Source organism: Pseudonocardia phyllosphaerae, from assembly GCF_046546475.1.
In the GTDB taxonomy this organism is placed as follows: Bacteria; Actinomycetota; Actinomycetes; order Mycobacteriales; family Pseudonocardiaceae; genus Pseudonocardia; species Pseudonocardia phyllosphaerae.
Map to the genome: position 1 here is coordinate 1 of NZ_JBKGXS010000003.1, position 55,691 is coordinate 55,691.

Sequence of the window (55,691 nt, forward strand, 5' to 3'; positions counted from 1 at the left end):
ACTTACCAAAGAAGCCGCCCGACCCGACGGGGTCAGACCAGACGGCAAAAACAATCTGGCACAAAAACGCCAAACCATATAATTTAGCTCGACACACTGTTGAGTTCTCAAAGGACACCCGCACCACATCACCGACCGCGAAGCCGAATCCGAAGGCGGATCATCTTGTATCCTGCGACCCCTGAAGTTAACCACACCGACTCAGTCGGTCCCTAACCGGGGGGTCTCACTGTCCGCGGGGCCTGTTGGCCGGGCCTCGGTGGGCCCGTCCTGTCCGGCTCTCTCGCTGACAAGGAATAAGTTACGGCACGGTGTCCGGCGCGGTCAAACCGGGGGGTCCCCCGGGGTCGCCGACGGCGTCGTCGCAGGTCAACGGGCGCGGGCCAGGCGAACAGCAGGTTGCCGACAGGATCTCGCATGCAGATCCCGGCATCAACGAGTATCGGTGACCCCGGTCACTCCCGCTGTCGTGGACGTTGGTGACGTGGTGTCATCGTCGGTCGGGACACCTACGAATCGGGCTTTCACCTGCGACGATGCCGCTCCCGCGTACCCGCTCCCATGGGTGTGCCCGAGCGTGGACTTCCGGCGCATCCACCTCTCGACGTCCACTCGGACGCCCACATCCGGTGCGTACCTCCCGCTCCGTCCGCTTCGTCCCGCCCGGCCCCACCGTGGGCCGGGGCATCGCCCGCGCGTGCGTGGAAAGAGCCCCGGCCTCGCGCGTGTGCGCGCGTGACGGGTGCGCGTGGAAGGACGCATGGCGCGGCGGGACGCCGGCGGGGCACACGGCGGACGGGGGCTCGGCGCACTCGCACCCCGCGACGCCCGATCGGGCCCGGCGACCACCCCCGGGTGGTCACCTCGTCGCCACCGGTACGGAGAGCACGCCCCACGTCACCGCATCAGGGGGGTATCCCGCGGACCGCTGCGCGCGTTGGGCCCTTCGAGTGCTCCTCGCCCGTCGGCCAGCAGCGCGTCGGGGGCGAATGCGCGTCGCGACGGTGCGAGGAGCACTCCCTGTATCCGGACCCGGGTGTCACGTCCCCCGGTCCTGCGACGACTCCTCCCCGCGGGTTCCCGCCGCGTCGCGTCGCGTCCGGGTGCCCAGGACTACCGTCACCGTGCGCGCCGGACCGGTGTGGCCGGAGCGGCGTCGGGTACCCGGCCGCAGCACGGGCCACGGGAACGATGCGTGACCCGACGAGGTGGAGGTGAGCGGTGGACCCGCGGGACGACGCACCGGAGACCGCAGGACCGGCGCGGATCCCGACGGCACTCACGATCGCGACCGGCATCGCCTGGCGCGGGCTCATCGTGGCGGCGGCGGTCGCCGTCGTCGCGTGGCTGCTCGCGCAGCTGTCCCTGCTCGTGCTCCCCGTGGTGCTCGCCCTGATCCTGGCCGCGTTGCTCGCCCCGATCGCACGGGTACTGACCCGGGTCCCCTACCTCCCGCGCTCGGTGGCGACGGCGATCGTCGTCATCGGCGGGATCGCGACCACCGCCGGCGTGCTCTCCGGGGCCGTGGCCGCGTTCCTCGCAGGTCTCCCCCAGCTCTCCGCACAGCTGACCGAGACCGTGCTCGTCATCCGCGACCGGCTCGCGGGTCCGCCGTTCCGGGTGGACGACGACCAGCTCGCCGCGCTCTCCCAAGGCGTGCTCGCCACCCTGCAGCGCAACCAGACCGAGCTCGCGAACAACGTGCTGGGCGCGGTCGGCACGGCGGGCGAGCTCGCGGCCGAGACGCTGCTGATGCTGTTCACCCTGATCTTCCTGATCCACGACGGCCCGCGGATCTGGCGGTTCCTGCTCGGTGCGGTGCCCCGTACCTCACGGACCCGGGCCGACGTGGCGGGACGGCGCGCGTTCGCCTCGCTGGTCGGCTACACGCGGGCGATCGTCGTCGTCGCGGCGGTCGACGCGGTGACCGCAGGCGTCGGGCTGTGGCTGATCGGTGTGCCCCTGGTCGTCCCGCTCGCCACCCTGATCTTCTTCGGCGCCTTCGTGCCGACGATCGGGGCGTTCGTGACCGGCGTCGTCGCCGTCCTGGTCGCGCTCGCGTCCGGCGGCTGGGTCGATGCGTTGCTCGTGCTCGGCCTGCTGGTGCTGGTGCAGAACGTCGAGGGGTACGTCCTCCAGCCGCTGCTGCTCGGCCGTTCGGTCCAGCTGCACCCGCTCGCGGTCGTCCTGCCCATCACCGCAGGGCTGTTGCTGGCCGGGATCCCGGGTGCGCTGCTCGCGGTCCCGGTGGTGACCGTCGCCGACGCGGGGGTGCGCTCGCTGCGCAGGCCGTCGGACGCGAAGCTGCGCGACCCGGATCGGATCGACCCGCTCGACCCGCGCTCGGCGCGGCCGCCCCGGGCCCCGCACGGGCCGGGGCCTGCCCCGCACACCCGGGAGGCATGACCGGCGCTCCGCGGTTTCGTGTCGTGCACAACCGGATATCCCCGAGGTGCCCCGCACGACAGAACGGAGAACCACGTCGTGTCATCACTCGGATCCGATTCGCGCCGTCTCGACGGTCTGCACCGCCTCAGCAGCGCCGTCGTCGGAGTCGTGCTCCTGGTCTTCGGAGTGCTCGGCTTCCTCGGCGGCCTCGAGTTCTTCTCCACCACCGGGTCGCCGGTGCTCGGGATGAGCACCAACGGCCTGCTGTCCACCGCGTCGGTCGTGTTCGGCGCCGTCCTGCTCGCCGCGGCGGTCCGGGGCGGGCGGCTCGCGTCGACGACCAGCGTCGTCGTCGGCGCGCTGTTCCTGCTGTCCGGCGTCGTCAACACGGTGCTCATGACCACGCCGTACAACCTGCTGGCGTTCCGCATGCCGAACGTCGTGTTCAGCCTGGTCGTCGGCCTGGTCATGCTGGTGCTCGGCGCCTACGGCCGGTTCAGCGGCCGGCTGCCCGACGACAACCCGTACGCCGCCGAGCAGCGGCGCACCGTCGACGCCGAGACCGGGCAGGACCGTGACCAGCAGCTTCCGCGGACCGCAGCCGACGCCGAGGCGGCCCGGTCGCTGGCCGAGGCCGAGCGCACCGTGGCCGCGGGCGGCGGGAGCGACGAGCTGCGCCGCACCCTGGCCCGCATCGACACCATCCGCGACGTCGAGCAGCGCCGCGCAGCCTGGCGTGAGCTGACCGAGCACGGGCCGACGCCCGCGTGACACTGCGCCACCGCCACCGCCACCGCCACCGCCACCGCCCGGACCGCACCGGGTCCGGGCGCACGGCGGAGCACCAGCCGGAACCGGTCACGGCACGTCCGCCGCACCGGATCGACCGGCCGCTGCTCCACCAGTACTGGGCCGACGTCGTGTTCCTGCACTGGCGCGCCGACCCGGACGCCATCGCGCCCGGACCACCGTGCGGACCGGGCAACGGATCGGGCGGCCGTCGTCGCTGGAGCAGTTCCTCACCGCTCGCTGGGCGCTGCACACCGCTCGTCCGCTCGGAACGGTCCGCCGGCGCAACACCCGTCCCGAGTGGCCGCTGCACCGTGCGGAGCTGCTGGAGCTCGACCAGGATGTCGTCGCCGCGGCCGGGGTTCCTCCGGTGGGCGGCGTCCCCGAGAGCGTGCCGGCCTCGCCCGGTCTGCCGGTCCGGCTCTCGGGTCGGCGCCGGATCTCGGCCGAGACCCCGGCGACCCGGTCACGGGGAGGGGTTTGCCTCCAGCACGACCGGGTAGCGTGCAAGGTCACGGGCCGATCAAGGTCGCCCTGCGACCAGCACCGACCCGGGGAAGGCAGGAGCTGACGTGACCGACGTCGAGCCGACGGCCGGCGAGCCGACCGCCACGGTCGACGCGCGCTGGGCGGACGCTCCCTGCGCGGCGCTCACGGTCGGCACCGACGGGACCGTCGACGGCGCCAACGCCGCCGCCGAGGCGCTGCTTCCCCAGCTGCGCACCGGGGAGCCGCTGTCCCGGGTCGCCCCCTGGCTGGCCACCGCGAGTGCCGCCTGCGGCGAGCGGCCGGACGCGTTCTCCGACGTCGTCGAGGGCCGGGCGATCGAGGCCCAGCCCGTCTCCCAGCCCGACGGCTCGGTCACCTGGTGGCTCTTCGACGTCACCGACGTCCGCTCCGTGCGCGACGAGCTGCGGATCGAGCAGGCCCGCGCCGCGTTCCTGTCCGAGGCCTCCGCCGCGCTGCTGGGCTCGCTCAACCTGACCCGCTGCATGGAGGTCACCGCCGGTCTCGCGACCAGCCGGCTGTGTGACGGCGCGCTGGTCATCACACCCGCGGCACGCGGCCAGTTCCAGATCGTCACCTCCGTCGCCGGGGAGGGGGCCGCGCCACGGGGCTCCCACCTGCGGCTGGACCCGGAGGAGGTCCCCGGCCTCGCCGAGGCCCTGCAGGGCTTTCCCCCGGTGCCGTCGCGCTGGATCGACCCGCTGACCGCGCCGGCCTGGGTCACCCCGGCCGGTTTCGGCGAGGTCGGCTCGATCGTCGTCACCCCGCTGCCCGGCCACGGCATCCCGGCCGGTGCGCTGATCCTGCTGCGCCGCGCGGGCTCCGGTCCGTTCAGCGAGGGCGAGGAGGCCACCGCACGCGAGTTCGCCGGCCGCGCCGGGCTGGCCATGTCCGCGGCCCGGATGTTCGCCCAGCAGGCCGCGATCACCGAGACCCTCATGCGGGAGCTGCTCCCGCCGGAGCTGCACCAGATCGGCGGCGTCGAGTTCGCCGGCCGCTACCGGCCGTCGCAGGACAGCGAGCGCGTCGGCGGCGACTTCTACGACGTGCACCCCGCCGGGCGCGGCTCGGAGGCGGCCGAGGAGACCCTCGCCGTCCTCGGCGACGTGTGCGGCAAGGGCCTCGAGGCCGCCGTGCTCACCGGCAAGATCCGCAGCTCGCTGCACACGCTGCTGCCGATGGCCGGTGACCACCTGCGCATGCTGCGGCTGCTCAACGACGCGCTGCTGAGCGAGGACCACGCCCGCTTCGTGACCCTGGTGCTCGCCTCGGTCGCCCGCCAGGGATCCGACGTGCACCTGCGCCTGACCTGCGCCGGTCACCCACCACCGTTGATCATCCGGGCGGACGGCCGGGTCGAGGAGGCCGCCACCAGCGGCACCCTGATCGGTGCGCTGCCCTCGATCGAGGCGACGACGGCCGAGGTCCGGCTCGCGCCCGGCGAGGTCTGCCTGCTCTACACCGACGGCATCACCGAGGCCCAGGGCGGCCCGATGGGCCGCGACCTGTTCGGCGAGGACCGGCTGCAGCGTGTCGCCGCGGAGTGCGCGGGGATGCCGGCCGAGGCCGTCGTCGAGCGGGTGCAGATGAAGGCCACCGAGTGGGTCGGCCGCAACGGGCACGACGACATGGCCGTCCTCGCCATCACCGCGCCCCGCGGGCAGCACCTCACCGCCGTCGGTGGGCACGGCCGTGGCAGGTACACCGCATGACCGGCTCCCCCTCCGGCGACGGGGACACGGCCGGGCAGTACCGCGACCTGCTCTGGGACGCGGTACTGCGCGGCGACGAGTACGCCGCCGTCGACATCGTGGTGGACGCCCTGCGCGACGGCCTGGGGGCCGAGTGCGTGCTGCTCGACGTCATCGGCGCCGTGCAGCAGCGGGTCGGCACCGAGTGGGCCGCGAACAACATCACGGTCGCCCAGGAGCACGCCGCCACCGCGATCAACGACCGGGTCATCGGCACCCTGGCGCTCACCAACGGCCGCGGCTCGGGCGAACGCGGCCGGGTCACCGTGGCCTGTGTGGACGGCGAGTGGCACGCGCTGCCCGCCCGGCTGCTGGCCGAGGTGCTGCGGCTGCGCGGCTTCACCGTGGACTATCTCGGCGCCCAGGTCCCGACCCAGCATCTGATCACCCACCTGCACCGGACCGGCCCGGATGCGGTCGCGCTGTCGTCGATGATCGCGACCCGGCTGCCCACCGCGCACGCGACGATCTCGGCCTGCCAGGCCGCGGGTGTGCCGGTGATCGTCGGGGGCGCCGCGTTCGGTGCCGAGGGCCGCTACGCCCGGTTGCTCGGTGCCGACGCCTGGGCGCCCGACGCCCGCGCGGCGGCGGCGACGCTGACCGCCGGCCTGCTCGCGCCGTCGCACCCGCACACCCAGCCGATGGACGACCTGCCGCACCTGGCCGACCAGGAGTTCACCCTCGTCGACCGGAACGCGCCGAAACTCGTCGCCGCCGTCATGGACCGGCTCGCCGAGCGGATCCCGGCCATGCGCGACTACGACGACGAGCAGACCCAGCGCACCGCCGAGGACGTCCGGCACATCGTGGACTTCCTGGCCGTCGCGCTCTACACCGGCGACGCCGAGCTGTTCACGTCGTTCCTCGCCTGGACCGCCGACGTCCTCGCCGCCCGCGGGGTGCCCGCGACGGTGCTGCCGCCGACGCTGCGGATGCTCGCCGCGGAGCTGCGCGACTTCGCCCGGGCGAGCGACGTGCTCGCAACCGCGCTGCAGGCGCGCGCCGACGCCGACGCCGCGGCGTCAGCCGGCTCCACGGACTCCCCGGACGCCGTGACCTCAGCCGACCCGGCCGACGCTCCCCCGCTCCGAACCGGAAGGCCCGCATGAGCGACCCGCGAGAGCTCTCCCTGACCTGGTCGCGCCCGCAGGCGGGCGTCGTGGCCGTCCGGCTGGCCGGTGCGCTGGACTACGACACCGTCGACGCGCTGACCGAGGACGTGCGGCAGCTGCTCGACGCCGAGGCCGGCCGGATCTCCGAGCTGCGGCTCGACTGCGCGGACCTGGCCTTCTGCGACTCCACGGGACTGTCGTCGCTGCTGATGATCCGGCGGGACACCGCACGGAACGGCGTCGAGCTCGTCCTGGACCGCCGCAGCGGCGCCCTGGACCGGCTGCTGCGCGTCACCAACACCCTCGCCTACCTCGTCGGCGGCAGCGCCCGTACCCGCGAGGAGCAGTTCGACACCTGACCCACCCGGGGACATGGATCACTGCCCGGCGGACATACATGCCGTGGTGGCGGGTACCCGCCTCGTATGACGACACCGGACGCAGCGGGGACCGCCGGCGCCGAGGATCTCGACGACACCCGTGCGGTCCCGACCGAGCAGAGCGACACGCCGGTCGACGAGACCCCGGACGGCGACGGCGTCCACCTGGGCGCCCAGCCGGTCGACACCGGCGCCTGACGACCCCGCCCGGTCGAACTCGATCAGAATCCCTGGAGGGAACCACCATGGCCACCGTCCGTTACACCGTTCCCGGCCTCGAGCGCGGCGACGCCGAGAAGGTCGTCGAGCTGCTGCAGAACCGCCTGCACGCCCTCAACGACCTGCAGCTGACCCTCAAGCACGTGCACTGGAACGTGATCGGGCCGAACTTCATCGCCGTGCACGAGATGCTCGACCCCCAGGTCGACACCGTCCGTGGCTTCGTGGACGACATCGCCGAGCGTATCGCGACCCTCGGCGGGTCCCCGAACGGCACCCCGGGCTCGCTGGTCAAGGAGCGCACCTGGGACGACTACTCGATCGGCCGTGACGACGCGATCGCCCACCTCGGCGCGCTCGACCTCGTCTACGACGGCGTGATCAAGGACCACCGCACCGCGATCGAGAAGACCGGTGCGCTCGACCCGGTCACCGAGGACCTGCTCACCGGCCAGACCGGCGAGCTGGAGCAGTTCCAGTGGTTCGTCCGGGCGCACCTGGAGAACTCCGACGGCTCGCTGAAGTCGGCGGACGCCTCCAGCGAGACCGACGCGGCGGCCGAAGCCCGCTGACCGTCGGCACCCGCTCCACGCCGGTCGGCCCGGTCCCGCACACCGCGGGGCCGGGCCGATTCGCGTATCGGGGTCAGGCCTCGTCGCCGGCGCCGACCCACAGCGCCTCGGCCAGCGTCGGGCCCCACTCCTGCTCGGGCCGGGACGTGCGGCCGGTGCCCTGGCGGCGCACCCGCACGACGTAGGGGCCCTCGAACGGGCGGCGCTCCAGTAGGTCGACGCGGTCGCCGAGGCGGACGTCGTGCTCGTCGAGGTAGCGCAGGATCGCGGGGTCGGTGTCGTCGACCCGGACGAGCGCGCCGCCCTCGCCGTAGCGGAGCTCGGGCAGCCGGCGGGCACGCACCACGGGCAGCGAGCCGTCCCGGCGCGGGATCGGGTCGCCGTGCGGGTCGAAGTCCGGGTGGCCGAGGCGGTCGTCGATCCGGTCGAGCAGCCGGTCGGACACCGCGTGCTCGAGTTCCTCGGCCTCCTCGTGGACCTCGTCCCAGGCCAGGTCCAGCTCGGTGACCAGGAACATCTCCAGGAGCCGGTGCCTGCGGACGACGGCGAGCGCGGACGCGCGCCCCTCCGCGGTGAGCGTGATGCCCGCGTAGCGGGCGTGGTCGACCAGCCCGGCGTCGACGAGCTTGCGGACCATGCCCGACGCCGACGGCGACGACACCTTCAGCCGTTCGGCCAGCGCCGAGACCCCGACCGCACCTTCCCAGCGCTCGGCCAGCAGGAAGATCGTCTTGAGGTAGTTCTCCACGGACTCCGAGTGACGCTCGCCGGCCGGGTCCGTGCTCATGGGTCCACGGTATCCCGCCACCGGCACGCCGAACCCCCCGGATCGGGGGATCGTGAGGCCGTCCGGCCCGTCACCGGTCGGTACGGGCCCCGCCGAACCAGGCCGGGTCGAGCTCGGCGGGAGCGCCGAGCGTCGCACCGAACGCGAGGCCGTTGACCGCCGCCACCAGCAGCGGCCGGTGCGGTGGGGCCACCAGACGGGCCGCGACGGCGGCGAGCGCGTCGTCCCAGCGGCGCACCTCGGCGGCCAGGTCGTCGCGGCGGGCGGCGAGCAGCAGCAGCTCGTACTCGGCGATGGTCTGCTGGCGGTCCTGGGCGCCGCACTCGGCGAGCATCGCGGCGAGGTCGTCCAGGGTCGCGACGGCCTCCAGCCGGGCGACGTAGCGGTCGTTGACCGCTGTCAGCGCCGCGACGAGCAGCTCGTCGACGCCGTCGAAGTAGTAGAGGACCGCGCTCGGCGGCACCCCGGCCTCGGCCGCCACACCACGCTGGGTGACCGCGGCCACACCGTCCCGGCCGAGCAGGCGCAGCGCGGCGTCGAGCAGTGCGCGGCGGCGCCGTTCGCCCTTGGCCCGGCGCCCGTCGGCGACCTCAGGCATTCGCGCCGCCGGTCTCCAGCGCGAGGACACCCCCGATGACCAGCACGATCCCGCCGATCTGCACCCAGGTCAGCGACTCGCCCAGGAACATCGCCCCGATCACGGCGACGAGCGCGACACCGGTCGCGGCCCAGACCCCGTAGGCGACGCCCAGCGGCATCCCCCGGGCGAGGGCCTGGGACAACGACCAGAAGGCCAGGCCGTAGCCGGCCAGCGTCACCAGCGAGGGCAGCAGCCTGCTGAACCCCGCGGAGAAGCGCAGCGCGACGGTCCCCGTCACCTCGGCGACGATCGCCGTCACCAGCCAGCCCCACATTTCCGGATCCTCCTCATCTGACGTCCGTGTCCGACGGTACGCCGGAAGTGGAGCGTTCGCTCAAGTTTGTGTGACCACCCACTCGACGGCATCCATTGTCGATTTCGCCGGTTACGGTCTGATCGTGAGTACGGAGAGCACACGGAACGGCACACTCCGCACGAACGGGTTCCCGGTCCCGCGCCCACCCGGTGACGACACACACGACAGGCACGGCACGCACGACGGCTCCGACACGGACGACGCCCCGGCTCCCGGCACCCGGGAGACCGTGGACCGGCTGATCGCACTGCGGCGCCGGCTGGAGCGCAGCGACCTGCGCCCCGGCCCGGTCGTCGACGCCGCGTTCGGCGAGCTCGTGGGGCTGTGCACCCATCCCCCGCGCGGCTGCGGCGCGGACGTTCTGGACCGGCTCGGTGCGCACGCCGACGCGCTGCGCGCCATCGCCGCGGCAGGTGAGGGCCACATGGAGCGGTACTGGTCGGCGCGGATCGCCGCGGCCCCGGACCCGTACGCCGAACTGCAGCGGTTCCCCTACCTGGCCAACTACGAGGATCTCGTGCAGCTCGAGCTGGCGGCGCTGGACGCCGCGTGCGTCCCGCGGCCCGGCCGGGTCGTCCTGCTCGGTTCCGGTCCGCTGCCGCTGACCGGCCTGGTGCTCGCCACCCGGTACGGCGCGGAGGTGCTGCACGTCGACCGGGACGCCGACGCCGTCGCCGCGGGGTCGGCGATGGCCGCCGCGACCTGCATGGACGCCGGCGTACGCAGCCTCGTCGCCGACCTGGAGGCCCCCACCCTCGACGACGAGCTGGTCACCGAGCTGGGCCACGCCGACGTCGTCCTGGTGGGTGCGCTGGTGGGCGCCGACGCCGCCGCGAAGGCCGAGGTGGTCGCCCGGCTGGCCGCGGTCGTCGGCTCCGGCGCCCATCTGCTCGTGCGCTCGGCACACGGCCTGCGCACGCTGCTCTACCCGGAGATCGGCCCGCTCGACCTGCCGTCCTGCGAGGTGCTGGTCGAGGTCCACCCGCACACCGAGGTCGTGAACTCGGTGCTCGTCGGCCGATGTCGGTGACCCGGCGGGCCGGCCCTGCAGGAACTGCAGGGCGACCGGTCGTCGGCGTCGGCGTGGTCGCCGAACGCCCGGACGGCCTGATCGCCGTCGGCCACCGCGTCACCGCGGGCGAGACGCCCACCTGGTCACTGCCCGGCGGACACCTGGAGAGCGGCGAGACCCCGGTCGCGGCGGCGCTGCGCGAGCTGGCCGAGGAGACCGGGGTCGTCGCCGCACGGGGTGAGCTGGTCGGGCTCTGCGTCCGGCTCGACGGCAGCGGGGTCACCCTCGCCGTGCACGTCCCCGTCCCCGCCGACGCCGAGCTGCACGTCACCGAGCCGCACGCGGCCGACGAGTGGCGCTGGACCGGCCCCGGCACGGTGCCGGAGCCGGTCTTCGTGCACACCCGGGCGGTGCTCGCCGTGTGGCGTGACCCGGCGGCTCCGCTCGCGGGCTGGGACCTGCACGGCGTCGGGCCCCGCTGAGCGGCGAGCTACTCCGCCTGGGCGGCCTTCAGGGCCGCATGCTCCAGCTCGGCGTCGTTCGCCGCGCTCAGGTCGACGTCCGCGGTGCCGGCGAGCTGCTGGTAGAGCTCGTGGTGCTTGGTGTCCAGCCGCTCGACGAAGCCGGCGGCGGCGTCGGACTTGCCGCGCCCGTGGCCGAGGACGACGAACTTCCGGCCCTGCAGGTCGTTCTGCAGCGCCTTGGCCAGGTCGTCGAAGTAGGTGACCAGGTCCTGCTCGTCGTCGTGGCCGGTGTGGCGCTCGACGGTGCGCAGGTGGTGTCCCTGCGCGGTGTGGTCGCGGACGTCGTGCTCGGTGTCGGTCACCTTCACCGCGTCCAGGTCGAAGTCCAGGACGCGGGCGTTCTTCTCGTCGATCGCCACGGCGATCACGTGCCCGAGGGACTGCCCCTCGCCCTGGGTCTCCGGCTTCGCCTTCAGCAGGTGCCGGGCGCGTTCGACGTCCTCGATGGACACGCGGCCGTCGTGCGGGCGCCGGAAGACCTCGCGGTGCCCGTTCATCGTCACCGACAGCCGGTCCCCCGACTCGTTCTTCACCTCGTCGGCGATGTCGGACCACAGGTGCTCGAACTTGTCCCACTCGAGGTCGCGCGGGGCCGGGGTCCCGACCAGTGCCTCATAGGTCTTGCGCGTGTGTGCGTTCACGGGGTCCACTCTCCACTCGTCCTGCGTCCTCCGCAGTGCTACCCGCGCCCGGGTGGGGGGTCAACGTCGCCGCAGACGCGGCACGAGGAGGACCTGCAGCCCTGTTCTGCGGAACAGCGAATCCTGTCCGTTCCCACATGCGGAATCAGGGATCGCAAATACCCTCTCGAGTCCTATCTGTACTGCCTATCAAACCATCGTTTATGCAGATCAGAGGGTGTGGGGACTCACCGCACAACGCGTTTGCAAGATGTAAGATGAAGGCCATGGCGCGGTTCCGCGAGACGTGGGAAGCCGACGGTTTCACCGTCGGCGGTGGGCCGTGCCCGTCCGTCCCGTCCGACGGCGACGGACCGCCTTGGCCGCACTCCTGCGTAGCGATCCGGTGAGCGTGACCCGGCTACCGGCCCTCCGGGGCCCCGACGCCGGCGCCCACCGGACCCACCACTCGGCCTCCGCAGCTACAAGCGCCACATCACCTACAGGAAGGGAGCGGTCGTGAGCATCGACCACACCCCCCGGAAGACCACGACCGAGGCTCCGGAGGAGGCGACCACCCGCGGCAAGCGTGGGCCCGTCAAGGTTCCGGGGCGCGTTCCCGGCCTGATGACCAACGTCCCCCGTCAGGGTGGCTTCGGCCCGCCGACCGACGGCGCGTGGTCGAGCAAGCCGTACCACCACGCCGCCGCCTCCTGGGGCGCCGCGCAGTCGGTGGGCAAGATCCTGGTCAAGGAGCGCGAGCTCGGCCGGGGCACGCACTCCATGTTCGTCATGAACCACGCCAACGGCTTCGACTGCCCGGGCTGTGCGTGGCCGGACGACAACAGCCTGACGCTCGACTTCTGCGAGAACGGCGTCAAGCACGTCACCTGGGAGATGACGCCGAAGCGCGTCAAGCGTGAGTTCTTCGCGAAGCACTCGGTCGCCGACCTCGCCGACTGGACCGACTTCGACCTCGAGAACGAGGGCCGGCTCACCGAGCCGATGGTCTACGACCCCGAGACCGACCGCTACAAGCCGATCTCCTGGCAGGGCGCCTTCGACCTGATCGGCACCGAGCTGCAGAAGCTCGACAACCCGAACCAGGCGTCGTTCTACACCTCCGGCCGGCTGAGCAACGAGGCCACGTTCCTCTACCAGCTCATGGCCCGCGAGTACGGCACGAACAACCTGCCGGACTGCTCCAACATGTGCCACGAGGCCTCGGGCCGCGCGCTCTCGGCGTCGATCGGCACCGGCAAGGGCACCGCGGACATCCACGACTGGGAGGAGGCCGAGTTCCTCCTCATCATGGGTGTGAACGCCGCCTCCAACGCGCCCCGCATGCTGACGGCGCTGGCCGAGGCCACCCGTCGCGGCGCGACCATCGTGCACGTGAACCCGCTGGTCGAGGTCGGTTCGACCAAGACCATCGTCCCGCACGAGATGGTCGACATGGCCCTGTTCAAGGCCACCAAGACCTCGAACATGAACGTCCAGGTCCGCCCCGGTGGCGACCTCGCGCTGCTGCGCGGCATGGCGAAGGTGGTGTTCGAGGCGGCCGAGACCGACCCGAACGCGCTGGACCACGAGTTCCTCGCCACCTACACCAACGGCATGGCCGACTACCGCGCCATGGTCGACGCCACCAGCTGGGAGGAGATCTCCGAGCAGACCGGGCTCGACGAGGCCGTCGTCCGCAAGGTCGGCGAGATGTACCTCAAGTCGAACAAGTCGATCATCAGCTGGTGCCTGGGCGTCACCCAGCACGAGCACGGTGTCGACTCGGCCCGCGAGATCGTCAACCTGCTGCTGCTGCGCGGCAACATCGGCCGTCCGGGCGCCGGCCCGTCGCCGGTCCGTGGCCACTCCAACGTGCAGGGCAACCGCACCTGCGGCATCGACCACCGTCCGGACGAGGGCTTCCTCGAGCGCCTGGACGAGGTCTGCCGCATCACCTCGCCGCGTGACCACGGCCTCGACACCGTGACCAGCATCGAGGGCATGCACGCCGGCACCGTCAAGGTCTTCGTCGGCATGGGCGGCAACTTCGTCATGGCCGCGCCGGACACCTCGTACACCGCCGCGGGCATGCGCAAGTGCGAGCTGACCGTCCAGGTCAGCACCAAGCTGAACCGGAGCCACCTGGTCCACGGCCGCAAGGCCGTCATCCTGCCCTGCCTGGGCCGGACCGAGAAGGACCAGCAGCCCGCGGGCCCGCAGGGCATCACGGTCGAGGACGCGATGAGCGAGGTGCACATCTCGGCGGGCAAGCGTCGCCCGGCGTCGAAGCACCTGATGTCCGAGCCGGCCATCATCTCGGGCATCGCGGCCGCCGCGCTGCCGAACAGCGCCACCCCGTGGCAGTGGTACGTCGAGGACTACGACCGGATCCGCGACGTCATGGCGCGCGTGCTCCCCGGCTTCGAGGACTTCAACGCCAAGGTCCACAAGAAGGGCGGCTTCCGCATCCCGCAGCCGGCCCGTGAGCGCGTCTTCCTGACCCCGTCGGGCAAGGCCGAGTTCTCGCTGGCCCCGCTGCCGAACGTGGTCCCGGCCGACTCCGAGACGCTGGTGCTCCAGACCATGCGGTCGCACGACCAGTGGAACACCACGATCTACTCGAACAACGACCGCTACCGCGGCATCAAGAACCTGCGTGAGCTGGTGTTCCTCAACGACGACGACATGCGTCAGCGGGACATCCACGAGGGCGACTTCGTGGACATCACCTCCACCTCGCGCGACGGTTCGCAGCGCGTCGTCAAGCGCTACCGTGCCCTGCGCTACGACCTGCCCAAGGGCAGCGCCGCCGGGTACATGCCGGAGATGAACGCGCTGATCGGCATCGCCGACTACAGCACGCAGAGCGACCAGCCGCTCATGAAGAACGTCCAGGTCACCATCACCAAGAGCGAGGCCTGAGCACGACGTACTTCCGCGGTGCCGGCCCGTAGGCCGGCACCGCGCCGTACCGGTCCCAGCTCCGGTACGGAGCTCCACACCACTGCCGTCCGCCGAGCCCTCGGCGGGCGGCAGTTCGGTTTTCGGCAGCTTCCCGGCGGGAGCCGACGTAACAGACGCATGACGGAGGTCCGGGCCACACCGCTGCCGCGGCATGGTCGGAACTCCGTTCTGCGGCATGGCATCCACTATAGATCCGCATCCGCGGATTCTCCAGCCTTCGTAACCCGCATCGTCGGTTCAGTTACGTGGGCGACATCACCGGCGAACCACAGGACAGAGCGTCTCGGTGCGAGCAGAGCATCGAACACTGTGCCCGTGTTGACGCCCCGCACGGCAGGCAGAGCATCTCCCTACCAACCGACCAGGGAGACACCCCCGCCATGTCTGCACCCGTCCTTCGCCGCGGCCTGCGCGGCTTCGGCACGCTGCTCATCATCCTGTCGGCGATCAGCCCCGCGTCGTCGGTCTTCATCATCGCGCCCGGGGTACTCACCACCGCCGGTTCCGGGGCCTTCATCAGCTTCGCCGCGGCCGCCGTCGTCGGCGTGTTCATGGCCTTCGTCTACGCCGAGCTGTCCTCGGCGTTCCCGCTCGCCGGCGGGGAGTACGCGATGGTCACCCGCACGCTCGGGCGGCTCCCCGGCTTCGTCGTGCTCGGGCTGATGATCGTCACCCAGATCATGATCGTCGCGGTGATCGCGCTCGGGATCGGCCAGTACGTCGGGGCGGTGATCCCCGGCGTGTCCGGGACGGTCGTCGCCGCGGTGGTCTGCCTGGTCGCGGGCGGTGTCGCCGTCTTCGACGTCAAGGTCAACGCCTGGGTGACCGGTGTCTTCCTCGCCGTCGAGCTGCTCGCGCTGGCCGTGGTCTGCGTGCTCGGTTTCATGAACTCGGCACGGCCGTTCAGCGAGCTCGTCCTGCACCCGGTCGGCGCCGACGGCAGCTCGGTCGGGATGGGCGCGATCGTCGTCGCCACCTCGGTCGCGATCTTCGCCTACAACGGCTACGGCTCCGCCGCCTACTTCGGCGAGGAGACCCAGGACGCGGCCAAGAGCATCGCCCGCATCGTCATCCTGGCCCTGCTGGTGACCGTGCTCGCCGAGATCCTGCCGGTCACCGCGGTGCTGATGGGTGCGCCGGACCTGCCGGCCCTGTTCTCCGCGGAGAGCATGATGACCTACTTCGTCAACGTGCGCGGCGGCTCCACGCTCGAGCTGGTGCTGAGCATCGCGGTCGCCCTGGCCATCGCCAACGCCGTCCTGGCGATCATGCTGCTGACCTCGCGGCTGATCTTCAGCACCGCCCGGGACCGGGCCTGGATCCGGCCGATCAACCAGTCGCTGTCCACCGTGCACCCGAAGTTCGGGACGCCGTGGATCGCCTCGCTGGTGGTCGGTGTCCTGTCCGCGGCGCTGTGCTTCGTCGACGAGCAGGTCCTGCTGGTCGCGACGAGCAGCGGGATCGTCGTGGTCTGCGCGATGCTGTGCATCGGCGCGATCGTCGGCCGCCACAACGGCTCCACCGCGCACGGGATCTACAAGATGCCGCTGTTCCCGCTGGCCCCGGTGCTGGCGTTCCTCGCCCTCGCGTTCGTGGTCTACCAGAGCGCGCTGGACCCCGACGTCGGCCGGCCCAGCCTCTACGTGACCGGTGGCATCGCCCTGCTCTCGGTCGTCTACTACCTGGTGCGGTTCCGCAACCGCGGCGGCTGGCAGGTCGCCGAGGACGCCGTCGAGCCGGTCCCCGCCGTCGCGGCCGACTGAGTCCGCACCCGGCATCATCTCCGCACGACCGCACGACCTGCGGCGAACCACAGAACGACGTGAACGACACAGAACGACGCAGAACGACACGGAGGACCCATGACCATCCGCGCGCGTGACCTGGGCATCGCCCCGGCCGGCCGCCCGGGCCCGAACGACGCGATCACCGACGTCCCCGGGGTCGAGGTCGGTTTCACGACCCTCGTCGAGGGCACGTCGGTCCGTACCGGGGTCACCGCCGTCCTCCCCCGCGGGAAGGCCGACTTCGGCACCCCGTGCGCGGCCGGGCGCTACTCGCTCAACGGCAACGGCGAGATGACCGGTACCGCGATGATCGACGAGAGCGGCGCGCTGCCGCTGCCGGTGCTGATCACGAACACGCACGCCGTCGGGCCGTGCCACCGCGGCGCGATCGACTGGGTGGTGCGCGAGCGCCCGGACTCCCCGCCGCGCTGGCTGCTGCCGGTCGTCGCGGAGACCTGGGACGGCTACCTCAACGACACCGACGCCTCCGTCGTGCGGCCCGAGGACGCGGTCGCCGCGCTCGACGCCGCCGCGTCCGGGCCCGTCGCCGAGGGTTCGGTCGGCGGCGGCACCGGCATGACCTGCTACGGCTACAAGGGCGGCACCGGCACGGCGTCGCGGGTGGTGAGCTACGCCGGGCAGGAGTTCACCGTCGGAGTGCTGCTGCAGGCCAACTTCGGCGACCGCGGCGAGCTCACCGTCGCCGGTGAGCGCGTCGGCGTGGCGGACCTGGCCGAGGACGACCCGATGTCCGACACCTCCTGGCTCGCCCCGGCCGGCGCCGGCTCGGTGATCGTGATCGTCGCGACCGACGCCCCGCTGCTGCCCAACCAGTGCCAGGCGCTCGCCCGCCGGGTGCCGTTCGGCCTGGCCCGCACCGGCACCACCGGATCGCACTTCTCCGGGGACCTGTTCCTGGCGTTCAGCACGGCCAACCCGGGTGCGCTGACCAGCCACTTCCCGCGGGCCGACGACGCCGAGTTCGAGACCCTGAGCTTCGTCCCGTGGGGCCGGATCGACCCGTTCTACGAGGCGACCGTCCAGGCCGTCGAGGAGGCGGTGCTCAACGCGCTCGTCGCCGCCGAGGACATGACCGGCAACGACGGGCACCGCGTCCCGGCGATGCCGCACGAGCGGTGGAAGACGCGCGTCGACGCCTGACACCCCCGAGCCGCGGCGTGCGGCGGTCACCCCCTCGGCCGCCGCACGCCGCCCCGGCTCTGCTCACCTCCTGCGCCGTTCGGCGGATTCCGCACGTCGCAACGGATCTCTACGGTCGTCGCATGTCGCATCTGCGCCGTCTCGCTCCCGTCGTCGCCGCAACAGCGGTCCTCCTGACCGGCTGCGCCTCGGCGGAGGCCACGGCACCGGCCCCGCCTCCCCGGCTCCCGCGCCCGCGGCGGCACCGGCGCACGCGCCCGCCGGGGCGGTCTCGGTGTCCGGCGACGTCCGCGCCCCGCGCAGCTACGACCGCGCCGCGCTCGCGAAGCTCCCCCAGAAGACCGTGCACGTCCGCTACGGCAGCGCGAAGGGCCCGCAGCAGCACACCGAGACCGGGGTGCCGCTGGCGTCGCTGCTCCCGGCGGACGCACTGGCGACGACGAAGGACAAGAACGACCAGCTCTCCTTCGGCGTGCTCGGCATCGGCGCCGACGGGTACCGTGCGCTGGTGTCCTACGGCGAGGTCTCCCCCGACTTCGGCAACCGCGGGATCCTGGTCGCGATCACCGAGGACGGCAGGCCGCTGGCGCAGCCGCGGCTGGTGGTGCCGGGGGACGTCAAGGGCGGCCGGTACGTCAGCAACCTGGTGGAGCTGAAGGTGGTGCGGGTCGCGGGGAAGTGACCCGCTACCGCCACTCCCGCGCGATCGCCTCCAGCCGCTCCCGGTGCAGCGCCCGGTAGCCCGGTTCGTCCCGGCTGATCAGCGGCGCCCCGTCGGCGTAGCCGGCCGTGCCGTCGATCAGCTCCCGCACGACGTCGGCGTGCCCGGCATGGCGCTGCGCCTCGGCGACGGTGTGCAGCAGGACGTGCTGCAGCGTCGTCCGCCGGGTCGCAGCCGGCCACCACGGGACCTCGCCGACGGCGTCGAGGTCGCGGCTCTCGATCACCGCGTCCGACGCGGCGCACACCCGCTGGAACAGCTCCACCACCTGCGCGCGGGGCTCCTCGACCGAGGCCCACATGTCGGCGTCGGGTTCGGCGTCGTCGTCGGTCCAGGGCAGGACGACCGGGTCGGGCCGGCCGAACGCGGCGCCGAAGTGTCCCCACTCGACGGTCGCGAGGTGCTTCACGATGCCGAGCAGGTTGGTGCCGGTGTCGACGAGCGGGCGCCGGACGTCGTAGTCGGAGAGACCGTCGAGCTTCCAGACGACGACCTCGCGCGCCAGCTGCAGGTGGGCGTGCAGATCGGCCTTGAGGTCGGGTGAGGACATGGTCAGCAGACCTCGCAGAACCGCAGTGTGTTGCCCGACGGGTCGATGACCTCGAGCGTCGGGCCGCCGGGATCCACGAGCGCCGCTCCCTCCGGTAACGCGGACGTGTGTGGTGCCGATCATACGGATGCGTTCGCGATACCTGATCGCGCGGACGCGCTCCCCCGCTCCTCCCCGTAGAACGTGAGCCCCGACCGTGACCTCCCCCGACTCCCCCACCCGCATGCGGCGCCCCGCCCTCCTGCTCGCCGGCATCCTGATCGCCGGCGGTCTCGCCGTCGCGTGCGGCGGCGACCCGGACACCCCGGCAGCGGCACCGCCGCCCGTCGAGACACCGACGACCATTGCTCCGACGACGACGTCGGAGACACCGACCACGACCGCCTCACCCACCCCGACCAGCACGTCCGCGGTCCCGACGACGGTCGAGGACGTCGATCTGCGGGGCTGCGACGGGTTCAGCTCGCAGTCCGCGGCGCAGGCGGCACTGCGCCCCGGCAACACCGCGCGCCTCGATCCCGACGCCGACGGCCAGGCCTGCGAGGTCTACTTCTCCAGCCGCGGCGGCGCGAACCGGAACGGCAACGCGAACTCGGGATCGGGCTCCGATTCGAACTCGAACGACGACGACTCGGCGTCGAAGCCGGATCGCGACAGCGGCAGCAGCAGCGGCGGTGGCACCCGTCCGCGCACCGGCCACTCCGGACACCCGTGCCTCGCCGGCGAGCGGGACGGCGACAACGACGGCTACTGCGGCGAGGGCCGATGAAGCCGGTCAGACGACCGGCTCGATCTCCACGTCCAGCCGGTCGTACCCCCGCAACCCGTTGTTGATCATCGGTTGGCGGTCGGTGATCGCGAAGTGCGCGACGCGGTCCGCGAGCCGCTCCAGCAGCGCACCCATCTCGAGCCGGGCCAGGTGGATGCCGACGCACACGTGCTCGCCGCGGCCGAACGCCAGCTGGTCCGACGGCCGCCGGGTGATGTCGAAGCGGTCCGGGTCCGGATAGTGCCGCTCGTCCCTGTTCGCCGAGCCGAACAGCAGCGCGACCCGTGCGCCCGCCGCGAGCGGGACCCCGCCGATCTCGTGGTCCTCGGTGAGCACCCGGCTGAACTGCGGCACCGGGGACTCGATCCGCAGCGACTCGTTGATCGCGTGCGGGATCCAGCTGCGGTCCGAGCGCAGCAGGTCCCACTGGTCGGGGTTCTCGGCGAACAGCGCGATGGTGTTCGCGATCGCGAGGATCGTGGTGTCCAGGCTGGGCGTGACGTAGTCGAGCATCATCACCGGGCACTTGTCGCGCGGGATCTCGCCGCGGTCGGCGGCGTCGTAGAGCTGCGCGGCCCAGCCGTCCGGGTCGATCTTGCCGGGCACCGCGTCGTTGAACGCGAACCCCATGAACTCCTCGACGACCGGCCCCGCCGCAGCCGCCCGCTCGTCGGCCGGGCCCTGGGTGTTCCAGATCGCCGCGGCCCACTCCAGCATCTTCTCTCGGCCCTGGTCGGGCAGGCCCACGAGATCGGAGACGACGGTCATCGGCAGGTACTCGGCCAGCTCGGTGACGGCGTCGAACCGGCCCCGGGCGACCAGCCGCTCGACGACCTCGTCGGCCTCGGCCTCGATCCGCGGCGCGACCTCGCGCATCCGGTCCTGGCGCAGCGGCCGCCCAGCACCGAGCGCATCGCCGTGTGCTCGGGCGGGTCGCTGCACAGGGTGATGCCCTCGAGCTGGGCGTTGACCCCGGGATCGACGAACACCCCGCGCGCCGAGGAGAAGGTCCGCCAGTCCATGAGCGCGGCGCGCACCTCGTCGTAGCGCGGGAGGGCGTAGAGGTCGTAGCGGGACAGGTACACGACCGGCCCGAGGTCGCGGAGCTCGGCGTAGATCCCGTACGGATCGATCCGGGCCTTCGCGGTGTAGAGGTCGACGTCGCTGCTCGGGATGTCCCCCACTGCCATGGACCTCATCTCCGTCGGGCGCAGTCACCGCGCGTGTCCACTTGTCACCCTATGGGGGAAGTGGGCGGATGATCCATCCCGCGGGAGTCGGCTCCCCGTTACAGCTGCGCGTCGAGCCGCAACAGCGCTGCCGCGAGCAGCTCCGCCCCACGCCGCAGGTCGTCGCTGTCGCTGTGCTCCTCCGGCGCGTGGCTGACCCCGCCGTTGCGGCTGGGCACGAACAGCATCCCGACCGGGCAGACCGTCCCGATCATCTGCGTGTCGTGGCTGGCGCCGCTGGGCAGCACCCGCGGTTCGACGCCGGCGTCGCGGCACACGTCGATCAGCGCCGACCGGATCTGCGGGGACAGCTCCTCCGGCAGGGTCTCGGCCATCGCGCGGCTCTGCAGCCCGACGCCGCGGCGCTCGGCGATCCGGGCCGCGCGGCTCAGGACGGCGTCGGCGGTGCGGCGCTGCCGCAGCGTCTCGACGTCGCGGATGTCGACGGTCAGCGTCGCCCGCCCCGGGATGGTGGTGATCGAGCCGGGTGACACGTCGAGCCTGCCGACGGTGATGCGGGTGCCGTCGTGCTCGTCGTCGCAGGCCAGTGCCTCGAGGTCGAGCACGATCTCGGCGGCCGCGCACAGGGCGTCGCGGCGCAGGTGCATCGGCATGCCGCCGGAGTGCGCGGCGGTGCCGGTCAGCGTGAGCTCGAGCCGGGTGCTGCCGGAGATGACGTCGACGACGCCGACCGGCACGTCCTCGGCGTGGAGGACAGAGCCCTGCTCGATGTGCAGCTCGACGAACGCGGCCCAGTCGTCGGCGTCCCAGCGTGCGTCACCGGCCGCGGCCGCGTCGAGCCCGAGACCGGTCATGGCCGCGGCGACGCTGATCCCGTCGGCGTCCCGGAGCCGGTGCAGGTCGTCGGGGCCGGTCAGGCCGGCGGCGATGCGGCTTCCGAGGCAGGCCTGCCCGAAGCGGGCGCCCTCCTCGCTCGCGAACGCCACGAACCGGATCGGGCGGCGGTGCGTCGTCCCGGTGCGCACGATCGCCTCGGCGACGACCATCGACGCGACGACCCCGGCGATGCCGTCGAACGCGCCGGCCGCGGGGACGCTGTCCAGGTGCGACCCGGTGCCGACCGCGGCCAGGCCGGGCTCGGTGCCGGGGTGCTCGGCGATCGTGTTGCCTGCGGCGTCGGTCCACACGATCAGGCCGAGGTCGCTCATGAACGCGGCGAACGCGGCGTGCGCCGAGCGCTCCAGCGGGGTGTACGCCAGCCGGGTCACGCCGGGCCCGGAGCCGGGCTCGGTGAGCGCGGCGAACTCGGCGATCCAGGCGTCGAAACGGGCGGCGTCGATCCGCACGTCGAGGTCAGCGGGCTGCATCGGAGGAGCTCCGTCCTGGTCGGGCGTCGTCAGAGGTGGATGCCGGCGCCGGGGCCGACCGGGATGTCCAGGCCGTAGAAGATCGACAGGATCACGATCCACGCCACCAGGAACGGCGCCGCGAACAGCGCGCTGCGGGCGATCAGCGTGCCGAGCTTCGCGTCGGGCTCGTAGCGCTGCAGCATCGTCAGGACCAGGACGAGCATCGGGTTCAGCGGCGACAACGGCTGGGTGATCGAGTCGCCGATCCGGTACGCGGCCTGGGTCACCGCGGGCGAGAGCCCGATCAGCATGAAGCTGGGGACCATCACCGGGGCGAGCAGCGCCCAGAGCGCCGACCCGCTGGTGATCAGGATGTTGAGCAGGCAGGTCAGCAGCACCAGCATGATCAGCGCGGACAGCCCGGTCAGGTGCACCGCGTTGAGCGCGGACGCGAGGTTGACCGCGAGGAACGTGCCGACGTTCGACCAGGTGAACAGGGCCAGCGCCTGGGCCAGCACCAGCGCGAAGACGATGTACGGGGCGATCTCGCGCAGCGACTGGGCCATCATCGACGGCAGCTGGTCACGGGAGGTCAGCGAGCGCGCGGCGACACCGTAGGCGATGCCGGAGATCAGGAACGCGCCGAACAGGATCAGCACCATCGCCGAGAGCAGCGGCGACGGGACGAGCGTGCCGCCCTTGCCCTGCAGCGGGCTGCCCGGCCAGACCCAGGCGACCCCGAGCACCGCCACGTAGATCAGCAGCGCGATGGCGGCCGCGACCAGGGCCCGGCGCTGGATCGCGTGCAGCTCGAGCGAGGTGTCGTCCTCGTCGGAGGGCACCGGCTCGGGGCAGCGGGGCTCGAGGACCTTGTCCAGGATGTAGCCGCCGAGCAGGCCGAGGACGACACCCGAGGTCAGCGCGAAGAAGTAGTTCATGAGCAGCGACGCCTCGACCGGGATACCGGGCAGGATCTGCATGGACTTCTCGGTGATGCCGAACAGCAGCGCGTCGGATGCGCCGACCAGCGCGCCGCCGCCGTAGCCGGCCGCGACGCAGGCGAGCGAGCCGACCAGTCCGGCGATCGGGTTGCGGCCGACCTTCTGGTAGACGACCGCGGCCAGCGCCGGGATGACGACCATGGCGACGTCGCTCATGACGTGGCCCTGGCACGAGATCACCGCGACGGCGTAGGGCACCAGTCCGCGTGGGACGTGGGCGAAGAGCGCGGCGATCGCGGCGTTGATCAGCCCGGTGCGCTCGGCGATCCCGACGCCCACGACGATCAGCATCACCGTCGCGAGCGGCGGGAACTCGATGAAGTTGTCGATGAAGCTGTCGAGCAGCCACAGCACGCCGTCGGCGGAGAGGAAGCCGCGCACGACGGTCGGCTCCGCGCTGCCGGGGACGACGACCGACGCGCCCAGCCAGGCGCCGACGGTCGAGCCGACGGCGATCAGCGCGAACAGGTAGAGGAACAGGTACATCGGGTGGGGCAGGCGGTTGCCCAGCCGCTCCACGCCGGCGATCGCCCGGTCCACGGGACTCGTCGTCGTCAGCACTGGTCCTCCTCCGTCGTGCTCTCGGGAATCCCATGACTGTGGACATATAGGTCGGATCGCGGATGAATCGGCGGGAAAACCGCAGTCCGGCTACGCTCACGCCGTGTCTCCCGCAGGGTTCGACGAGACCGACCTGCTTCTCATCAGCGCGTTGCAGGAGGCGCCGCGTGCCCGGTGGGTCGACCTCGCCGGAGTGCTGGACATCGGCGCGGACGCGCTGGCCCAGCGCTGGGAGCGGCTCAGCTCCGACGGGCTCGCCTGGATCGCCGTCGACGAGGTCCACCCGGGGAGCCGGTCGCTGACCTTCGCCCTCGTCGACGCCGTCGGCGAGGCCCGCACCGAGGTGCTCGGGCGGGCGGCCGCGGAGCCGCGGGTGCGGACGGTGCACCTCACCTCCGGCGCGCGGGCGGTCTGCCTCTACCTGGAGACGCGCGACGCCGCGGAGACCGCCCGCTGCGTGGAGGACACGATCGAGTCCGTCCCAGGCGTCACCGGGCTGACCGTGATCCCGGTGACGACCGCGATCACCTCGGGCGCGGACTGGCGCACCCGGGCGCTGAGCGATCAGCAGACCCGGGAACTACGCGGCCTCGGTGGCACCCCGGGACGTCCGGTCCGCGCACCCGCCGACCCGGTGAGCCTGGCGCTGCAGTCCGAGCTCTCGGTCGACGGCCGGGCCAGCGTCGTCGCGCTGACCCGGCGGCTGAACGACCGGCACGGCCTGGGCACCAGCGAGAGCACCGTGGCGCGGCGGCTGCAGCGCCTCGTCGACGACCCGTCGACCCGGATCCGGTGCGACGTCAGCCCCGCCGACCTCGGCTGGCGCGCGGTGACCATGTTCTGGCTGCGCGTCCCCACCCCGCTCGCCGCGGCGCTGGCCGGCAACGCCACCGCCACCCGGCGCCGGCTGCGTACCGAGCTGCCGGACGTCCGGTCCCTGATGACGACGATGGGCTCGGCGAACCTGCACGTCACGGCCTGGCTGCGCCGGGTGGAGGACGTACCGGGCTTCGAGGCGCAGCTCGTTGAGTGGCTCGGGGCCGGGGAGGTCGTGGACCGGATGCTGTGCCACGACAACCACAAGCGCATGGGGTTCGCGCTGCAGGACGGGCGCCGCGCGGGACCTCAGGACACCGGTTCCAGGAACTCCAGCCGGTTGCCGAACGGGTCGACGGCGTAGACCCGCCGGAACCCCGGGAAGTCGCCGTCCCACACCGCGTCCTGCCCGGACGCCCGCAGCCGGCGGACGATCTCGTCGAGGTCGGTGACCTCGATGCCGGGGTGGCCCTTGCGGGCCGGGGCGAAGTCGTCGTCGACGCCGAGGTGCAGCTCGACGCCGCCGGCTGGAACCAGGCCCCGCCACGGGCCGCGAGCACCGGCGGCTTGGGGATCTCGGCCATCCCGAGCACGTCGACGAAGAAGTGCCGCGCGTCGCCCTCGCGGCCGCGGGGCATGGCGAGCTGCATGTGGTGCAGGCGGGCGAACATGTGCGGAGTATGCGGCGTCAGCCGGTGAGGATCTGCTCGCGCAGGATGTCGGCGTGAGCACGACGACGGGCCGGCTCACGGATGCTGTTTCAGAGCCGGATCGTCATGAGCACGTTCGTCCCGTGAACCGGGTGCGGCTCTGATCGGCCGGTCTCGGTGAACCCGATCTTCGCCAGTACACGACGCGAAGCGACGTTCCAGTCCCAGACCGTGGCCCACAGGCGCTCATAGCCAACCGATCCGGCCCAGCCCAGGACCGCTGTCGAAGCCTCGGTTGCGTACCCCTAACCCCAGACGCGGCGCAGAAACTCGAACGCCAGTTCGGGTCTGCTGCAGCGGGCCTCCCATCACGACCATCTCGGAGCCTGCCCGCCCGGCGGGGGCCTGTCCGGCCCTCTAGATCAAGCGCCGCGCTCCTGAGATAGTACGAGCATGTTCAGCGCGTTTGGGCGGGATTTCTACCACATTGATGATCATCACAAGTCAGAGTTAGAGAGTTTGGAGTTCGATGGAACGATCACCAGTCAGCAGTTTGTTGAGGATCTCGACGATTTTGCATTAGTCCGATTTCGCCTGACCCCCTCCGAAATAATCCGCTATGTGGACGCAATGCAGGCTTACGATGAATGGATTCAGGGCGTCAAAGACGGACTTGACGACGACTCGGCACTTAGCCGAATCGCCAATCGTCAAGTTCGGATTGAGGCTGCCACATACCGACTTCGCAAGGATTTAGGACTTCCACCAGCTGCCTTCCTTGGCGAGGGATTGGAGGATCTCCTATGCTTTGAGGACGGCAACCGGCGCGAAGTGCTGGGCTCCGGTTATGAACGAGACAGGCGGCGGCTCGTCGACGAGGTGATCCAAGGTATACCCGCTGTCGTAGACCACCTAAGCCGACCCGGCGTGCAAGGCCTATCAGGCCAGCAGCTCACAAAAGAAGAGCAGATACGTGATTTACTGTATATCATGCTGCGGGGAGTTTTCCCCGACGTAACTATCGAGGATTCGGTGAGCAAATTCGCAGGGAGCGGAAAGCGAGTCGATCTCTCGATTGCCGGAGTTTCGACGGTAATTGAAGTAAAATTCGCAAGGCGCGAGAATGCGTCACGAATTATTCCTGAGCTGCATGTTGACATTGGAACGTACCATCGGCACAGCAGCTGCGATACTCTTCAATGCGTGATCTGGGATCCGAATCGGGTCGTCCAAGATCGATCTGCAGTGGAACGAGACCTCAGTGGCGCCCGAACCATTGACGGCCGCAAGTTCGTGGTGCGAGTTCACTTTGTCCCATAGCTGCTTGGAGTGGCCGCGCGTACGGCGGGGACCGGCCAGCGGCCGCACGCCCCGCCGTACGCGCGGCGCCACAGGCGCCGCCTTGATATCGAATGGAAGGTCTAGACACAGCGAACGCCGCCGCCGCTGTCGTGTCCCGGCTGATGCTTGACGTTCCGGTCTCACCTGATGCTTGAAGTTCGGGCCTGATCGGCTTTCCTGTCCGCTGTCCGTGCTGGTCAGCGGGAGGTCGGAGGCCGGGATTGGCCCCGGTGGACATGACCGTGGTCGAGCAGCGCTACCGCGCCGTGCTGGCCGTCGAGCAAGGCGAGCCGCGCTGTCATGTGGCGGCCCAGTTCGACGTCTCCCGGCAGACCCTGAGCCGACTACTTCGGCCGGAACGTCGCCCGGGCCGACGCTGCGGACGTACTGGAGCTTTCCGCAATACCCAGGGGTAGACCAGGGGTGGATCTTGACAAGGAGGCGACATCAGGTGCTTGACCTGGGACAATGTGGGCCCCCCGGGGATCGAACCCGGAACCCGCGGATTAAAAGTCCGCTGCTCTGCCAGTTGAGCTAAGGGCCCCTCGACCTGCCCGACGTCGTCGGGACGGTCCGCCACCGGATGCCGACATCCCCCCGGACGGTCTCGGCGGACCGATGGCCAGCCTACCGTCCGCGACCGGCGGGCCCCGTGGAGCGACGCGAGTGACACCGGTTCGGATCAGTCACCGCGGGCCCCGGCCACCGAAGATGATCACGGTGTCGACACGGACGAGTGCCAGCGCGTGCCCGAAATGCGGCGAAGTCCCACAATGCGAACATGATGCTCCGTCACGCAGCCCTGCCCGCAGCCGCACTCGCCCTCGTCGCCTGTGCCGGCTGTTCGAGCTCCGGGGTGCAGACGGCGTCGTCGTCGGGCGAGAACGCCACGCAGGTGTCGGCCACGTTCGCCCAGGGCGGCAACGGCCCGGCGTTCACCTACAACCCCGAGCTGGTCCCCGCCGGGTCGAAGGTGGAGGTCAGCTCCTCGTCGAAGGACGACGCGGTCACCACGACGCTCAAGGTCGAGGGCCTGAAGCCGAACCGCACCTACGGCGCGCACGCCCACGTCAACGCCTGCTCCCCCACCGACGGCGAGGCCGCGGGCCCGCACTTCCAGTTCGAGCAGGACCCGGTGAAGCCGAGCGTCGACCCGGCCTTCGCCAACCCGCAGAACGAGATCTGGCTCGACGTCACCACCGACGCCCAGGGCGCAGGTGAGGCGACCAGCACCGTCAAGGGCAGCTTCCCCGACGACCGCAAGCCCAAGTCCGTCGTCATCCACGAGAAGGCCACCGAGACCCACGCCGGGCACGCCGGCAAGGCCGGCAGCCGGCCGGGCTGTGTGAACGTCGAGTTCTGACCCACGCCCGGGCAGCGGCGGGCGGGGCGCCGGTCGGCGCGGGTACCTGGGACAATGGGGCCCATGACCGTGCAGACCGCCGTCCGTGCCGAGCGGACGGACACCCCCGCTCGCCGCGAGCGCGTGCTGCCACCGCTGCGGATCGGCCCCTACGAGGTCGACACGCCGGTGGTGCTCGCGCCGATGGCGGGCATCACCAACCCGGGCTTCCGCCGACTGTGCCGTGAGCAGGGCGCCGGGTACTACGTCTGCGAGATGATCACCTCGCGCGGGCTGGTCGAGAAGAACCCGCTCACCCTGCGCATGATCGCCTTCGACGGCGACGAGCACCCCCGCTCCATGCAGCTCTACGGCGTCGACCCGGAGTCGATGCGCCTTGCCGCGCAGTCGATCCGCGAGCGCGACCTGGCCGACCACATCGACATGAACTTCGGCTGCCCGGTCCCGAAGGTGACCCGCAAGGGCGGCGGCGCCGCGCTGCCGTTCAAGCGGAAGCTGTTCGAGCGGATAGTGTCCTCGGCCGTCGAGGGCGCCGGGGACCGGCCGGTCACCGTCAAGATGCGCATCGGCATCGACGACGAGCACCACACCTACCTCGACGCCGCGCGGATCGCCGTCGACTCCGGTGCCGTGGCCGTCGCGCTGCACGCCCGCACCGCGGCGCAGCGCTACTCCGGCCAGGCCGACTGGGAGAAGATCGCCCGGCTCCGCGACGCGGTGCCGGCGCACATCCCGGTGCTGGGCAACGGCGACATCTTCTCCGCGCAGGACGCGCTGGACATGGTGTCGCGCACCGCCTGCGACGGCGTCGTCGTCGGCCGGGGCTGCCTGGGCCGCCCGTGGCTGTTCGGCGACCTGGAGGCGGCATTCGCCGGCCGCGAGCTGCCCGCCCCGCCGAACCTGGCGCAGGTGGCCGCGACGCTGCGCCGGCACGCCGTGCTGCTCGGCGAGCACATGGGCCCGGACAAGGGCATCCGCGACGTCCGCAAGCACATCGCCTGGTACCTCAAGGGGTTCCCGGTCGGCTCGGAGCTGCGCCGCAGCCTCGGGCTCGTCGACTCGATCGACGAGCTCGACGAGCTGCTGGCCCAGCTCCCGCTCGACGAGCCGTTCCCGGCCGAGGCCGACGGCCCGCGCGGCCGGCAGGGCTCGCCTGGCAGGGTCACGCTGCCCGAGCACTGGCTCGACGACCCGGACGACCCGTCGGTGCCCTTCGGCGCCGATGTGGATCACTCGGGCGGCTGAGAACCCGTTACCCTGGACGGACCACCTCGTTGAGGCGTTCAGGGCACGTTTCGAGGCCGAACGGGTGCCTGCCGACACACTCATCTCAAGTGTCGCCACGGATCCGCCGATGACCTCTGCGACGATTCGTGGGACGGAGGTGAACGGTGACCGACACGGCGTGGACGGTGCGCAAGCTCGTGCGGTCGGCACGACGCGTCGTCGAGCCGTCCCCCGAGGCCCGCTCCGCCCCGTCCGCGGAACGTCCCTCCGAACCGCTCCCGGAGGTCACCGCCTCCGACGACGTGGTGGCGTCGACGCCGTCGGCGCAGGCGGCACTGCACACCGCCGCGGCCGAGCGCCTCGCCGGGAACGGCCGTTACGAGCAGGCCTACCTGCACCTGCGTGAGGCCGTACGGCTGCTGAACGGACTGCCGGACGGCCCGGCCGCGCCGAGCGAGGCCGAGCTGGACCGGCTGCGCCGCGAGCACGCGGAGGCCCACGAGCAGAGCCGGCGGGACAGCCTGACGTCGTCGTACAACCGGCGCTATCTCGACGAGCGCCTCGCCGACCTGCTGTCGGGTACCGACGGCCGCCCGGTCTGCCTCGCGCTGGCCGACATCGACCACTTCAAGCAGGTCAACGACACCCACGGGCACCCGTTCGGCGACCGGGTCCTGCAGCGCATGGTCGACGAGCTCGACGACGCGCTGCCCCGTGGCGCGTTCTGCGCCCGCTACGGCGGCGAGGAGTTCGCGCTCGTCCTGCCCGGTCTCGACTCCGACGCCGGGGTCGCGGCGTGCGAGGCGGCCCGGGAGCGCGTCGCATCACACGACTGGTCGGCGCTGCACCCCGAGCTGCGGGTGACGATCAGCATCGGGATCGCGCACACCGGTTCCGCCGACGGCGTCGACCCGCTGGTGGCCGAGGCCGACGTGCTGCTCTACACCGCGAAGCAGGCCGGGCGGAACGCGGTCGCCTACCGGTCCGGCGAGGGCCGGGTCGTCCTCGCCGGGGCGGCGGCCGGTCGTCGATCGGTCCCCCAGCCGGACCCGGCCCCGTACCGCCCCGGCCCCCGGCCGCACCTGCCCGCTTCGTAGACTCCCGGCCGGACCACGGTCGCCGGCGACCACGCGTGTGCCGGGCCGACACCGCGCACGACCAGCGCATGTGTGGTGCACGACGAGGAGGACGCGGTGCAGGACGGCGAGGACGGGGACGACGCGCGCTCGCACGGCGCCCGCCGGGCCGCGTCCGGTCCGGAGCAGCCGCCGCTCCCGCCCGGTGTACGACGCGTGCGGGGCGGCCGGGTGCCGCGCCGTCCCGGCGACCCCGTCCCCCAGGATCCCGCTCCCGGCCCGTCGAGCGGGCGGTACCCGATGGGGCCGCCGCAGCGGCCCGGTCCCGGTGCGGCTCCGTCCGGGCCGCATCGCGTCCCCGGGCCGCCGACCAGCACGAACTCCGGTGGCGTGGCACGACCCGCACCCCCGCAGGGCACCCACTCCGGTGGCGTGGCACGGCCCGCGCCTCCCCATGGCACCCACTCCGGTGGCGTGGCACGACCCGCACCCCCGCAGGGCACCCACTCCGGTGGCGTGGCACGGCCCGCGCCTCCCCATGGCACCCACTCCGGTGGCGTGGCACGACCGGCGCCGCCGCAGGGCACCAACTCCGGTGGCGTGGCACGGCCCGCACCCCCGCAGGGCACCGACTCCGGCGGCGTCGCACGGCCGGCGTCCGCGGCGCACCGCAGTGCCGCGGACTCCCGCGTCACCGAGGTCTTCGACGCGATCGTCCCCCGCCGCCTGCGCCGCCGGTACGCCGACGAGCTCAACGGCGCGACCCCGGACACGCAGGACGAGCCCGAGCCCGAGGCGGGCTCCGCCGCGGACACCGAGGCCCCCGTGCCGGAGCCCGGGAAGCCCGAGACCGGGGAGCCCGAGACCGAGCCCGACAACCCCATCCGTCGTCGCCTGCGCGTCGGCGCCGGGATCCTGGCGCTGGTCGTTCTCGCCGTCACCGCGTGGGGCTTTGTCGGCCGCAGCCGGATCGACGACGCCGTGCGCACCGTCCCCGCACTCGCCCCCACCTCGGACGCGATCCTCGACGCCGCGGCGCAGGCCGGCGACCGGAACGTGCTGGTCCTGGGCCTGGCGGCCGACCGCGCGAACAACGTCCCGGACGCCGCCCGCACCGACACCGCCGTCCTCGTGCACCAGCCCGCCGACGGCCAGGCCGTCGCCCTGACCATCCCCGGCACGCTCGAGGTCGCCCGGCCGCCGTGCCGGAGGTTCGACCCGGCTCCCGCCGCCTACGGCGACACCGTGCCCGCCGAGTCCCGCGTCGCCCTGGCGACCACCTACGACGTCGGCGGCCCGGAGTGCGCGGTCGGCGCCGTCCAGCAGCTCACCGGCATCCCGGTCACCGGGTTCGTCGCCTTCGACGTCGCCGGGGCCGACGGTCTGGTCCACTCGGTCGACGGCGTCGACGTCTGTGCCGCCGCGCCGGTCGACGACCCGGCCCACGGTGCGAGCGTCCCGGCCGGACGCACCGAGCTCGACGGTGCGGGCGCCCGCGGGTTCGCCTCGGCCGTCACCCCCGCGGACGCGGCCTCGCCCGCGGACCGCATCGCACGCCAGCAGCAGGTCCTCGCCGGCGCGCTGGGCTCGGCGCTGTCGACGTCGTCGCTGCTCACCCCGGGCGCCCCCGGGCAGGCCGCGCAGGGTGTGGCGGGCTCGCTCGTCGCCGACGGCGTGTCCGCCGGTGAGATCCTGAGCCTCGCCCGGCAGCTCGCCGGCACCGACGGCCCCGGCGACCTGATCTTCAGCCAGGCCCCGGTCTCCCCCGCCCCGAACACCCGCGGTCATCTCGACCTGCAACGATCCGACGCGCGGAAGCTGTTCGCCGCGCTGCGCGAGCACACTCCGCTGCCCGAGGGATCCGTCGCACCCGCGCCCCCGGCGGCCTGCGGCTGAACGGCACTCGACCGTTCGGCAGCCGGGTCGTCCACCGTTCACCCTCGGTTCACCGACCGCGGCTGCTGCTGCGACCCCGTCCCACTAGGCTCGGGGCATGCGGGACGCCTACCAGGAACAACTCGAGGAGCTCGCCGGCGATCTGGCGAAGATGTGCGACGACGCGGCACGCGCCCTCGAACTCGGTACCCGCGCACTGCTCGAGGCCGACCTCCACCTCGCCGAGCAGGTGATCTCCGAGGACATGCGGATCGACGGCATCCGCGCCACGGCCGAGCACCGCGCGTTCGGTCTCCTCGCCCTGCAGGCCCCGGTCGCGACCGACCTGCGCATCGTCGTCGCCGCGATCCACGGTGCCGCCGACATCGAGCGCATGGGCGACCTCGCGCTGCACGTCGCGCAGGCCGCCCGCCGCAGGCACCCGCAGGACGTGGTGCCCGACGAGATCAAGCCGTACTTCGCCGAGATGGGCCGGGTCGGCGTCGAGCTCGCCCAGAAGGCAGGCCGGGTGATCCGCAGCCGCGACCTGGAGGCCGCCGCCCAGCTCGAGTCCGACGACGACGCCATGGACGACCTGCACAAACACATGTTCACGGTGCTGATGGACCGGAACTGGACGCACGGGGTCTCCGCCGCCGTCGACGTCGCCCTGCTGGCCCGCTTCTACGAGCGCTACGCCGACCATGCCGTCGCCGTCGCCCGCCGGATCGTCTACGTCGTGACCGGTCAGATGCCGGGTCCGCTCGCCGTCTGAACCACACCGGTGTCACGTGCGTCGCACTCGTGCGTTTGGCCGGGAAACCGTCGGGGCACCCTCGGTCCATGGAACCGGCTGGCTGTGTCGTGACCGAGGTCGTCGGCACGTCCGACGAGAGCGTCGAGCAGGCGATCCGCGACGGCATGCACCGTGCCGGGCGGTCCCTCGACTGGTTCGAGGTGACCGGCGTCCGCTCCACGGTCTCGGGTACGGGCGGCCGTTACCAGGTCGACCTGCGGGTCGGCGTCCGCGAAGCCGCCTGAACGGGGCGCGCACCGAGGCGTGCCACCGGACGGGTGACAGGTCCGTTCATCGTTCGTTCACCGCTCCCGGGCCGCTGCTCGGGGCGCTCGGCTCCTAAGGTCGTCCCATGCGCAGGGAGACGCTCGACGACAACCTGACGCAGCTGCAGGCCATGCTCGACGAGATGGCCCCGCTGGTCGTCACCGCGTTCCGCAACGCCTCCACCGCTCTGCTGGAGGACCGCAGGCGGCTCGCACAGCAGGTCGTCGCCCGTGACCCGATCATCGACGGTCACCGCGCCGCGATCGAGCTGCTCGCCGTGGAGACGATGGCAGTCCACCAGCCGGTGGTCGGACCGCTCCGGTCGGTGGTGACCGCGCTGCGCTGCTCGCAGGTACTCGAACGGATGGGGGACCTCGCCCGGCACGTCGCCGAGGTCGTCGCCCGTGCCCCCGAGGACGCGCACCCGCTTCCCGACCAGGCGCACCCGCTGTTCGTCACCTACGGCGCCCGCGTCGCGGACGTGGCCGAGAAGGCGGCCTCGGTGCTGCGCACCCGCAACGTCGTGCTCGCCGTCGAGCTGGACGCCGACGACGACCTGGTCGACGCGGCTCACCGCGAGGTGTTCGAGCTGATGTTCGGCCCGGACTGGACGGCCGGGGTACCCGCCGCCGTCGACACCGCCCTGCTCGCCCGGTTCTACGAGCGCTACGCCGACCAGGCCGTCCGGCTGGCCGAGCACGTCGTCTACGCCGTCACCGGCGGGACCCCGGACCAGGTGCCGATCTGACCGACCGGCGGGGCCGGCCCGGGGTGCGACGGGAGATCAGCCGAAGCGACCGGAGACGTAGTCCTCGGTCTCCTTCTCCTTCGGCTGGGAGAAGATCGTCTTGGTGTCGTCGAACTCGATGAGCTTGCCCGGCTTGCCGGTGCCCTCGATGTTGAAGAACCCGGTCATGTCGCTGACCCGCGCGGCCTGCTGCATGTTGTGGGTGACGATGACGATCGTGTACTCGTGCTTGAGCTCGTTCATCAGGTCCTCGATCGCCAGGGTGGAGATCGGGTCCAGCGCCGAGCACGGCTCGTCCATCAGCAGCACGTCCGGCTGGACGGCGATGGCGCGGGCGATGCAGAGCCGCTGCTGCTGACCACCGGAGAGGCCCGAACCGGGCTTGTCGAGCCGGTCCTTGACCTCGTTCCACAGGTTCGAGCCGCGCAGCGAGCGCTCGACGGTCTCGTCGAGCTCGGACTTCGGCGCCTTCTTGTTGTTGAGCTTCAGGCCCGCGATGACGTTGTCGTAGATCGACATCGTCGGGAACGGATTCGGCCGCTGGAAGACCATGCCGATCTGCCGGCGCACCCCGACCGGGTCGACGCCCGGCGCGTAGAGGTCCTCGCCGTCGAGCTCGACCTTGCCCTCGACGCTCGCGCCCGGGACGACCTCGTGCATCCGGTTGATCGACCGCAGGAAGGTCGACTTGCCACAGCCGGACGGCCCGATCAGAGCCGTCACCGTCTTCGGCTTGATCGTCATGTTGACGTCCTCGACCGCGAGGAACGACCCGTAGAAGATGTTCAGGTCCTTGGTTTCGACGCTCTTGCCCATGTCTCGGAAATCCTTATCGGGTCTTCGGGGCGAAAATGTGGGAGATGATCCGAGCGACGATGTTCAGGATCATGACGATCACCATCAGGACCAGTGCGGCGGTCCAGCAGCGCTCGATGAACGCGCTCAGCGGGATGCCCGGCGTCGCGTAGGAGAAGTAGGAGAACACCGGCAGTGCGGCCATCGGCCCGGAGAACGGGTTGCCGTTGACGCCCTGGGTGAAGCCGATGGTGACCAGCAGCGGTGCCGTCTCGCCGATGACGCGGGCGATCGCGAGCGTGATGCCGGTGGCGATACCACCCGCGGTCGTCGGGATGACGACCTTGAGGATCGTGCGCCACTTCGGCACGCCCAGCGCGGCCGAGGCCTCGCGCAGGTCGTTCGGGACGATCTTGAGCATCTCCTCGGTGGAGCGCACGACGATCGGGATCATCAGCACGGTCAGCGCGACCGCACCGGCGAAGCCGAGCCGCACACCCGGGCCGACGAACAGCGCGAACAGCGCGTAGGCGAACAGGCCGGCGACGATCGACGGGATACCCGTCATGACGTCGACGAAGAAGGTGATCGCCCGGGCGAGCTTGTTCTGGTTGCCGTACTCGACCAGGTAGACCGCGGTGAGCACACCGACCGGGATCGACATGAGCGCGGCCAGCGCGGTGATGATCAGGGTGCCCTGGATGGCGTGCGACGCACCGCCGCCCACACCGACGACGCCGCGCATCGAGTTGGTGAAGAACGTGACGTCGAAGCGCGCCCAGCCCTCGGAGATCACCGTCCAGAGCACCGACACCAGCGGGATCATCGCGACCAGGAAGGCGCCGGTGACCACGGCGGTGACCAGCCGGTCCAGTGCCTTGCGCGGTCCCTCGATGGCCCGCGACCCCAGGTAGGTCACCACCAGGAACGCGAGCGCGGTCAGGACGACCCACAGGCCGATGCTGAACCCGCCGAGCAGGGCGACGAAGACGGCCATGACCACGGCGGAGCCGCCGAGGACGGCCCACGGCGCCCAGTTCGGGAGCGAGCCCTCCTTCTTCGGCAGCGGCGCGGAGGTGGCCGGGGCGTCGAGGCCCGGGCTCGCGGTGCGTGCGGCGACGGCGCCGGTGCTCTCGCGCCCGGACTCGTCGTGTTCGGTTCCGGTCGACATGTCAGTTCGCTCCCGAGAAGTCGCGGCGGCGCTCGACGATGAACCGGGCGAGCATGTTGACCAGCAGGGTGATCACGAACAGCACGAGGCCGGAGGCGATCAGCACGCTGACGTCGATCCCGGAGGCCTCCGGGAACTGCAGCGCGATGTTGGCGGCGATCGTCGAGGGGTTCGCCGAGCCGATCAGGTCGAAGGTGACGCCGCCGGAGACCGACAGCACGATCGCGACGGCCATGGTCTCGCCGAGCGCGCGGCCGAGGCCGAGCATCGCGCCGGAGACGACTCCGGACCGGCCGAACGGCAGGACCGCGAGCCGGATCGTCTCCCAGCGGGTCGCGCCGAGGGCCAGCGCCGCCTCGATGTGCAGGCGCGGGACGTGCAGGAAGACCTCGCGGGAGACCGCGGTGATGATCGGCATGATCATCACCGCCAGCACCACGCCGACGATGAGCATCGTGCGGCCGGTGGCCGAGGGCGGGCCGGCGAAGAACGGCAGCCAGCCGAAGTAGGTGTTGAGCCAGACCAGCAGCCCGGCCGACGCCGGCGCGAGGGTCAGCGCGCCCCACAGGCCGTAGACGATCGAGGGGACCGCGGCCAGCAGGTCGACCAGGTAGCTGAGGATCTGCGCGACGCGGCGCGGGGCGTAGTGGCTGATGAACAGGGCCACCGCGACCGCGAGCGGCGTCGCGATGATCAGCGCGAGGACCGCGCTGAGCAGCGTGCCGAACACCAGGGGGGCGATGTAGACGACCAACCCGTCGGGGGCCGAGGGGGCCGACGCCGTCAGCGCCGGGAACGTCTTGCTCACCAGGAAGGCGGCGACGCCGGCCAGGACGACGAGGATGAGGATGCCCGCGCCCTTCGCGGCGCCCGCGAAGATGCGGTCACCCGGCTGGGTGACGGGTTTGCGCGCCGTGGTCTCAGGCGCGGATTGCGTGGTGGTCACAGTTGTCCCTGGTGATGCGGTGGTTGCTGGACAGGGGGGAGAGCGGCCGTGAGCCCCGGCCGGGCGTCTCGATGATGACGACCGACCGGGGCCCGTGGCTAGTGCTCGTTCCGTCGCGGACGGCTCAGCCCGCTGCCTTGATCTTCTCGATCACCGGGGTGATCTGGCTGCGCAGCGAGTCCGGCAGCGGGGCGGAGCCCGCCGCCTCGGCCGCCTTCTGCTGCCCCTCCGGGCTGACGACGTACTGCAGGAACGCCTTGGTCGCGTCGGCCTGCGACTGGTCCTGGTACTGCGGGCAGGCCAGCAGGTAGGACACCAGCACCGCCGGGTAGGCACCGCCGGTGGCGGTCCGGTTCAGGTCGTAGGCGAACGCGCTGTCGCCCTGCCCCTCCTTGCGCTTCGACTCCTCGAAGATCTTGACCGCGGCCTCGGCGCTCGGCTCGACGGCCTTGTCGCCCAGCTTCAGCTTGGCCTTGCCGAGGTCCTTGGCCTGGCTGGCGTCGGCGTAGCCGATCGTGCCGTCGCCGCCACTGACCGAGTTCACGACACCCGAGGTGCCCTGCGCGGCCTCACCACCCTGGACCGGCCACTCCTCGGCGGCCTTGGAGGTCCACACCTTCGGCGCGGCCTTGTTCAGGAAGTCGGTGAAGTTCTGCGTGGTGCCCGACTTGTCGGAGCGGTGCACCGGGGAGACCTTGGTCGCCGGGAGCTGCTTGCCGGGGTTGTCGGCAGCGACCTTCGGGTCGTTCCAGGTCTTGATGTCGCCCTTGAAGAGCCCCGCAACGGTGGCCGGCGACAGGGTGAGGTCGTCGACGCCGTTGAGCTTGTAGACCACGGCGATCGGGGAGATGTAGTCCGGGATCTCGATGACGTCGCCGCCGCACTTTGCCTTGGCGTCGGTCAGCTCCTTGTCCTTCAGCGAGGAGTCGGTGCCGGCGAACTGCACGCCGCCCTGGATGAACTGGGTGCGGCCACCGCCCGAACCGACCGGCTGGTAGTTCACCTGAGCGCCGGGGTTGGCCTCGGAGAAGCCGGCGTTCCAGGCCTGCATCGCGGCCTGCTGCGAGCTCGCGCCCGCGCCGTTGATCGTGCCGTTGACGCCGCCACCCTGGGCGCCGCCTCCGCCGCCCTCGTTCGCCGCGCCACAACCGGCGACGACGAACAGCGCACAGGACGCCGCGACCCCGGCGGCCGCCAGGCGCGCTCGGGGCGCGCGCCGATTGGTCTTCACTACAGGTTCCTCCGTGATCGGCTCGTGCCGTTGGACGACCCCTCGGCCGCCGGCCGATGACGCTAAAGAGGGGGGTTGGCCGCCTGACCCACGGAAGATGAACACGAGCTGAACACGACGCCCGAACGGGTGGATCCATATCACACCGCGAACACCCCGTGAGGACGCTGTCGCGCGCGGTGACTATGTCCGGTTCATGTCAGCATGACGCAATGGTCAACGCGCGTAGTTCACGTCCGCGGCATGCACGGTGAACCCGAGGCGCTCGTAGACCTTCACGGCGGGCGCGTTGTCCGCCTCGACGTAGAGCAGGACCGTCTCCAGGCCGCGGTCGTCGTGCAGGTGGTGCAGACCCGCGAGAGTCAGGACGCCGCCGAGTCCGCGGCCGTGCGCGGCCGGGTCGACGCCGAGGACGTAGACCTCGCCCATCGCTCCCTCGCCGGTCTCCTCGGCGGGATGGACCTTGGTCCAGTGGTAGCCGAGCAGCGCCCCGGAGGCGTCGTCGAGGGCGAGCAGGAACCCGGCCGGGTCGAACCAGTCCTCGCCCTCGCGGGCAGCCAGCTCGTCCCCGGTCCAGCCGCCCTGCTCGGGGTGCCAGTCGAAGGCGGCGTTGTTGACGCGGAGGAACTCGGCGTCGTCGGTCCCGGGGACGAATGCGCGGAGGGTGACGCCGTCCGGGACGGTGAGCGCGGGCAGGTCGCCGGCGTCGGCGGTGCGCCGCATCTGCCAGAGCACCCGGTCGCGCCGGTAGCCGCGCTTCTCCGCCAGCGCGCGGGCGGCATCGAGATCGCCGTGCGCCCAGACGTGCGGGGCGGCGGTGAGCTTCTCCAGCGCGTCGACCAGCGCGGATCCGTGACCGGCGCGGCGCTCGTCCGGGTGCACGACGAGCTCGGCGTACTCGCCGTCGAGCTGGGCGTAGGCCGGGACCGGGCCGTCGTGCCTGCCGGATTCGCCGGAGCCGCCGAGCAGGACGTGCCGGACGCCGTCGCGCGGCGCGTCCGGGCGCAGGTTTAGCAGGAACTGCTCGGACAGCGGCTCCGCACCGTCGGCCGCGGAGGCGGCGGCGAGCGTCGCACGGACGCCCGCGACGGTGTCGGCGTCGATCTCGGTCAGCACGCGCGGGTCCACGGTGCGGACCCTAACCGGGCCCGCCGCACCCCGCCGCCGGGCTCACCCCGGACGGCCCGGCGCGAGACCCTGCGCGATGGACCCTGCGCGATGGACCCTGCGGGAGGACTCAGCGGGAGGAGAGAGATCCCGGCTGCTGCCGGGTCGACGGGCGCAGGCCCGCCGGACGCTCCCCGTTCGCACGCTCCTCGGCACGGGCGGGCGCGGACTCGTCGTCCTCGTCCTCCGGCTCCGGCGGCGCGGCGATCCCGCCCCGGGACGGGCGGACGAACTTGTAGCCCACGTTGCGCACGGTGCCGATCATCTGCTCGTGCTCGCCGCCGAGTTTGGCGCGCAGCCGCCGCACGTGGACGTCGACGGTGCGGGTGCCACCGAAGAAGTCGTAGCCCCAGACCTCCTGCAGCAGCTGGGCGCGGGTGAAGACCCGGCCCGCGTGCTGCGCGAGGTACTTGAGCAGCTCGAACTCCTTGTAGGTGAGTTCGAGCAGGCGGCCCTTGAGCCGAGCCGAGTAGGTGGCCTCGTCGATGACCAGCTCACCGAGGACGAGCGCACCGCCGCCGGAGGAGGACTCGGCCCCGGGGCGTGCGCGCAGCAGGCGCAGCCGGGCGTCGACCTCGGCGGGGCCGGTGGCGGGAAGCAGGATCTCGTCGACCACCCACTCCCCGGACACGGCGACCAGCCCGCCCTCGTTGAGGACGGCGATCACCGGCACGTCGGTCCCGGTGCTGCCGAGCAACCGGCACAGGGAGCGGGCCGCCACCAGGTCGCTGCGGGCGTCGACGAGGACCGCGTCGTGCGGGCCGGCGTCGAGCAACGCCGCGACCTCGGGGGCCGCGGTCCGCACGTTGTGCGGCAGCAGGGACAGGGCAGGCAGCACGGCGGCCGCTTCCGGAGCCGTGGTCAGCAGGAGCAGTTCCATGGACTCCTCCTCTCGCGATACGTGGACGATACCCGGGCGTCACGCATGAGTCAGCACGATCGCGACCCGCCTCACGCAGGAACCGTTCCGGTCCCGTCGGCGCCGATGATCTCATCCGGCCCCGGCGGGGGTCGCGGACGCTCCCGGACGGGAGCGCCTACCGTGCAGGTCAGCGGCGGTACGGCCGGGCACCGCCGGGAACTCGGAGGTGCAGGGACATGGACGTGACCGGGCTGGTCGTCCTGCTCGTGGCGCTCGCAGCGCTGAGTCTCTACGGCCTGTGGCTGCGCCGCCGGGACGGGCGCGTCCGGGCCGCGGAGCCCGGGTCCGGGCCCTCGGGCTGGGATCTCGCGGACACCGAGCCGCAGGGACGGCGAGCCCTGCTGCTGCAGCTGTCGTCGCCGGCCTGCGCCCCGTGCAGGCAGACCGCCGAGGTGCTCGGCTCGCTCGTCGCGGCCGACGCGGGGCTCGCGCACGTCGAGGTGGACGTCGCCGAGCATCAGGACGTCGCCCGCACGCTGGGCGTCCTGCGGACCCCGACCACCGTGGTCTTCGACGCCGAGGGGGCCGAGGTCCTGCGGGTCTCCGGGGTGCCCCGGGTGGACGAGCTGACCCCGGCACTCCCACATCCTGGAACCTGACCGGACAGGTGTGAGCGGTTCGGGGTGTGCGGACCGCGCACCGTCGGCTACGCTCGCCCCCGTGAACTGGCCGCTGACCCGACGCCGCGCAGTCGATCTGTGCCGCCTCGCCGGCTGCCTCTGTCTGGCCTCCTGACCCGAGTGCCCGGGCCGGCTCGTCACCTCTGACGCGTCCGGCCGTCATCCGGAAAGCTCCGCAGGAGTTCCATCATGTCCGTGACGGACATCCCTGTCGCGCGCGCCGAGCCGAGGCTCGACCCGCGTGGCGTCCGGTTCGCCGCCGCACTCACCACCGTCGTCCTGGCGCTGGTGCTGGTCAGCGGCAGCGGATGGCTGGCCGCCGCCCAGGCGGCGGTGTTCGCCGTCGGCAGGTTCGCCGGCATGCAGTTCGCTCCCTACGGCGAGCTGTACCGCCGGCTCGTCGCACGCAGGCTCGGCCCGGCCACCGCATGGGAGGACGCCGCCCCGGTCCGTTTCTCGCAGACCGTCGGCCTCGTCTTCACCGCGGTCGCCGCGGCCGGCTACCTGGGCGGCCTGCCGCTGCTCGGCGTCGTCGCCACGGCGGCGGCGCTCGCGGCGGCCTTCCTCAACGCGGCCTTCGGCTTCTGCCTGGGCTGCGAGATGTACGGGCTCCTCGCCCGCCTGCGCGGCAGCGGCTCGCTGCCCGCGCGTTCCTGAGTCCCACCGAACACGTAACGGGAGAGATCGAACATGAGCCGCGAGGACGTCCTCGTCACCGCCGACTGGGCGGAAGAGAACCTGGACAGCGACGGGGTGGTGTTCCTCGAGGTCGACGAGGACACCACCGCCTACGACGGGGGCCACATCCCCGGTGCGGTCAAGGTCAACTGGACCGACGAGCTGCAGGACGAGGTCCGCCGCGACATCGTCACCAAGGAGCAGTTCGAGCAGCTCCTCTCGGCCAAGGGCGTCGGCAACGACGACCTGGTCGTGCTCTACGGCGGCAACAACAACTGGTTCGCCGCGTACGCGTACTGGGAGTTCAAGCTCTACGGCCACGACAAGGTCGTGCTGCTCGACGGCGGCCGCAAGAAGTGGGAGCTCGACGGCCGGACCCTGACCAGCGAGGTCAAGGACCGCCCCGCCACCTCCTACACCGCCAAGGACGCCGACAACTCGATCCGCGCGTTCCGCGACGAGGTCGTCGACGCGATCGACACGAAGAACCTGGTCGACGTGCGCTCGCCCGACGAGTTCTCCGGCAAGATCCTGGCCCCGGCCCACCTGCCGCAGGAGCAGAGCCAGCGCCCGGGCCACGTGCCGTCGGCGGTGAACATCCCGTGGTCGAAGGCGGCCAACGAGGACGGCACCTTCAAGTCCAACGACGACCTGGCCGCCCTCTACTCCGAGGCCGGCTACGACGGTAGCAAGGCGACCATCGCCTACTGCCGCATCGGCGAGCGCTCGAGCCACACCTGGGTGGTGCTGCACGAGCTGCTGGGCCACTCCGACGTCAAGAACTACGACGGCAGCTGGACCGAGTACGGCTCGCTGATCGGCGTCCCGATCGAGCTGGGAGCGAAGTAAGCATGTGCGGAGCACCTGACCAGTCCCTGACCCTGCCCCCGAACACGGACCTGTCCAAGGAGACCGTGGTCGCCGGCCGCGTCGTGGCCGGTGGCGAGCCGGTCGCCGGGGCCTTCGTGCGGCTGCTGGACGGCACCGGCGAGTTCACCGCGGAGGTCGTGTCCTCGGCCTCGGGTGACTTCCGGTTCTTCGCCGCGCCGGGCACCTGGACCGTCCGGGCGCTGTCGCGCTCGGGCAACGGCGACGCCGAGCTCGTCGCCGACGGGCCGGGCCTGCACCAGGCGGAGATTGCCGTCGCCTGAGCTCGCGAAGGCGCGAGACAACACCGTCGCCTGAGCTCGCGAAGGCGCGAGACAACACCGTCGCCTGAGCTCGCGAAGGCGCGCATCAGTACCGTCGCCTGAGCTCGCGAAGGCGCGCATCGGTACCGCGCCTGAGTGTTCTTCGGAACCGCCGAACGCCGCTCCGGGAATCTCCGGGGCGGCGTTCGGCGTTACCGGTACGTCCCCGAGTACGCTGGCGCGCCGTGCACTGGTTCTCCACCGGGCTGCTGATCGCCCTCACCGCGGGGACCGCCGCCTGGTCCGGCTGGTTGCTCCGGCGTCTGTTCGTCGTCGAGCCCGCGGTTCCCGGAGGCGACCTGCCCACCCCCGACCTCTCCGACCACGAGGAGCCCCAGACGTGACCGAGCCCGACTCCGGCTCCGAAGAGCTGCAGACCACCATCACCGGCCCGGAGAACGCCGCGCCGGACTCCCCGCAGCGCAACCTGCCGCTGTGGGAGGACCTGCCCGTCACCGACGACACCGCGAACCTGCGGCACGGACCCGACCTGCACCAGAACAACCTCGGTGTGCTGCCGCTGGTCGGCGTGTGGCGCGGCGAGGGCGAGCTGGTCGACCCGACGTCGGAGGAGCCGAAGCGCTTCGGCCAGCAGCTGGTGTTCGCCCACGACGGCAGGCCGTTCCTGTCCTACGAGGCACGCGCCTGGCTGCTCGACGACAACGGCGAGCCCGGCGAGTCGATCGAGCGCGAGACCGGTTTCTGGCGTCCGCAGGAGGACGGCTCGCTCGAGGTCCTGCTGGCCGACAGCAACGGCCTCGTCGAGGTGTTCTACGGCCCCAAGGGCGACATGCGCTCCTGGGAGATCCAGTCCGACGCCGTCGCCCGCACCGCGACCGCCCGCGAGACCGTCGCCTCCAAGCGGCTCTACGGCCTGGTCAACCAGGGTGATCTGGCCTATGTGGACGAGCGCGCGCTGGACGGCGGCGAGATGAAGCCGTACATGTCCGCGGTGCTGCACCGCGTCGTCGGCTGAGCTTGCCGACACCCTCCGCCCGGGACCGTTCGGGCGCGCCGACCGCGCGTCCGAACGGGGCCCGGGCGTTGTTGTTCGAGGCCGCGTCGGCCGCGGAGGTCGCGGCGATCGCCGCCGCCGTCCGCGACGCCGCGCTGCCCGAGGTGACCGAGCTGGTCCCGGCCGCCCGCACGGTGCTGGTCGAGGTCGCTCCCGGCGCCACGCTCGACCGCGTACGCGCCGCCGCGGCCGGCGCGGGGGACGCCGGTGCCGCACCCGAACCGGGGGCCCGGCACACGATCCCGGTGATCTACGACGGCGCGGACCTGGACCTGGTCGCGCACACCGCCGGGGTGTCCGCCGACGAGGTCGTCGCGCTGCACTCCGGCGCCGAGTACACGGTGGACTTCTGCGGGTTCGCGCCCGGTTTCGGCTACCTGTCCGGACTGCCGGGGCCGCTGCGCCAGCCGCGGCTGGAGAGCTCCCGTTCCGCGGTGCCGCCGTGCTCGGTGGGCGTCGCGGACGTCTACTCCTGTGTGTACCCGCGCCGCTCCCCCGGCGGCTGGCGGCTCGTCGGGCGCGCCGATGTGGACCCGCGGGAGCTGTTCGACCCGTCCGCGGAGCGGCCCGCCCTGCTCGCCCCGGGAGACCGGGTGCGGTTCGAGCCGCGATGACCGGGCAGGACGGCGGGTTCGAGGTCCTCGCGACGGGGCCGCAGGCGCTGGTCACCGACCGCGGGCGGCCCGGGTTCGCCCACCTCGGTGTGCCTCCGTCGGGATCGCTGGACCGGCCGTCGTACGAGCTGGGGAACCGGCTGGTGGGCAACGGTTCCGGTGCCGCCGGGCTGGAGCTGCTCGGCGGTGGGTTGCGGCTGCGGGCCCGCGGCGCCCGGATCGTCGCGGTGACCGGCGCACCGGCCCCGGTACGGGCCGGCGGGCGCCCGGCCGCGAGTCACACTGCGCTGCGGGTGCCCGACGGCGCCGTCCTGGAGATCGGGACGCCGGTGGCCGGGCTGCGGATGTACCTCGCGGTCGCGGGCGGCCTGGCCGCCGAACCGGAGCTGGGCAGCCGCAGCACCGACGTGCTGTCCGGGCTGGGCCCGGACCCGGTCGCGGCCGGCGATGTCCTGCAGGTCGGCCCGTGGGCCGGGCCGGTGCCGCCCGCGGGCCCGGTGCCGTTCCCGGCGGTGCCCACGCAGCTCCGGCTGCGGGTGCGGCCCGGCCCGCGCGACGACTGGTTCACCGACCCGCGCGCTGCCCTGACCGGTCCGGTATGGACGGTGTCGCCGACGGGCAACCGGATCGGCGTCCGGCTCGACGGGCCACCCCCGCCGCGACGTACGTCCACGCTCGGCCGGGAGCTGCCGAGCGAGGGGATGGTGACCGGCGCGGTGCAGGCCCCGCCGGACGGACCGCCGGTGGTGTTCCTCGCCGACCACCCGACGACCGGCGGCTATCCGGTGATCGGTGTCGTCGACGACGCCGACCTGCCGCTGCTGGCGCAGGCGGCTCCGGCCAGCACGGTGCGGTTCACCGTCCTCGGCTGAGCGTCCCGCTGCTCAGCGGGCGCCCTCGCCGTCGAGCATGGTGCGGACGTCGTCGACGGGCATGCCGGCCAGCCGGCCGATCTGCTCGGGCGCGAGACCGCAGTCACGCAGCCGCCGGACGGCGCGCTCCAGCTCGGCCCGGCTGCGGCGCATCTGGTCGCCGAGCTCGTCGAGATGGTCGCGGGAGTCGTCGATCCGGCGCGTCGCGTCGAGGGCACGGTCCGGGTCGCTGATCAGCACCGACAGCAGCCGGTCGCGGACATCGGCACCCGCGGGCTCGTCGGCCTCGGCGTCCTGGGTCGCGGAGACCGGCTGGAGGGTGCCGTCGGCGTCGCGGCGCAGGCGGGCCTGCTGCACCGCGCGGGCGGCGAGGGCCTGCTGGACCGCGCGGGACACCGACACCGAGGTACCGCGCTCGGCCGGGTCGTCGTCGTGGTCGCGCGGTTCCGGCGACCGGGACGGCTCCGGCTGCGGCTCGTGGTGGGCGGCGGCCGGGGCGTCGGGCGTCGGGGGGTCGGTGCGCTCGGTCGACCACGGCGGCACCGGGGTGCCCGTGGGCTCCGGCGCCGGGCCGGGGTCGGGGACCTGCGGCGCCGTACGGCCGGGGTCCCCGACGACGCGCAGCCGCGACAGCGGGCGCGGGGCCGGGGTGCCGGCGTCCTCGTCCGCGGGGCCGAACATCGGGTCGTCCGGGTCGTCGGTGGCGGTGTCGGACGAGGCGGTGCCGGACTCGGCGGTGTCGGACACGGCGGGGGTCTCGGCGACACCGGCCGCGTCACCGGTGGCGGGGACGTCCGTGTCCTCGCCGGTGCCGTCCCCGGACGGGGCGGCAGCTGGTGTGTCGCCGGGAGAATCGACAGCGCCGGGGGAACTGTCCTGACCGGACTCCGGGGTCCGGGCGGCCGGGGGCTCCGGGGTGGCGGCCCGCTCGTCGCGGGCCGACGCGTCGGTGCGAACCGGCATCGCCCGTCCGGCCCGCTCGACAGTGCCGAGGTCCGGGCGCTCGTCGGCCGGGGCGATGACGTCGTCGCGGTCGTTCTCCGGGTTCCGGGTCCGGGGCACCGGACGGCGCCGGCGCCAGGCCGCGGTCGCCGCCGCGGCGAGGCCGGCGGCCGGTACGGCCGCGACCGCAGCGGTGCGGGTGGCGGAGTCGTGCCCCGATTCCTGCGCTGCCGATTCCTGCGCCGCGGAGTCCTGCGCTGTGGAGGCGGTCGCGCCGGGGGTGGCCGGGGCGGCTGCATACTGCGGGCCCGGCGCGTGCCCGGTGTCCGGTGAGTGCGCCACGTCCGGGGTGTGCTCCGCGGCCACCGCGTCCTGCCCCACCGGGGCGGCCTGCGCGGCCGGGACCTGCTGCGCCGCCGGGGCGTGCTGCGGGGCCGGGGCGTGCTGCGGCGCCGGGTAGTGGCGCTGCGGCTGCGCGTACTGCCGCGGCTGTCCGTCACGGGCCGCGCTGCGGGACGCGGAGCCGTCGGCGTTCAGCGGCAGGCCCGGGAGCGGGCCGGTGTCGGCGTCGCGCGCGGCGACCATGTCGGCCACCGTCCGCGTCGGAGCCGGCCTCGGCGGGTCGGCCGGGCCACCGGCGTTCTCACCGGTCCAGTCCTCCGCGCACGGCACCGGAGCCGGCCGCGCCTCGGGACGCTCGACCGGCAGCGGCGCGGTGGCCGGGCTGCGGCGCGCGCGCCACACCCCCCACAGCACGAGAAGGACGAGCACGCCCACACCCAGCACCGCGACGAGCGGCAGGAACGGGACCGTCCACGAGCCCAACTGCATGATCGGGACCATATTCCGGTCCGGCCCCGATCACCGGGAACCTCAGCCGCTGCGCGTCCCCGTCGACGGCCGCCCGGCGGCGGAGCGCTCCGCCTTCCCGGAGCCGGCGTCGCCGCCCTCTCCCCCGGTGTCCGACGAGCTGTCGTCGCCGTTGCCGGACCTGCCACCGGAGCGCTTCGACGAGCCGCCGTTGCGGCCGGCCTGCCCGTTTCCGCCCTGGCCGGGCCCCGGACGGCGCCCGTTCGGGGCGTCGCCGTCGTCGTCGCGGGCGGGGGTGGGGTTCGCGGTAGTCGGCTGCTCCGCCGCGTCGCCGGTGGACGCAGCTGCCCCCTTCTTCGGGGCGCCGGAACCCTTCTTCGAACCATCCGATGGTGTGTCACCGGAACGGCGGACGGCGCCGACCGCGACGGTCCGCTCCGGGTCCTCGCCGTCCTCGGCCGGAGGGTGCGCGGTGTCCTGGCGGGGCACCGCCGTCGTCGCGGGCTCGGCGTCCGACGCCGGCCGGAACAGGTCGGCGGCACCGGAGTCGGCCGGGCCGCCACCCCGGTTCGCGTCCTGCTTCCCGGACGGCTGCGGGCCCGGCCGCGGCGACGGCGACGGCCGCCCGCCCGGCCCGGGGCGCGGGCCGTCCGGCTTCGACGTGCCCTGCTCGGCGGCGCCGTCCTTCGTCGCCGTGTCCGCGCTGTCCGCGGCGGCCTTCCCGGCGGCGGGCTCCGCCGCTGCGTCCACGCAGGAGCCTGCCGGCTTCGGCGTGGGGCCGGGCTTCGGCGACGGTCCCGGCTTCGGACCGGGTTTCGGCGCGGGCCCGGGCTTCGGCGCCGCGGAGGCCGGCGACGCCTCGTCGGCCCCGGCCTTCACCTCGCTGCCGTTCCGGCCGTCCTGTGCGGCGGAGGCACCGTTCTGCGCACCCGCGGGCGCCGGACCGGGCTGCGACGCGAGCGGCCGGCTGCCGGACCTGGCGGACTGCGGCCCACCGGCCGGGCGACCGGGCTGCGGACCCCGCGGGCCCGGCTGCGGGCCGTGCTGCGAGGCACCCTGCTTGGGCCGGTTCGGCCCGGATCCCTGCGCGCCGCCCTGGCCCTGCTGGTTCTGCTGCCGGCCCTGCTGGTTCGAGTTCTGCTGGTTCGCGTTCTGACCCGGCTGGTTCGGGCGCCCCTGCGGCGACGGCGCACCGGCGCGGCCCCCGGCCTCGGTACGCAGCTCGTCCCGCCGCCGGGTCAGCTCACCGACCTCGGCGCGGAGCTTGTCGCCCTGCTCACGGGCACGGTCGGCATCGGCGCGGGCCCGGTCGACCTGCTTGCGGGCCTCCCCGGCGACACGCTCAGCGTCGGCGCGGGCCTTGGCGCGGATCTCCTCCGCCTCCTCCTCGGCCTTCGCCAGTATCGACTGCATCCGGTCCGAGAAGTCGTCCGCGGACGACCCGGCCGCCACGGCTCCGGCGGACCCGGGCGGCCCGGGGTGCGGCGCCGGCCGCGGCGGACCGGGCGGCGGGCCCATCGGCCCCCCGGGCACCGGAGCGCCGGGCGGCGGCATCGGACGGCTGCGGAGCGCGTCGATGTCCGCGCGCATCCGGCCCATGACCCGCTGCATCTGGACGATGTGCTCGTCGACCTGCTTGCGGTCGTAACCGCGGAGCACGACGTCGAACCGCGGGGAACCGCCCGGGCGGTCCGCCCCGTCTGCCGTCATCGTCTCTCCTCGCGTCGTCCGGCACGGTGCGCCGAGGCCGGACCGGAAGTGTCCGGTCCGACTTCGACGATCAGGGTAGCGATCCGCGCGGCCCCTCGGCGACCTCCGCAGGCCACGCGGGCGATCACCCCGGCGTGGCGCTTCCCGCCGCACCGCTCGCCGTGGCACCATGCCCGGCTGCCGCGTCGCCGGTCGAGGTCCGGCGGCACACGGAATACCATCGTGGGTGTGGACACCTCGCTGAAGGGCACGCTGCACAAGCGCGGCCTGCGGATGACGCCGCAGCGCCAGCTCGTCCTCGACGCCGTCCGGACCCTCGGGCACGCGACGCCCGAGCAGGTGTGCACCCGCGTGCAGGAGACCGCTCCGGCGGTCAACATCACCACCGTCTACCGGACGCTGGACCTGCTCGAGGAGCTCGGCGTCGTCCGGCACGCGCACCTCGGGCACGGCGCGCCGACCTACTCCGAGCACCAGCACCGGCACGTCCACCTGGTCTGCCACCGGTGCGGACGGGTGGACGAGGCCCCGACCGAGCTGATGGCCGAGGTCGAGCGCCGTACCCGGTCCGAGTACGGCTTCCGGCTCGACGCCACCCACGTCGCGCTGTCGGGGACGTGCACCGACTGCGTCGCCGAGCACGGCGCCCCCGGCGACACGAACGACACGGACGACACAGGCGACACGGGCGAGAGCACCGGCGAGGTCCACGCACACCAGCACGTCGCCGCGGAGGGAGACCGTTGACCACACCCGCAGCCCAGAACCCCGCCACCCCCGAGACCGACGACGCCGGACCGGCCGACCCGGACGCCGCCGTCGCCGCACACCACGGTGACCCGCCTGCCGAGCAGCGCGCGATGGCCCGCGCCGCCGCCGTCGTCGACCGGGGGCACCGCGACGTCCTGGCCGTCACCGGCGAGGAGCGCCTCGCCTGGCTGCACCTGCTGCTCACCCAGCACATGAGCGAGCTGGGCGACGACACCGGCACCGAGGCCCTGATCCTCGACGCCCAGGGCCGGGTCCTGCACCACGCCGCGGTCGCGCACACCGCGGGGGCCGTCTACCTCGACACCGAGGCCGGTGACGGCGCCGCGCTGCTCGACTACCTCACCAAGATGGTCTTCTGGTCCAAGGTCGAGCCGCGGGACGCGACGGCGGAGCTGACCGTGCTGACCGTCGTCGGCCCGGACACGCCGTCGGTGCTGGAGTCCGCGGGCCTGCCCGTGCCTGCCGCCCCGCACGGCGTCGCCCCGCTGTCCGGGGGCGGGTTCGTCCGGCGCACCCCGTGGCCGGGCAAGGACGCCGCGGACGTCGTCGTGCCCCGCGAGGAGGCCGACCGCTGGTGGTCCACGCTGACCGGCGCGGGCGCCCGCGCGGCCGGCTCGATCGCGTTCGAGGCACTGCGCGTGGAGTCGCGGGCGCCGCGGCTGCACCTCGACACCGACGAGCGCACGATCCCGCACGAGGTCGGCTGGATCGGCCCCGCCGTGCACCTGACCAAGGGCTGCTACCGCGGCCAGGAGACGGTCGCGCGGGTCGCGAACCTGGGCCGTCCGCCGCGCCGCCTGGTCCAGCTGCTGCTCGACGCCGGCGACGAGGACCTCCCCCGCACCGGCGACCCCGTCGTGCGCGACGGCCGCACGGTCGGCCGGGTGGGCACCGTCGTCCAGCACCACGAGCTGGGCCCGATCGCGCTGGCGCTGGTCAAGCGGTCCGTCCCGGCCGACGCCGAGCTGACCGCCGGGGACGAGGACCGCGTGTCCCCCGCCACGATCGACCCGAATTCCTACGAGGCCGACTCCGCCACCCCGCCGCCAGGGCGAGCGGCCCGGGCACGGGCCAAGGGCGGCCCCGGCGCCGGATCCTGAGGGTCGTCGCACCCGGGGTGACCTGCGGCGGAACGCTCCGTCGCGGTCACCTCGCCCGCGGATGACGCGGGAGTGTCCGACAGGTGTCGGGCGAGGGGCCTGCGGCGGGTCGGGCTGTGACGGAGGCGGAACGACCGCGGAGCCGCGTCGCACGTTCCGGCCGGAGCAAGGTACGGTAGCTGTCACGACATTGATGAGAAGAGAGGGGCCGCCGGGTCGTGTCAGCTGACCGGGCCGCCCCTTCCCTGTTGTAAGGGGGACCAGCCATGGGGCGCGGACGAGCCAAGGCCAAGCAGACGAAGGTGGCCCGCGAGCTCAAGTACAGCTCCCCTTCTATGGATCTCGACGCGCTCCAGCGCGAGATCGGTAGTGGGACGGCGGTTACTACCGACTCCGGCGACGACGAGTACGGCGAGTACGCCGACCTCGCGGCCAAGTACAACGACGAGGACGACGAGCCCCGTCGCTGACGGTGCCGCGGACGCCGTACGCCGGGCCTCGACGGCCGGGTACGGCGAACCGCGGCCACTCTCACATCGCGCCCGCAGGCGCTCTCCCGTGACACCGTTCGACGACCTGCCGTGACCGGCTGGTGGCGGGTGGTGTCGTTCGCTCGGGACGGATGAGGCAAGATCGGGTGCGCGCCCCCGCGGCGCCGGCCCGGTCCCCGTCGTCCCCCGAGGTGTTCACGTCATGCGCGGCAACCTGTTCGCCGTCGCGGTGAACCTCGTCGTGCTCACGGTCCGCTCGGACCGGCTCCACGTGCTGCTCATCGAGCGCGGTGAGCCGCCGTTCGTCGGCGAGTGGGCGCTCCCCGGCGGTTTCGTGCGCCCGGACGAGGACCTGGTCCACACGGCCGGACGACGGCTCGGTGAGGAGACCGGGGCGGACACCGGCGACGCCGTCGTCGGGCACCTGGAGCAGCTCGCCAGCTACGCGGCCCCGGACCGGGACCCGCGCGGGCGCGTGTTGTCGGTGGGCTACCTGGCGTTCGTGCCGGACATGCCCGAGCCGACCCCGGGTGGCGGTGCGGTCAAGTCGGCCTGGTTCCCGGTCGACACCGTGCTCGCCGGTGGCACCGAACTCTCCGGCAGCACCGAATTTTCCGACAGCACCGAACTCGCCAGCAGCACCGAGCTTTCCGGCGGCACCGAACTCTCCGGCCGCACCGTCCCCGCGCTGGCCTTCGACCACGACATGATCCTCGCCGACGGCGTGGAGCGGGCCCGGTCGAAGCTGGAGTACACGACGCTGGCCGCGTCGTTCTGCCCGGACGAGTTCACCGTGTCCGATCTGCGCCGGATCTACGAGGCCGTCTGGGAGACGGCCCTGGACCCGCGCAACTTCCAGCGCAAGGTCACCTCGACCGAGGGCTTCCTCGTGCCGACACCGACGCTGGTCACCGGCGGCCGCGGCCGCCCGCCCCGGCTGTTCCGGCGCGGCGCGGCGCAGGCGCTGCACCCGCCGATGCTGCGGGAGTCCCACCGGGCCGCCGAGCAGCAGACCGCCGCGTCGTAGCGGGTTCCCGGCCGGCGCTCAGAAGCGCGGGTGCTCCCCGCGCAGCAGGACGCGACCCCCGAGCTCGCCGGAGTCGGCGCCCTCGACGTCGTCGGCCTTCTCGACCTCGCCCAGGATCCAGGCCGGCACGTGCCGGGCGGTCAGGATCGCCAGCGCACGGTCGACGTCCTCCGGCGGCAGCACGGCGACCATGCCGACGCCCATGTTGAACGTCTTCTCCATCTCGGTCCGGTCGACCCGGCCCCGGGACTGGATGAGCTTGAAGATCGGGGCGGGGGTCCAGGAGCCGCGCTCGACGGTGGCGGCGAGCCCCTCGGGCAGCACCCGCTCCAGGTTGCGGGCCAGCCCACCGCCGGTGACGTGCGAGAACGTCCGCACCCCGGTCTCGGCGGCCAGGGCAAGGCAGTCCTTGGCGTAGATCCGGGTCGGGACGAGCAGCTCCTCGCCGAGGGACTGGTCGAACTCCTCCAGCTCCCCGGCCAGTGGGAGCCGGGCGATGTCGAGCAGCACGTGCCGGGCCAGCGAGTAGCCGTTGGAGTGCAGGCCCGACGAGCCCATCGCGACGAGCACGTCGCCGCGGCGGACCCGGTCCGGGCGCAGCATCTTGTCCGCGTCCACGACGCCGACGCCGGTCGCGGACAGGTCGTAGCCGCCGGCGTCCATCAGGCCCGGGTGCTCGGCGGTCTCGCCGCCCAGCAGCGCGCAGCCGGCCTGCTCGCAGCCCTCGGCGATGCCGCGCACGATCGTCGCGACCTGCTCGGGCACCAGCTTCCCGACGGCGATGTAGTCCTGCAGGAACAGCGGCTCGGCCCCGCACACCACGAGGTCGTCGACGACCATCGCGACCAGGTCCTGGCCGATGGTGTCGTGCTTGTCGATGGCCTGGGCGATCGCGACCTTGGTGCCGACGCCGTCGGTGGAGGCCGCCAGCACCGGCTCGGTGTACTTGCCGAACTTCGCGGCGAACAGCCCGGCGAACCCGCCGATACCGCCCATCACCTCGGGCCGGGTGGCCTTCTCGGCGAACGGCTTGAACTGCTCGACCGCCCGCTCGCCCGCGTCGATGTCCACCCCCGCGGAGGCGTAGCTGGCGGAGCCGGACTCGGTCGAGGGCATGGGTCGGTTCTCCAGGTCACTGTCAGTGCCGATCATGGCTGTACTGATCATCGCGGTGCTGCTTCGTGGCGTGCCGCAGCCCGGGCCCCGGCCGTGTGGCCGGTCCCGGAGCGGCGATCCGGCTCAGGGCCGGGTCAGTGCTTCCCCGGCACCGTATCCGACGGACAGCGGGCCCGGGTCCCCCGATGCGGCACCGGACGTCGTCGGGGTGGGGAGGTCCTCCAGGAGGTGCTTGCCCAGCTGGGCCTCCTCCGGGAGCGGGATCGGGTACTCGCCGTCGAAACAGGCGCAGCACAGCCGGGAACGGGGCTGCTCGGAGGCCGCCACCATCTCCTCGACCGAGACGTAGCCCAGCGAGTCGGCGCCGATCGAGCGGCGGACGCCCTCGGTGTCGGCGCCGTTGGCGATCAGCTCGGCGCGGCTGGCGAAGTCGATGCCGTAGAAGCAGGGCCAGCGCACCGGCGGCGACGCGATCCGGACGTGCACCTCGACCGCACCGGCCTCGCGCAGCATCCGGACGAGCGCGCGCTGGGTGTTGCCGCGGACGATCGAGTCGTCGACCACGACCAGGCGCTTGCCCCGGATGACCGAGCGCAGCGGGTTCAGCTTCAGCCGGATGCCGAGCTGGCGGATCGTCTGGCTGGGCTGGATGAAGGTGCGGCCGACGTAGGCGTTCTTCACCAGGCCCTGGCCGTAGGGGACGCCGGAGCCCTGGGCGTAGCCGATCGCGGCCGGGGTGCCGGACTCCGGGACCGGGATGACCAGGTCGGCGTCGACGGGATGCTCCTCGGCCAGCCGGCGGCCGATGTCGACGCGGGCGTCGTAGACCGAGCGGCCCGCGATCTGGGTGTCCGGGCGGGCCAGGTAGACGTACTCGAACACGCAGCCCTTGGGCTCGGGCGCGGCGAAGCGGGTGCTGCGGATGCCGTCGGCGTCGATCGCGACGAGCTCGCCGGGCTCGACCTCGCGGACGAACGAGGCGCCCACGATGTCCAGCGCCGCGGTCTCGGAGGCGACGACCCAGCCGCGCTCGAGCCTGCCCAGCACCAGCGGCCGGACGCCGTGCGGGTCCCGGGCGGCGTAGAGGGTGGTCTCGTCGGCGAACACCAGGGAGAACGCGCCGCGCAGCGTCGGCAGCAGCCGCAGCGCGGCCTCGAACAGGCCGAGGTCGGCGGTGGTGGCGGCGAGCAGCTCGGTGACCAGGTCCGAGTCGGTCGTCGCGCGCAGGCCGGAGCGCTTGCGGTTCTCCAGCGTCGCGACGTTCTCCCGCAGCTCCGCGGTGTTGACCAGGTTGCCGTTGTGCCCCAGCGCGAGGCCGGAGCCGGTCTCGGTGGTCCGGAAGGTCGGCTGCGCGTTCTCCCAGGTGGTCGCGCCGGTCGTGGAGTAGCGGCAGTGCCCGACGGCGAGGCTGCCGCGCAGCGAGGACAGCGTCTGCTCGTCGAAGACCTGGCTGACCAGGCCGAGGTCCTTGAACACGACCATGCGGTTGCCGTCGGAGACGGCGATGCCGCAGGCCTCCTGCCCGCGGTGCTGCAGGGCGTAGAGGCCGTAGTAGGTCATCTTGGCGACGTCCTCGCCCGGAGCCCAGACGCCGAAGACGCCGCACTCCTCCCGGGGGCCCTCCTCGGGCTGGAGGGCCGCGAGGGGGTCGGCGCCGTCGCTCGGGACGGAGGTGGCGGAGTCGGTGGTGGGCGGGGTGACTGCGGTGTTCCGGACGGAACTCAACGCGGCTGCTCCTCGACGGGCGACGGACCGGACCGGGGGCCGACTGTACGCGGGACCGGACGTGATCTCCCAGGTCCCGGGACCGGCGTCACGTCGCAGTCACCTGTGTGCCACGTCCGTGTCACGGCCCGCAGCGGGCCCGGAACCCTCCGGCGTCCCGGACGATTCAGGCGAGCGGGAGGAACCCGGCGATCTCCCCGGCCCGGCTGCCGGACGCCCGTACCGCCCCGTCGGCGACGGCGTCGTCCCAGGACCGGCGGCCCAGCGCGAGCGCCAGCCAGGTCCGCGGGTCGGTCTCGACGACGTTCGGCGGGGTCCCGCGGGTGTGCCGCGGCCCCTCGACGCACTGCACCGCACCGAACGGCGGGACCCGCACCTCGACGCTGTGCCCGGGCGCGCGGGCGGCCAGCTCGGCCAGCGACTCCTTCACCGCGGCCTTGCGGGTGGCCCGGTCGGGTTCCGGGCCACCGTCGAGCCACGCGTGCAGGGGCTCGCTCACGCTCGGACCGGGACCCTCAGACCGAGACGGCGCCGAACCGGGCGGGCAGGGTGCCCTCCCAGGCGCTCCGGAGCTCGTCGAGGCCCAGCTCGCCGACGTTGCCGATGGTCAGCGCGGTGCCACCGGCGACGCCGATCCGGGCGGCGGGGACGCCTGCCGCGGCCGCCCGGGTCAGCAGGTCGTCGGCACCGGCGGCCGGCACGGTGACCAGCACGCGTCCGGCGGACTCGGCGAACAGCGCGGTGAAGACGTCCTCGTGCACCGCCGACAGGTCGATCTCCGCGCCCCGGTCCCCCGCCAGCGCGGCCTCGACCAGGCCCTGCGCGAGCCCGCCGTCGGACAGGTCGTGGGTGCCGGTCAGCGCGCGGTCGGCCGCCGCGGCGGCCAGCAGCCCGGCCAGGCGCCGCTCGTGGGCCAGGTCGACCTCCGGCGGGACGCCGCCGAGGT

At 72.8% G+C, this 55,691-nt stretch carries 60 protein-coding genes, 1 tRNA gene and 1 pseudogene (1 of these 62 running past the window's edge); 39 read left to right on the top strand and 23 right to left on the bottom strand.

Going from position 1 to position 55,691, the window contains the following annotated elements:
• The 9 genes from ACLE50_RS08415 to ACLE50_RS08455 all read left to right on the top strand — a co-directional run.
• A partial coding sequence (locus tag ACLE50_RS08415; RefSeq protein WP_410942868.1) for a hypothetical protein occupies nt 1–185 on the top strand: 185 nt, incomplete at its 5' end.
• Between the two features lie 1,036 nt (nt 186–1,221).
• Nucleotides 1,222–2,406, top strand: a complete 1,185-nt coding sequence (locus tag ACLE50_RS08420) for an AI-2E family transporter (protein WP_410942869.1) — start codon at nt 1,222–1,224, stop codon at nt 2,404–2,406.
• A gap of 78 nt (nt 2,407–2,484) precedes the next feature.
• The gene (locus ACLE50_RS08425; RefSeq protein ID WP_410942870.1) at nt 2,485–3,159 is read left to right on the top strand and encodes a DUF4383 domain-containing protein; all 675 of its coding nucleotides are present in this window, start codon (nt 2,485–2,487) and stop codon (nt 3,157–3,159) included.
• Nucleotides 3,160–3,319: 160 nt separating this feature from the next.
• The gene (locus ACLE50_RS08430) at nt 3,320–3,748 is read left to right on the top strand and encodes a DUF2071 domain-containing protein (RefSeq protein WP_410943250.1); all 429 of its coding nucleotides are present in this window, start codon (nt 3,320–3,322) and stop codon (nt 3,746–3,748) included.
• Nucleotide 3,749: 1 nt separating this feature from the next.
• Nucleotides 3,750–5,396: a PP2C family protein-serine/threonine phosphatase gene (locus ACLE50_RS08435; RefSeq protein ID WP_410942871.1), complete on the top strand. Its 1,647-nt coding sequence runs from the start codon at nt 3,750–3,752 to the stop codon at nt 5,394–5,396.
• Complete coding sequence (locus tag ACLE50_RS08440) at nt 5,393–6,544, top strand: cobalamin B12-binding domain-containing protein (RefSeq protein ID WP_410942872.1); 1,152 nt, start codon at nt 5,393–5,395, stop codon at nt 6,542–6,544. Before ACLE50_RS08435 ends, ACLE50_RS08440 begins: the two co-directional genes overlap by 4 nt.
• Nucleotides 6,541–6,906, top strand: coding sequence for an STAS domain-containing protein (locus tag ACLE50_RS08445; RefSeq protein ID WP_410942873.1), 366 nt, complete (start codon nt 6,541–6,543; stop codon nt 6,904–6,906). Before ACLE50_RS08440 ends, ACLE50_RS08445 begins: the two co-directional genes overlap by 4 nt.
• A gap of 66 nt (nt 6,907–6,972) precedes the next feature.
• Nucleotides 6,973–7,125: a hypothetical protein gene (locus tag ACLE50_RS08450; protein WP_410942874.1), complete on the top strand. Its 153-nt coding sequence runs from the start codon at nt 6,973–6,975 to the stop codon at nt 7,123–7,125.
• Nucleotides 7,126–7,172: 47 nt separating this feature from the next.
• On the top strand, nt 7,173–7,718 hold the full coding sequence (locus tag ACLE50_RS08455) for a Dps family protein (protein ID WP_410942875.1): 546 nt from the start codon (nt 7,173–7,175) through the stop codon (nt 7,716–7,718).
• A 73-nt stretch (nt 7,719–7,791) separates the two neighbouring features.
• Here the strand turns inward: ACLE50_RS08455 and ACLE50_RS08460 are convergent, their stop codons facing one another.
• The 3 genes from ACLE50_RS08460 to ACLE50_RS08470 form a co-directional block, all read right to left on the bottom strand.
• The gene (locus ACLE50_RS08460; RefSeq protein ID WP_410942876.1) at nt 7,792–8,505 is read right to left on the bottom strand and encodes a metal-dependent transcriptional regulator; all 714 of its coding nucleotides are present in this window, start codon (nt 8,503–8,505) and stop codon (nt 7,792–7,794) included.
• A 70-nt stretch (nt 8,506–8,575) separates the two neighbouring features.
• Nucleotides 8,576–9,103 (bottom strand): TetR/AcrR family transcriptional regulator, encoded by a 528-nt coding sequence (locus tag ACLE50_RS08465; RefSeq protein ID WP_410942877.1) that lies wholly within the window; start codon nt 9,101–9,103, stop codon nt 8,576–8,578.
• Nucleotides 9,096–9,419, bottom strand: coding sequence for a DMT family transporter (locus tag ACLE50_RS08470; RefSeq protein WP_410942878.1), 324 nt, complete (start codon nt 9,417–9,419; stop codon nt 9,096–9,098). The genes ACLE50_RS08465 and ACLE50_RS08470 overlap by 8 nt, the downstream gene beginning before the upstream one ends.
• A gap of 124 nt (nt 9,420–9,543) precedes the next feature.
• Between ACLE50_RS08470 and ACLE50_RS08475 the strand changes: the two genes are divergently transcribed.
• Nucleotides 9,544–10,491, top strand: a complete 948-nt coding sequence (locus ACLE50_RS08475; RefSeq protein WP_410942879.1) for a nicotianamine synthase family protein — start codon at nt 9,544–9,546, stop codon at nt 10,489–10,491.
• A complete protein-coding gene (locus ACLE50_RS08480) occupies nt 10,482–10,955 on the top strand; it encodes an NUDIX domain-containing protein (protein ID WP_410942880.1) in 474 nt (157 codons plus the stop codon). Before ACLE50_RS08475 ends, ACLE50_RS08480 begins: the two co-directional genes overlap by 10 nt.
• 8 nt (nt 10,956–10,963) lie before the next feature.
• On the opposite strand, the gene ACLE50_RS08485 is transcribed toward ACLE50_RS08480, so the two are convergent.
• Complete coding sequence (locus ACLE50_RS08485; RefSeq protein WP_410942881.1) at nt 10,964–11,638, bottom strand: hypothetical protein; 675 nt, start codon at nt 11,636–11,638, stop codon at nt 10,964–10,966.
• Between the two features lie 498 nt (nt 11,639–12,136).
• Between ACLE50_RS08485 and ACLE50_RS08490 the strand changes: the two genes are divergently transcribed.
• The 4 genes from ACLE50_RS08490 (at nt 12,137) to ACLE50_RS08505 (ending at nt 18,214) form a co-directional block, all read left to right on the top strand.
• Nucleotides 12,137–14,542 carry an FdhF/YdeP family oxidoreductase gene (locus tag ACLE50_RS08490; RefSeq protein ID WP_410942882.1) on the top strand — a complete coding sequence of 802 codons (2,406 nt, stop codon included), beginning with the start codon at nt 12,137–12,139 and terminating at the stop codon, nt 14,540–14,542.
• 422 nt (nt 14,543–14,964) lie between these two features.
• Nucleotides 14,965–16,347: an APC family permease gene (locus ACLE50_RS08495; RefSeq protein WP_410942883.1), complete on the top strand. Its 1,383-nt coding sequence runs from the start codon at nt 14,965–14,967 to the stop codon at nt 16,345–16,347.
• 99 nt (nt 16,348–16,446) lie between these two features.
• Nucleotides 16,447–17,532: a DmpA family aminopeptidase gene (locus ACLE50_RS08500; RefSeq protein WP_410942884.1), complete on the top strand. Its 1,086-nt coding sequence runs from the start codon at nt 16,447–16,449 to the stop codon at nt 17,530–17,532.
• A 274-nt stretch (nt 17,533–17,806) separates the two neighbouring features.
• Nucleotides 17,807–18,214 (top strand): molybdopterin-binding protein, encoded by a 408-nt coding sequence (locus tag ACLE50_RS08505; RefSeq protein ID WP_410942885.1) that lies wholly within the window; start codon nt 17,807–17,809, stop codon nt 18,212–18,214.
• 4 nt (nt 18,215–18,218) lie between these two features.
• On the opposite strand, the gene ACLE50_RS08510 is transcribed toward ACLE50_RS08505, so the two are convergent.
• Complete coding sequence (locus ACLE50_RS08510; protein WP_410942886.1) at nt 18,219–18,803, bottom strand: DinB family protein; 585 nt, start codon at nt 18,801–18,803, stop codon at nt 18,219–18,221.
• A 196-nt stretch (nt 18,804–18,999) separates the two neighbouring features.
• Here ACLE50_RS08510 and ACLE50_RS08515 point away from each other — a divergent pair, with 196 nt between their 5' ends.
• On the top strand, nt 19,000–19,572 hold the full coding sequence (locus tag ACLE50_RS08515; protein WP_410942887.1) for a hypothetical protein: 573 nt from the start codon (nt 19,000–19,002) through the stop codon (nt 19,570–19,572).
• 6 nt (nt 19,573–19,578) lie between these two features.
• On the opposite strand, the gene ACLE50_RS08520 is transcribed toward ACLE50_RS08515, so the two are convergent.
• From ACLE50_RS08520 to ACLE50_RS08535, 4 genes are all read right to left on the bottom strand, one after another.
• A complete protein-coding gene (locus ACLE50_RS08520; RefSeq protein ID WP_410942888.1) occupies nt 19,579–20,448 on the bottom strand; it encodes a cytochrome P450 in 870 nt (289 codons plus the stop codon).
• A complete protein-coding gene (locus ACLE50_RS08525) occupies nt 20,337–20,762 on the bottom strand; it encodes a cytochrome P450 family protein (RefSeq protein ID WP_410942889.1) in 426 nt (141 codons plus the stop codon). The genes ACLE50_RS08520 and ACLE50_RS08525 overlap by 112 nt, the downstream gene beginning before the upstream one ends.
• Before the next feature lie 98 nt (nt 20,763–20,860).
• Entirely contained in the window at nt 20,861–22,129 is a 1,269-nt protein-coding gene (locus ACLE50_RS08530; protein WP_410942890.1) for a Zn-dependent hydrolase, read from the bottom strand.
• Between the two features lie 29 nt (nt 22,130–22,158).
• On the bottom strand, nt 22,159–23,673 hold the full coding sequence (locus tag ACLE50_RS08535; protein WP_410942891.1) for an AbgT family transporter: 1,515 nt from the start codon (nt 23,671–23,673) through the stop codon (nt 22,159–22,161).
• Between the two features lie 103 nt (nt 23,674–23,776).
• Between ACLE50_RS08535 and ACLE50_RS08540 the strand changes: the two genes are divergently transcribed.
• On the top strand, nt 23,777–24,853 hold the full coding sequence (locus ACLE50_RS08540) for an Lrp/AsnC family transcriptional regulator (RefSeq protein ID WP_410942892.1): 1,077 nt from the start codon (nt 23,777–23,779) through the stop codon (nt 24,851–24,853).
• 396 nt (nt 24,854–25,249) lie between these two features.
• Here ACLE50_RS08540 and ACLE50_RS08545 read toward each other — a convergent pair.
• Nucleotides 25,250–25,432, bottom strand: a pseudogene (locus ACLE50_RS08545) (GNAT family N-acetyltransferase); the annotation flags it as partial.
• Nucleotides 25,433–25,592: 160 nt separating this feature from the next.
• On the opposite strand from ACLE50_RS08545, the gene ACLE50_RS08550 reads away from it, so the two are divergent.
• On the top strand, nt 25,593–26,459 hold the full coding sequence (locus ACLE50_RS08550; protein ID WP_410942893.1) for a PD-(D/E)XK nuclease domain-containing protein: 867 nt from the start codon (nt 25,593–25,595) through the stop codon (nt 26,457–26,459).
• 257 nt (nt 26,460–26,716) lie between these two features.
• Complete coding sequence (locus ACLE50_RS08555) at nt 26,717–26,896, top strand: helix-turn-helix domain-containing protein (RefSeq protein WP_410942894.1); 180 nt, start codon at nt 26,717–26,719, stop codon at nt 26,894–26,896.
• A gap of 55 nt (nt 26,897–26,951) precedes the next feature.
• Here the strand turns inward: ACLE50_RS08555 and ACLE50_RS08560 are convergent.
• Nucleotides 26,952–27,024, bottom strand: a tRNA-Lys gene (locus ACLE50_RS08560).
• A gap of 237 nt (nt 27,025–27,261) precedes the next feature.
• Between ACLE50_RS08560 and ACLE50_RS08565 the strand changes: the two genes are divergently transcribed.
• The 7 genes from ACLE50_RS08565 to ACLE50_RS08595 all read left to right on the top strand — a co-directional run bounded on the left by ACLE50_RS08565 (nt 27,262) and on the right by ACLE50_RS08595 (nt 33,832).
• Nucleotides 27,262–27,843 carry a superoxide dismutase family protein gene (locus ACLE50_RS08565; protein WP_410942895.1) on the top strand — a complete coding sequence of 194 codons (582 nt, stop codon included), beginning with the start codon at nt 27,262–27,264 and terminating at the stop codon, nt 27,841–27,843.
• A gap of 63 nt (nt 27,844–27,906) precedes the next feature.
• Complete coding sequence (dusB, locus tag ACLE50_RS08570; protein WP_410942896.1) at nt 27,907–29,088, top strand: tRNA dihydrouridine synthase DusB; 1,182 nt, start codon at nt 27,907–27,909, stop codon at nt 29,086–29,088.
• A 146-nt stretch (nt 29,089–29,234) separates the two neighbouring features.
• Entirely contained in the window at nt 29,235–30,167 is a 933-nt protein-coding gene (locus ACLE50_RS08575; RefSeq protein ID WP_410942897.1) for a GGDEF domain-containing protein, read from the top strand.
• A gap of 537 nt (nt 30,168–30,704) precedes the next feature.
• Nucleotides 30,705–32,042 (top strand): LCP family protein, encoded by a 1,338-nt coding sequence (locus ACLE50_RS08580; RefSeq protein WP_410942898.1) that lies wholly within the window; start codon nt 30,705–30,707, stop codon nt 32,040–32,042.
• A gap of 97 nt (nt 32,043–32,139) precedes the next feature.
• Nucleotides 32,140–32,796, top strand: a complete 657-nt coding sequence (gene phoU, locus ACLE50_RS08585; RefSeq protein ID WP_410942899.1) for a phosphate signaling complex protein PhoU — start codon at nt 32,140–32,142, stop codon at nt 32,794–32,796.
• Between the two features lie 68 nt (nt 32,797–32,864).
• A complete protein-coding gene (locus ACLE50_RS08590; protein ID WP_410942900.1) occupies nt 32,865–33,062 on the top strand; it encodes a dodecin family protein in 198 nt (65 codons plus the stop codon).
• A 107-nt stretch (nt 33,063–33,169) separates the two neighbouring features.
• Complete coding sequence (locus ACLE50_RS08595; RefSeq protein ID WP_410942901.1) at nt 33,170–33,832, top strand: phosphate signaling complex PhoU family protein; 663 nt, start codon at nt 33,170–33,172, stop codon at nt 33,830–33,832.
• Nucleotides 33,833–33,868: 36 nt separating this feature from the next.
• On the opposite strand, the gene pstB is transcribed toward ACLE50_RS08595, so the two are convergent.
• The 6 genes from pstB to ACLE50_RS08625 all read right to left on the bottom strand — a co-directional run bounded on the left by pstB (nt 33,869) and on the right by ACLE50_RS08625 (nt 40,022).
• Entirely contained in the window at nt 33,869–34,648 is a 780-nt protein-coding gene (gene pstB / locus ACLE50_RS08600; RefSeq protein ID WP_410942902.1) for a phosphate ABC transporter ATP-binding protein PstB, read from the bottom strand.
• Between the two features lie 13 nt (nt 34,649–34,661).
• Nucleotides 34,662–35,798, bottom strand: coding sequence for a phosphate ABC transporter permease PstA (gene pstA / locus ACLE50_RS08605; RefSeq protein ID WP_410942903.1), 1,137 nt, complete (start codon nt 35,796–35,798; stop codon nt 34,662–34,664).
• Between the two features lies 1 nt (nt 35,799).
• On the bottom strand, nt 35,800–36,744 hold the full coding sequence (gene pstC, locus ACLE50_RS08610) for a phosphate ABC transporter permease subunit PstC (RefSeq protein WP_410942904.1): 945 nt from the start codon (nt 36,742–36,744) through the stop codon (nt 35,800–35,802).
• Nucleotides 36,745–36,868: 124 nt separating this feature from the next.
• Complete coding sequence (pstS, locus tag ACLE50_RS08615) at nt 36,869–37,975, bottom strand: phosphate ABC transporter substrate-binding protein PstS (protein WP_410942905.1); 1,107 nt, start codon at nt 37,973–37,975, stop codon at nt 36,869–36,871.
• A gap of 216 nt (nt 37,976–38,191) precedes the next feature.
• Nucleotides 38,192–39,103, bottom strand: coding sequence for a mycothiol synthase (gene mshD, locus ACLE50_RS08620; protein ID WP_410942906.1), 912 nt, complete (start codon nt 39,101–39,103; stop codon nt 38,192–38,194).
• Between the two features lie 109 nt (nt 39,104–39,212).
• Complete coding sequence (locus ACLE50_RS08625; RefSeq protein WP_410942907.1) at nt 39,213–40,022, bottom strand: winged helix-turn-helix transcriptional regulator; 810 nt, start codon at nt 40,020–40,022, stop codon at nt 39,213–39,215.
• Between the two features lie 218 nt (nt 40,023–40,240).
• Here ACLE50_RS08625 and ACLE50_RS08630 point away from each other — a divergent pair, with 218 nt between their 5' ends.
• From ACLE50_RS08630 to ACLE50_RS08670, 9 genes are all read left to right on the top strand, one after another.
• Nucleotides 40,241–40,663, top strand: coding sequence for a thioredoxin family protein (locus tag ACLE50_RS08630; RefSeq protein ID WP_410942908.1), 423 nt, complete (start codon nt 40,241–40,243; stop codon nt 40,661–40,663).
• A 61-nt stretch (nt 40,664–40,724) separates the two neighbouring features.
• Complete coding sequence (locus ACLE50_RS08635) at nt 40,725–40,799, top strand: Ms5788A family Cys-rich leader peptide (RefSeq protein ID WP_410943251.1); 75 nt, start codon at nt 40,725–40,727, stop codon at nt 40,797–40,799.
• Between the two features lie 74 nt (nt 40,800–40,873).
• Nucleotides 40,874–41,341: a DUF4395 domain-containing protein gene (locus ACLE50_RS08640; protein WP_410942909.1), complete on the top strand. Its 468-nt coding sequence runs from the start codon at nt 40,874–40,876 to the stop codon at nt 41,339–41,341.
• A 33-nt stretch (nt 41,342–41,374) separates the two neighbouring features.
• Nucleotides 41,375–42,211, top strand: a complete 837-nt coding sequence (locus tag ACLE50_RS08645) for a sulfurtransferase (RefSeq protein WP_410942910.1) — start codon at nt 41,375–41,377, stop codon at nt 42,209–42,211.
• A 2-nt stretch (nt 42,212–42,213) separates the two neighbouring features.
• Nucleotides 42,214–42,513: a DUF1416 domain-containing protein gene (locus ACLE50_RS08650; RefSeq protein ID WP_410942911.1), complete on the top strand. Its 300-nt coding sequence runs from the start codon at nt 42,214–42,216 to the stop codon at nt 42,511–42,513.
• Nucleotides 42,514–42,737: 224 nt separating this feature from the next.
• Nucleotides 42,738–42,896, top strand: coding sequence for a hypothetical protein (locus ACLE50_RS08655; RefSeq protein ID WP_410942912.1), 159 nt, complete (start codon nt 42,738–42,740; stop codon nt 42,894–42,896).
• On the top strand, nt 42,893–43,528 hold the full coding sequence (locus ACLE50_RS08660) for a heme-binding beta-barrel domain-containing protein (protein ID WP_410942913.1): 636 nt from the start codon (nt 42,893–42,895) through the stop codon (nt 43,526–43,528). The genes ACLE50_RS08655 and ACLE50_RS08660 overlap by 4 nt, the downstream gene beginning before the upstream one ends.
• Nucleotides 43,529–43,596: 68 nt before the next feature.
• On the top strand, nt 43,597–44,181 hold the full coding sequence (locus ACLE50_RS08665; RefSeq protein ID WP_410942914.1) for a 5-oxoprolinase subunit B family protein: 585 nt from the start codon (nt 43,597–43,599) through the stop codon (nt 44,179–44,181).
• Complete coding sequence (locus ACLE50_RS08670; RefSeq protein ID WP_410942915.1) at nt 44,178–45,053, top strand: 5-oxoprolinase subunit C family protein; 876 nt, start codon at nt 44,178–44,180, stop codon at nt 45,051–45,053. The genes ACLE50_RS08665 and ACLE50_RS08670 overlap by 4 nt, the downstream gene beginning before the upstream one ends.
• Nucleotides 45,054–45,065: 12 nt before the next feature.
• Here ACLE50_RS08670 and ACLE50_RS08675 read toward each other — a convergent pair whose 3' ends face one another.
• Nucleotides 45,066–46,826, bottom strand: a complete 1,761-nt coding sequence (locus ACLE50_RS08675) for a hypothetical protein (RefSeq protein ID WP_410942916.1) — start codon at nt 46,824–46,826, stop codon at nt 45,066–45,068.
• 42 nt (nt 46,827–46,868) lie between these two features.
• A complete protein-coding gene (locus ACLE50_RS08680; protein ID WP_410942917.1) occupies nt 46,869–48,515 on the bottom strand; it encodes a hypothetical protein in 1,647 nt (548 codons plus the stop codon).
• 228 nt (nt 48,516–48,743) lie between these two features.
• Between ACLE50_RS08680 and ACLE50_RS08685 the strand changes: the two genes are divergently transcribed.
• From ACLE50_RS08685 to ACLE50_RS08700, 4 genes are all read left to right on the top strand, one after another.
• Complete coding sequence (locus tag ACLE50_RS08685) at nt 48,744–49,262, top strand: Fur family transcriptional regulator (RefSeq protein ID WP_410942918.1); 519 nt, start codon at nt 48,744–48,746, stop codon at nt 49,260–49,262.
• Nucleotides 49,259–50,386, top strand: a complete 1,128-nt coding sequence (gene ygfZ / locus ACLE50_RS08690) for a CAF17-like 4Fe-4S cluster assembly/insertion protein YgfZ (RefSeq protein ID WP_410942919.1) — start codon at nt 49,259–49,261, stop codon at nt 50,384–50,386. Before ACLE50_RS08685 ends, ygfZ begins: the two co-directional genes overlap by 4 nt.
• A gap of 266 nt (nt 50,387–50,652) precedes the next feature.
• Nucleotides 50,653–50,856: a DUF3073 domain-containing protein gene (locus ACLE50_RS08695; protein ID WP_410942920.1), complete on the top strand. Its 204-nt coding sequence runs from the start codon at nt 50,653–50,655 to the stop codon at nt 50,854–50,856.
• Nucleotides 50,857–51,079: 223 nt separating this feature from the next.
• Nucleotides 51,080–51,904, top strand: coding sequence for an NUDIX hydrolase (locus tag ACLE50_RS08700; protein WP_410942921.1), 825 nt, complete (start codon nt 51,080–51,082; stop codon nt 51,902–51,904).
• Between the two features lie 18 nt (nt 51,905–51,922).
• On the opposite strand, the gene purM is transcribed toward ACLE50_RS08700, so the two are convergent.
• The 4 genes from purM to purL all read right to left on the bottom strand — a co-directional run.
• Nucleotides 51,923–53,020 carry a phosphoribosylformylglycinamidine cyclo-ligase gene (gene purM / locus ACLE50_RS08705; RefSeq protein WP_410942922.1) on the bottom strand — a complete coding sequence of 366 codons (1,098 nt, stop codon included), beginning with the start codon at nt 53,018–53,020 and terminating at the stop codon, nt 51,923–51,925.
• 123 nt (nt 53,021–53,143) lie between these two features.
• A complete protein-coding gene (purF, locus tag ACLE50_RS08710; RefSeq protein ID WP_410942923.1) occupies nt 53,144–54,745 on the bottom strand; it encodes an amidophosphoribosyltransferase in 1,602 nt (533 codons plus the stop codon).
• A gap of 166 nt (nt 54,746–54,911) precedes the next feature.
• Nucleotides 54,912–55,244 (bottom strand): sterol carrier family protein, encoded by a 333-nt coding sequence (locus tag ACLE50_RS08715; protein WP_410942924.1) that lies wholly within the window; start codon nt 55,242–55,244, stop codon nt 54,912–54,914.
• A 16-nt stretch (nt 55,245–55,260) separates the two neighbouring features.
• Nucleotides 55,261–55,691: the 3' end of a phosphoribosylformylglycinamidine synthase subunit PurL gene (gene purL / locus ACLE50_RS08720; RefSeq protein WP_410943252.1), read on the bottom strand. 1,873 nt of this gene lie beyond the right edge of the window; the window shows 431 of its 2,304 coding nt (coding positions 1,874–2,304); the start codon falls outside the window, past its right edge; it ends in the stop codon at nt 55,261–55,263.

Coding starts and splice junctions, on each gene's coding strand:
- ACLE50_RS08440 (WP_410942872.1), top strand. CDS start 5,393: ATGACCGGCTCCCCCTCCGGCGACGGGGACACGGCCGGGCAGTACCGC.
- ACLE50_RS08445 (WP_410942873.1), top strand. CDS start 6,541: ATGAGCGACCCGCGAGAGCTCTCCCTGACCTGGTCGCGCCCGCAGGCG.
- ACLE50_RS08450 (WP_410942874.1), top strand. CDS start 6,973: ATGACGACACCGGACGCAGCGGGGACCGCCGGCGCCGAGGATCTCGAC.
- ACLE50_RS08455 (WP_410942875.1), top strand. CDS start 7,173: ATGGCCACCGTCCGTTACACCGTTCCCGGCCTCGAGCGCGGCGACGCC.
- ACLE50_RS08460 (WP_410942876.1), bottom strand. CDS start 8,505: ATGAGCACGGACCCGGCCGGCGAGCGTCACTCGGAGTCCGTGGAGAAC.
- ACLE50_RS08465 (WP_410942877.1), bottom strand. CDS start 9,103: ATGCCTGAGGTCGCCGACGGGCGCCGGGCCAAGGGCGAACGGCGCCGC.
- ACLE50_RS08470 (WP_410942878.1), bottom strand. CDS start 9,419: ATGTGGGGCTGGCTGGTGACGGCGATCGTCGCCGAGGTGACGGGGACC.
- ACLE50_RS08480 (WP_410942880.1), top strand. CDS start 10,482: ATGTCGGTGACCCGGCGGGCCGGCCCTGCAGGAACTGCAGGGCGACCG.
- ACLE50_RS08495 (WP_410942883.1), top strand. CDS start 14,965: ATGTCTGCACCCGTCCTTCGCCGCGGCCTGCGCGGCTTCGGCACGCTG.
- ACLE50_RS08500 (WP_410942884.1), top strand. CDS start 16,447: ATGACCATCCGCGCGCGTGACCTGGGCATCGCCCCGGCCGGCCGCCCG.
- ACLE50_RS08510 (WP_410942886.1), bottom strand. CDS start 18,803: ATGTCCTCACCCGACCTCAAGGCCGATCTGCACGCCCACCTGCAGCTG.
- ACLE50_RS08520 (WP_410942888.1), bottom strand. CDS start 20,448: ATGCGCGAGGTCGCGCCGCGGATCGAGGCCGAGGCCGACGAGGTCGTC.
- ACLE50_RS08525 (WP_410942889.1), bottom strand. CDS start 20,762: ATGGCAGTGGGGGACATCCCGAGCAGCGACGTCGACCTCTACACCGCG.
- ACLE50_RS08530 (WP_410942890.1), bottom strand. CDS start 22,129: ATGCAGCCCGCTGACCTCGACGTGCGGATCGACGCCGCCCGTTTCGAC.
- ACLE50_RS08550 (WP_410942893.1), top strand. CDS start 25,593: ATGTTCAGCGCGTTTGGGCGGGATTTCTACCACATTGATGATCATCAC.
- ACLE50_RS08555 (WP_410942894.1), top strand. CDS start 26,717: ATGACCGTGGTCGAGCAGCGCTACCGCGCCGTGCTGGCCGTCGAGCAA.
- ACLE50_RS08565 (WP_410942895.1), top strand. CDS start 27,262: ATGATGCTCCGTCACGCAGCCCTGCCCGCAGCCGCACTCGCCCTCGTC.
- dusB (WP_410942896.1), top strand. CDS start 27,907: ATGACCGTGCAGACCGCCGTCCGTGCCGAGCGGACGGACACCCCCGCT.
- phoU (WP_410942899.1), top strand. CDS start 32,140: ATGCGGGACGCCTACCAGGAACAACTCGAGGAGCTCGCCGGCGATCTG.
- ACLE50_RS08590 (WP_410942900.1), top strand. CDS start 32,865: ATGGAACCGGCTGGCTGTGTCGTGACCGAGGTCGTCGGCACGTCCGAC.
- ACLE50_RS08595 (WP_410942901.1), top strand. CDS start 33,170: ATGCGCAGGGAGACGCTCGACGACAACCTGACGCAGCTGCAGGCCATG.
- pstB (WP_410942902.1), bottom strand. CDS start 34,648: ATGGGCAAGAGCGTCGAAACCAAGGACCTGAACATCTTCTACGGGTCG.
- pstA (WP_410942903.1), bottom strand. CDS start 35,798: ATGTCGACCGGAACCGAACACGACGAGTCCGGGCGCGAGAGCACCGGC.
- ACLE50_RS08625 (WP_410942907.1), bottom strand. CDS start 40,022: ATGGAACTGCTCCTGCTGACCACGGCTCCGGAAGCGGCCGCCGTGCTG.
- ACLE50_RS08630 (WP_410942908.1), top strand. CDS start 40,241: ATGGACGTGACCGGGCTGGTCGTCCTGCTCGTGGCGCTCGCAGCGCTG.
- ACLE50_RS08640 (WP_410942909.1), top strand. CDS start 40,874: ATGTCCGTGACGGACATCCCTGTCGCGCGCGCCGAGCCGAGGCTCGAC.
- ACLE50_RS08645 (WP_410942910.1), top strand. CDS start 41,375: ATGAGCCGCGAGGACGTCCTCGTCACCGCCGACTGGGCGGAAGAGAAC.
- ACLE50_RS08650 (WP_410942911.1), top strand. CDS start 42,214: ATGTGCGGAGCACCTGACCAGTCCCTGACCCTGCCCCCGAACACGGAC.
- ACLE50_RS08670 (WP_410942915.1), top strand. CDS start 44,178: ATGACCGGGCAGGACGGCGGGTTCGAGGTCCTCGCGACGGGGCCGCAG.
- ACLE50_RS08675 (WP_410942916.1), bottom strand. CDS start 46,826: ATGCAGTTGGGCTCGTGGACGGTCCCGTTCCTGCCGCTCGTCGCGGTG.
- ACLE50_RS08680 (WP_410942917.1), bottom strand. CDS start 48,515: ATGACGGCAGACGGGGCGGACCGCCCGGGCGGTTCCCCGCGGTTCGAC.
- ACLE50_RS08695 (WP_410942920.1), top strand. CDS start 50,653: ATGGGGCGCGGACGAGCCAAGGCCAAGCAGACGAAGGTGGCCCGCGAG.
- ACLE50_RS08700 (WP_410942921.1), top strand. CDS start 51,080: ATGCGCGGCAACCTGTTCGCCGTCGCGGTGAACCTCGTCGTGCTCACG.
- purM (WP_410942922.1), bottom strand. CDS start 53,020: ATGCCCTCGACCGAGTCCGGCTCCGCCAGCTACGCCTCCGCGGGGGTG.